Annotated in this window: 55 protein-coding genes (1 of these 55 only partly in view); 19 read left to right on the plus strand and 36 right to left on the minus strand. The window is 68.2% G+C overall.

Annotated features, from left to right (window positions below):
* Window positions 1-213 precede the first annotated feature (213 nt).
* Entirely contained in the window at window positions 214-1,134 is a 921-nt protein-coding gene (locus H3O04_RS05150; RefSeq protein ID WP_202587270.1) for an alpha/beta fold hydrolase, read from the minus strand.
* Between the two features lie 6 nt (window positions 1,135-1,140).
* Window positions 1,141-1,848 (minus strand): hypothetical protein, encoded by a 708-nt coding sequence (locus H3O04_RS05155; protein ID WP_237666183.1) that lies wholly within the window; start codon window positions 1,846-1,848, stop codon window positions 1,141-1,143.
* A 291-nt stretch (window positions 1,849-2,139) separates the two neighbouring features.
* Between H3O04_RS05155 and H3O04_RS05160 the strand changes: the two genes are divergently transcribed.
* The 3 genes from H3O04_RS05160 (at window position 2,140) to H3O04_RS05170 (ending at window position 5,008) form a co-directional block, all read left to right on the plus strand.
* The gene (locus H3O04_RS05160) at window positions 2,140-2,805 is read left to right on the plus strand and encodes a cation diffusion facilitator family transporter (protein WP_202587271.1); all 666 of its coding nucleotides are present in this window, start codon (window positions 2,140-2,142) and stop codon (window positions 2,803-2,805) included.
* Between the two features lie 452 nt (window positions 2,806-3,257).
* Window positions 3,258-3,665, plus strand: a complete 408-nt coding sequence (locus H3O04_RS05165) for a helix-turn-helix domain-containing protein (protein ID WP_124478333.1) — start codon at window positions 3,258-3,260, stop codon at window positions 3,663-3,665.
* Between the two features lie 2 nt (window positions 3,666-3,667).
* The gene (locus H3O04_RS05170) at window positions 3,668-5,008 is read left to right on the plus strand and encodes a type II toxin-antitoxin system HipA family toxin (RefSeq protein ID WP_202587272.1); all 1,341 of its coding nucleotides are present in this window, start codon (window positions 3,668-3,670) and stop codon (window positions 5,006-5,008) included.
* Between the two features lie 163 nt (window positions 5,009-5,171).
* On the opposite strand, the gene H3O04_RS05175 is transcribed toward H3O04_RS05170, so the two are convergent.
* Window positions 5,172-6,299, minus strand: coding sequence for a 4-hydroxyphenylpyruvate dioxygenase family protein (locus H3O04_RS05175; protein WP_011547703.1), 1,128 nt, complete (start codon window positions 6,297-6,299; stop codon window positions 5,172-5,174).
* Between the two features lie 357 nt (window positions 6,300-6,656).
* On the opposite strand from H3O04_RS05175, the gene shiA reads away from it, so the two are divergent.
* Together shiA and H3O04_RS05185 are read left to right on the plus strand one after the other, a co-directional pair.
* On the plus strand, window positions 6,657-7,964 hold the full coding sequence (shiA, locus tag H3O04_RS05180; protein WP_011547704.1) for a shikimate transporter: 1,308 nt from the start codon (window positions 6,657-6,659) through the stop codon (window positions 7,962-7,964).
* 204 nt (window positions 7,965-8,168) lie between these two features.
* Window positions 8,169-9,470, plus strand: coding sequence for a UDP-N-acetylglucosamine 1-carboxyvinyltransferase (locus H3O04_RS05185; RefSeq protein WP_023477875.1), 1,302 nt, complete (start codon window positions 8,169-8,171; stop codon window positions 9,468-9,470).
* 72 nt (window positions 9,471-9,542) lie between these two features.
* Here the strand turns inward: H3O04_RS05185 and H3O04_RS05190 are convergent, their stop codons facing one another.
* Complete coding sequence (locus tag H3O04_RS05190) at window positions 9,543-9,956, minus strand: PIN domain-containing protein (protein ID WP_023477876.1); 414 nt, start codon at window positions 9,954-9,956, stop codon at window positions 9,543-9,545.
* Complete coding sequence (locus tag H3O04_RS05195) at window positions 9,943-10,176, minus strand: AbrB/MazE/SpoVT family DNA-binding domain-containing protein (protein WP_027808267.1); 234 nt, start codon at window positions 10,174-10,176, stop codon at window positions 9,943-9,945. Before H3O04_RS05195 ends, H3O04_RS05190 begins: the two co-directional genes overlap by 14 nt.
* A 161-nt stretch (window positions 10,177-10,337) precedes the next feature.
* Between H3O04_RS05195 and H3O04_RS05200 the strand changes: the two genes are divergently transcribed.
* Window positions 10,338-11,111, plus strand: coding sequence for an IclR family transcriptional regulator domain-containing protein (locus tag H3O04_RS05200; RefSeq protein ID WP_006479031.1), 774 nt, complete (start codon window positions 10,338-10,340; stop codon window positions 11,109-11,111).
* A 15-nt stretch (window positions 11,112-11,126) separates the two neighbouring features.
* Here the strand turns inward: H3O04_RS05200 and H3O04_RS05205 are convergent, their stop codons facing one another.
* From H3O04_RS05205 to H3O04_RS05225, 5 genes are all read right to left on the minus strand, one after another.
* Entirely contained in the window at window positions 11,127-13,427 is a 2,301-nt protein-coding gene (locus H3O04_RS05205) for an ATP-dependent DNA helicase (protein WP_023477877.1), read from the minus strand.
* The gene (locus H3O04_RS05210) at window positions 13,424-15,118 is read right to left on the minus strand and encodes a VRR-NUC domain-containing protein (RefSeq protein ID WP_006479033.1); all 1,695 of its coding nucleotides are present in this window, start codon (window positions 15,116-15,118) and stop codon (window positions 13,424-13,426) included. Before H3O04_RS05210 ends, H3O04_RS05205 begins: the two co-directional genes overlap by 4 nt.
* Window positions 15,119-15,214: 96 nt before the next feature.
* Window positions 15,215-16,096 carry a MipA/OmpV family protein gene (locus H3O04_RS05215; protein ID WP_012340034.1) on the minus strand — a complete coding sequence of 294 codons (882 nt, stop codon included), beginning with the start codon at window positions 16,094-16,096 and terminating at the stop codon, window positions 15,215-15,217.
* A gap of 203 nt (window positions 16,097-16,299) precedes the next feature.
* Window positions 16,300-16,611 carry a hypothetical protein gene (locus tag H3O04_RS05220; protein WP_006479035.1) on the minus strand — a complete coding sequence of 104 codons (312 nt, stop codon included), beginning with the start codon at window positions 16,609-16,611 and terminating at the stop codon, window positions 16,300-16,302.
* Window positions 16,612-16,919: 308 nt separating this feature from the next.
* Entirely contained in the window at window positions 16,920-17,219 is a 300-nt protein-coding gene (locus H3O04_RS05225; RefSeq protein ID WP_077219246.1) for a hypothetical protein, read from the minus strand.
* 138 nt (window positions 17,220-17,357) lie between these two features.
* Between H3O04_RS05225 and H3O04_RS05230 the strand changes: the two genes are divergently transcribed.
* From H3O04_RS05230 to H3O04_RS05240, 3 genes are all read left to right on the plus strand, one after another.
* Entirely contained in the window at window positions 17,358-17,606 is a 249-nt protein-coding gene (locus H3O04_RS05230) for a hypothetical protein (protein ID WP_006479036.1), read from the plus strand.
* 335 nt (window positions 17,607-17,941) lie between these two features.
* Complete coding sequence (locus H3O04_RS05235) at window positions 17,942-18,373, plus strand: CBS domain-containing protein (protein ID WP_202587273.1); 432 nt, start codon at window positions 17,942-17,944, stop codon at window positions 18,371-18,373.
* Window positions 18,374-18,480: 107 nt separating this feature from the next.
* Entirely contained in the window at window positions 18,481-18,984 is a 504-nt protein-coding gene (locus tag H3O04_RS05240; protein WP_006479039.1) for a PRC-barrel domain-containing protein, read from the plus strand.
* Window positions 18,985-19,006: 22 nt separating this feature from the next.
* On the opposite strand, the gene H3O04_RS05245 is transcribed toward H3O04_RS05240, so the two are convergent.
* The 4 genes from H3O04_RS05245 to H3O04_RS05260 all read right to left on the minus strand — a co-directional run bounded on the left by H3O04_RS05245 (window position 19,007) and on the right by H3O04_RS05260 (window position 22,788).
* Window positions 19,007-19,645, minus strand: a complete 639-nt coding sequence (locus tag H3O04_RS05245; RefSeq protein WP_124478335.1) for a DUF4142 domain-containing protein — start codon at window positions 19,643-19,645, stop codon at window positions 19,007-19,009.
* A gap of 49 nt (window positions 19,646-19,694) precedes the next feature.
* Window positions 19,695-20,240 carry a hypothetical protein gene (locus H3O04_RS05250; RefSeq protein ID WP_034174803.1) on the minus strand — a complete coding sequence of 182 codons (546 nt, stop codon included), beginning with the start codon at window positions 20,238-20,240 and terminating at the stop codon, window positions 19,695-19,697.
* A gap of 79 nt (window positions 20,241-20,319) precedes the next feature.
* Complete coding sequence (locus H3O04_RS05255; protein WP_006479042.1) at window positions 20,320-20,730, minus strand: BON domain-containing protein; 411 nt, start codon at window positions 20,728-20,730, stop codon at window positions 20,320-20,322.
* A gap of 57 nt (window positions 20,731-20,787) precedes the next feature.
* A complete protein-coding gene (locus H3O04_RS05260; RefSeq protein WP_034174804.1) occupies window positions 20,788-22,788 on the minus strand; it encodes a hybrid sensor histidine kinase/response regulator in 2,001 nt (666 codons plus the stop codon).
* Window positions 22,789-23,183: 395 nt separating this feature from the next.
* On the opposite strand from H3O04_RS05260, the gene H3O04_RS05265 reads away from it, so the two are divergent.
* Window positions 23,184-24,224 (plus strand): sigma-54 interaction domain-containing protein, encoded by a 1,041-nt coding sequence (locus H3O04_RS05265; protein WP_006479044.1) that lies wholly within the window; start codon window positions 23,184-23,186, stop codon window positions 24,222-24,224.
* Between the two features lie 43 nt (window positions 24,225-24,267).
* Here the strand turns inward: H3O04_RS05265 and H3O04_RS05270 are convergent, their stop codons facing one another.
* Together H3O04_RS05270 and H3O04_RS05275 are read right to left on the minus strand one after the other, a co-directional pair.
* On the minus strand, window positions 24,268-26,067 hold the full coding sequence (locus tag H3O04_RS05270) for a methyl-accepting chemotaxis protein (RefSeq protein ID WP_006479045.1): 1,800 nt from the start codon (window positions 26,065-26,067) through the stop codon (window positions 24,268-24,270).
* A 201-nt stretch (window positions 26,068-26,268) separates the two neighbouring features.
* A complete protein-coding gene (locus tag H3O04_RS05275) occupies window positions 26,269-26,523 on the minus strand; it encodes a DUF3562 domain-containing protein (RefSeq protein WP_034174805.1) in 255 nt (84 codons plus the stop codon).
* Window positions 26,524-27,069: 546 nt separating this feature from the next.
* On the opposite strand from H3O04_RS05275, the gene H3O04_RS05280 reads away from it, so the two are divergent.
* Window positions 27,070-27,504: a hypothetical protein gene (locus H3O04_RS05280; RefSeq protein ID WP_006479047.1), complete on the plus strand. Its 435-nt coding sequence runs from the start codon at window positions 27,070-27,072 to the stop codon at window positions 27,502-27,504.
* A 501-nt stretch (window positions 27,505-28,005) separates the two neighbouring features.
* Here the strand turns inward: H3O04_RS05280 and H3O04_RS05285 are convergent.
* The 6 genes from H3O04_RS05285 to H3O04_RS05310 all read right to left on the minus strand — a co-directional run bounded on the left by H3O04_RS05285 (window position 28,006) and on the right by H3O04_RS05310 (window position 33,509).
* Window positions 28,006-28,941: a universal stress protein gene (locus tag H3O04_RS05285; protein WP_175779534.1), complete on the minus strand. Its 936-nt coding sequence runs from the start codon at window positions 28,939-28,941 to the stop codon at window positions 28,006-28,008.
* 217 nt (window positions 28,942-29,158) lie between these two features.
* Window positions 29,159-30,541 carry an amino acid permease gene (locus H3O04_RS05290; RefSeq protein ID WP_023475731.1) on the minus strand — a complete coding sequence of 461 codons (1,383 nt, stop codon included), beginning with the start codon at window positions 30,539-30,541 and terminating at the stop codon, window positions 29,159-29,161.
* Window positions 30,542-30,575: 34 nt separating this feature from the next.
* Entirely contained in the window at window positions 30,576-30,818 is a 243-nt protein-coding gene (locus H3O04_RS05295) for a hypothetical protein (protein WP_124476355.1), read from the minus strand.
* Window positions 30,819-30,986: 168 nt separating this feature from the next.
* Window positions 30,987-32,012, minus strand: a complete 1,026-nt coding sequence (locus H3O04_RS05300) for a DedA family protein/thiosulfate sulfurtransferase GlpE (RefSeq protein WP_023475729.1) — start codon at window positions 32,010-32,012, stop codon at window positions 30,987-30,989.
* A 185-nt stretch (window positions 32,013-32,197) separates the two neighbouring features.
* Window positions 32,198-32,704: a cupin domain-containing protein gene (locus tag H3O04_RS05305; RefSeq protein WP_006479051.1), complete on the minus strand. Its 507-nt coding sequence runs from the start codon at window positions 32,702-32,704 to the stop codon at window positions 32,198-32,200.
* A 334-nt stretch (window positions 32,705-33,038) separates the two neighbouring features.
* Complete coding sequence (locus H3O04_RS05310; protein WP_202587274.1) at window positions 33,039-33,509, minus strand: universal stress protein; 471 nt, start codon at window positions 33,507-33,509, stop codon at window positions 33,039-33,041.
* A gap of 319 nt (window positions 33,510-33,828) precedes the next feature.
* Between H3O04_RS05310 and H3O04_RS05315 the strand changes: the two genes are divergently transcribed.
* Together H3O04_RS05315 and H3O04_RS05320 are read left to right on the plus strand one after the other, a co-directional pair.
* A complete protein-coding gene (locus tag H3O04_RS05315) occupies window positions 33,829-35,931 on the plus strand; it encodes a PAS domain S-box protein (RefSeq protein ID WP_202587275.1) in 2,103 nt (700 codons plus the stop codon).
* Window positions 35,928-36,575 carry a response regulator gene (locus H3O04_RS05320; protein WP_006479054.1) on the plus strand — a complete coding sequence of 216 codons (648 nt, stop codon included), beginning with the start codon at window positions 35,928-35,930 and terminating at the stop codon, window positions 36,573-36,575. Before H3O04_RS05315 ends, H3O04_RS05320 begins: the two co-directional genes overlap by 4 nt.
* A gap of 70 nt (window positions 36,576-36,645) precedes the next feature.
* On the opposite strand, the gene H3O04_RS05325 is transcribed toward H3O04_RS05320, so the two are convergent.
* The 7 genes from H3O04_RS05325 to H3O04_RS05355 all read right to left on the minus strand — a co-directional run bounded on the left by H3O04_RS05325 (window position 36,646) and on the right by H3O04_RS05355 (window position 44,758).
* Complete coding sequence (locus H3O04_RS05325; protein WP_027808352.1) at window positions 36,646-37,050, minus strand: lysozyme inhibitor LprI family protein; 405 nt, start codon at window positions 37,048-37,050, stop codon at window positions 36,646-36,648.
* A gap of 360 nt (window positions 37,051-37,410) precedes the next feature.
* Window positions 37,411-37,740: a DUF4148 domain-containing protein gene (locus H3O04_RS05330; RefSeq protein WP_006479056.1), complete on the minus strand. Its 330-nt coding sequence runs from the start codon at window positions 37,738-37,740 to the stop codon at window positions 37,411-37,413.
* Between the two features lie 223 nt (window positions 37,741-37,963).
* Entirely contained in the window at window positions 37,964-38,839 is an 876-nt protein-coding gene (locus tag H3O04_RS05335; RefSeq protein WP_023475725.1) for a PilZ domain-containing protein, read from the minus strand.
* Between the two features lie 79 nt (window positions 38,840-38,918).
* The gene (locus H3O04_RS05340; RefSeq protein WP_202587276.1) at window positions 38,919-41,501 is read right to left on the minus strand and encodes a penicillin-binding protein 1A; all 2,583 of its coding nucleotides are present in this window, start codon (window positions 41,499-41,501) and stop codon (window positions 38,919-38,921) included.
* A gap of 185 nt (window positions 41,502-41,686) precedes the next feature.
* On the minus strand, window positions 41,687-42,694 hold the full coding sequence (gene lhpH, locus H3O04_RS05345; RefSeq protein WP_011547736.1) for a trans-3-hydroxy-L-proline dehydratase: 1,008 nt from the start codon (window positions 42,692-42,694) through the stop codon (window positions 41,687-41,689).
* Between the two features lie 77 nt (window positions 42,695-42,771).
* Entirely contained in the window at window positions 42,772-43,893 is a 1,122-nt protein-coding gene (locus H3O04_RS05350; RefSeq protein ID WP_124591630.1) for a branched-chain amino acid ABC transporter substrate-binding protein, read from the minus strand.
* Between the two features lie 127 nt (window positions 43,894-44,020).
* Entirely contained in the window at window positions 44,021-44,758 is a 738-nt protein-coding gene (locus tag H3O04_RS05355) for a FadR/GntR family transcriptional regulator (protein WP_006479061.1), read from the minus strand.
* Window positions 44,759-45,022: 264 nt separating this feature from the next.
* Here H3O04_RS05355 and lhpI point away from each other — a divergent pair, with 264 nt between their 5' ends.
* The 3 genes from lhpI (at window position 45,023) to H3O04_RS05370 (ending at window position 47,336) form a co-directional block, all read left to right on the plus strand.
* Window positions 45,023-45,958 carry a bifunctional Delta(1)-pyrroline-2-carboxylate/Delta(1)-piperideine-2-carboxylate reductase gene (lhpI, locus tag H3O04_RS05360; RefSeq protein ID WP_124591672.1) on the plus strand — a complete coding sequence of 312 codons (936 nt, stop codon included), beginning with the start codon at window positions 45,023-45,025 and terminating at the stop codon, window positions 45,956-45,958.
* Between the two features lie 171 nt (window positions 45,959-46,129).
* Window positions 46,130-46,540, plus strand: a complete 411-nt coding sequence (locus H3O04_RS05365; protein ID WP_006479063.1) for a response regulator transcription factor — start codon at window positions 46,130-46,132, stop codon at window positions 46,538-46,540.
* Between the two features lie 16 nt (window positions 46,541-46,556).
* On the plus strand, window positions 46,557-47,336 hold the full coding sequence (locus H3O04_RS05370; RefSeq protein ID WP_006479064.1) for a helix-turn-helix domain-containing protein: 780 nt from the start codon (window positions 46,557-46,559) through the stop codon (window positions 47,334-47,336).
* A 34-nt stretch (window positions 47,337-47,370) separates the two neighbouring features.
* Here H3O04_RS05370 and H3O04_RS05375 read toward each other — a convergent pair whose 3' ends face one another.
* The 6 genes from H3O04_RS05375 to H3O04_RS05400 form a co-directional block, all read right to left on the minus strand.
* Window positions 47,371-47,721 carry a hypothetical protein gene (locus H3O04_RS05375; RefSeq protein WP_006479065.1) on the minus strand — a complete coding sequence of 117 codons (351 nt, stop codon included), beginning with the start codon at window positions 47,719-47,721 and terminating at the stop codon, window positions 47,371-47,373.
* A 154-nt stretch (window positions 47,722-47,875) separates the two neighbouring features.
* Complete coding sequence (locus H3O04_RS05380; RefSeq protein WP_006479066.1) at window positions 47,876-48,115, minus strand: hypothetical protein; 240 nt, start codon at window positions 48,113-48,115, stop codon at window positions 47,876-47,878.
* 16 nt (window positions 48,116-48,131) lie between these two features.
* Window positions 48,132-48,422, minus strand: coding sequence for a DUF1488 domain-containing protein (locus tag H3O04_RS05385; RefSeq protein WP_006479067.1), 291 nt, complete (start codon window positions 48,420-48,422; stop codon window positions 48,132-48,134).
* 111 nt (window positions 48,423-48,533) lie between these two features.
* On the minus strand, window positions 48,534-48,932 hold the full coding sequence (locus tag H3O04_RS05390) for a DUF488 domain-containing protein (RefSeq protein WP_124476359.1): 399 nt from the start codon (window positions 48,930-48,932) through the stop codon (window positions 48,534-48,536).
* A gap of 167 nt (window positions 48,933-49,099) precedes the next feature.
* Window positions 49,100-50,302, minus strand: a complete 1,203-nt coding sequence (locus H3O04_RS05395) for an amino acid aminotransferase (protein WP_023475721.1) — start codon at window positions 50,300-50,302, stop codon at window positions 49,100-49,102.
* 46 nt (window positions 50,303-50,348) lie between these two features.
* Entirely contained in the window at window positions 50,349-51,734 is a 1,386-nt protein-coding gene (locus H3O04_RS05400) for an amino acid permease (protein ID WP_023475720.1), read from the minus strand.
* 325 nt (window positions 51,735-52,059) lie between these two features.
* On the opposite strand from H3O04_RS05400, the gene H3O04_RS05405 reads away from it, so the two are divergent.
* A complete protein-coding gene (locus H3O04_RS05405) occupies window positions 52,060-52,533 on the plus strand; it encodes an Lrp/AsnC family transcriptional regulator (RefSeq protein WP_006479071.1) in 474 nt (157 codons plus the stop codon).
* Window positions 52,534-52,560: 27 nt separating this feature from the next.
* On the opposite strand, the gene H3O04_RS05410 is transcribed toward H3O04_RS05405, so the two are convergent.
* Window positions 52,561-53,418: an EamA family transporter gene (locus tag H3O04_RS05410; RefSeq protein WP_202587277.1), complete on the minus strand. Its 858-nt coding sequence runs from the start codon at window positions 53,416-53,418 to the stop codon at window positions 52,561-52,563.
* A gap of 401 nt (window positions 53,419-53,819) precedes the next feature.
* Between H3O04_RS05410 and H3O04_RS05415 the strand changes: the two genes are divergently transcribed.
* Together H3O04_RS05415 and H3O04_RS05420 are read left to right on the plus strand one after the other, a co-directional pair.
* Window positions 53,820-55,493: a phospholipase C gene (locus H3O04_RS05415; protein WP_202587278.1), complete on the plus strand. Its 1,674-nt coding sequence runs from the start codon at window positions 53,820-53,822 to the stop codon at window positions 55,491-55,493.
* Between the two features lie 94 nt (window positions 55,494-55,587).
* A protein-coding gene (locus tag H3O04_RS05420) for a cytochrome-c peroxidase (protein WP_202587279.1) crosses the window boundary here: on the plus strand, window positions 55,588-56,169 show its start. The gene runs 840 nt beyond the window's last position; 582 of the gene's 1,422 nt are visible here — the first part of the coding sequence; it begins with the start codon at window positions 55,588-55,590; its stop codon lies beyond the right edge, outside the window.

A 56,169-nucleotide genomic window follows, 5' to 3' on the forward strand; every position in this document is an offset into this window, starting at 1 on the left:
GTGCGATGCGGCCGGCGTATCGTACGAAGCACGCGGAATTCGACGTGATCCCGGACGATGCGTCCGACGCCGGTTATGGCCGCGCCGTACTGCGCGCCGCGACATTCGCCGACGAAGCCGCACTGTCGCACTGGACGCGGAGCACCATGCGAGACCGACCAAACCAGCGCGCGCGCTGGCGGCCAGAAGCGCGACGTGTCACGGCAGCGGCCTTCAACGGTCCGACGCGGGCTCCGTGAAGAAATCGAGCAACTGACGCGTCAGGAAGGCCGGATTCTCGTCCGGCAACCAATGGCCCGTATTCGGCGCAACGGCTCCGCGCACATCCAGCGCCAGTTCCTTCGCCATGTCGAGTTCCTTGGCGCCGTTGCTCATGTCGCCGGCGAGCGCGAGCAGCGGCATCGGGAGCTTGTGCTTCATGAACGCCTTGAACTGCATCTCGTCCTGCGGGAACGCGCGATAGAGTTCGAACCCGGCGCGTAGCGCGCCCGGCGCCGCATAAGCGTCGGCGTAGACGGCGATATCGTCGTTCGACAACGCGACATGGGCCCTCTTCTTGTAGAAATCGAGAATGTAGGCGTGCTCCTTGCCCGCAATCAGCAGTTCGGCGATATCGCGCTGCTGATGCAATCCGAAATGCCAGATCTGCGGATCGGCACGGGCCTTCGCTTCGTCCCAGATGCGCGTGCCCGGCACCGGAACGTCGAGCATCGCAAGCTTCACGATCTCGGCAGGCCATTGCGCGGCGTATGCGTACGCCACCATCACGCCGATGTCGCGGCCGACGAGGTGGATGCGCGTCGCGCCGAGCTGGCGAACGAGTGCGCGGATGTCGCCCGCCATCGAGGCTTTGTCGTAGCCGCCGAGCGGCTTGTCGGATTCGCCCGCGCCGCGGTAGTCGACCGCGACGACCCGATATCCCTCTTGCGCCAGCACCGGCATCACGTGACGCCACGTGTACCAGGTTTGCGGCCAGCCGTGCAGCAGGACCACCAGCTCGCCGTCGTCCGGGCCGCCGGTCACGTAATGGAGGCGGACGTCATCGACCTGCGCGTAGCGTCGGCTGAAGCGTCGATCGAAACCGGCCGGCAGGCCGGGCGCCGGCATCCCTGACATCGATGGTTCATTCTGCATGGGTCGTCATCCGTTGCTGTGTCGGTCGCTCAGGCTCTCGACCTGTTTCACGCCCCGTAGCAGCCATGGCTGAAGTTGCCTCGTGAGGAGCGGCATGATGATCCAGGTCAGCGATGAGGTCAGCAGCGCTGAGCTGAGCGCGAGTTGGACAGGACGCTCCAACGCTGGCAGGAGCGCATTCAGTAGGTACGTGATCGACAGCAGGACCGGGTAGACGGCCAGCCACGTCACGAGAAACGTTTTCCACTTCGGTGTAGCGGGCTTGCCGGCGATCGCGAACCACGCATCCATGCCGACCGCGGCGTCGCGATGTTCGTCCGATATCTCGTCGCCCTTCGCAATCAGCTTTCGCCGTTCCCCGGAAGACACCCACGCATGCAGGTGCGCCGGCGAGTCGAAGCGGTAAATCAGGTAGTTGATGCCGCTCGAATCGCTCAGGCGAACGTTTCCGAGGTGCCCCGGGTAACGCCGCGCCGCCGCGTCGATCTCGCGCGCCCAGTGATCGAATTGCCTTTCCCGCCCCGGATGAACAACGCGACTGACGACGATCGTGCTTGATTCACGCATCGTGCCGGACGGGAAAAGGCGTTGGCTGTCGTGCATCGGCTGCTGAAGCGAGTGGGCAATGCGTTTCGTCGCCTGATGGTGTCCGATGGCCGAGGAACTCCCCCGATACGCCATCTGGGCGAACCTGCCGGGCTGTCGCGAAAGCAAACCACGGTCCTGACCGCACGCCGGCAGCGTCGCTCATCGCGCTTTGGTACGCCATTGTGCGGCTTGCGTCGATGGGGCCGCGGCGTCATGCGATGCCGCTGAATTCGCTATCGAACGAACGTGCGCTGTAATTTTTTCAGCGCGATCGAAAGCGGTAAGCGCAGCGGGTTACCGGCCGGCGGATCGCCGTGCGCCGAATCCTGTCCCGGCGCCGTGGTTTCGTCTGTCATTTGCGTGCCACCGTAGGCCGGTAACGTCCGAACTCGTCCCGATTCCGACAAGCGATCCGCCATGCAGCGCCCGTCGCGCGCCACGCCCCACGTTTACGCAGCCACGTCCCGCGCCCTCGCCGTCAGCCTCGCGATCAACCTGCTGCTGCTCGCCGTCGAGACGGCGGCGGCATGGTCCGCGCATTCATCGGGGCTGCTCGCGGACGTCGCGCACGCCGCGATCGACTTGGCGGCCGATGCGCTGATCCTCGTCGCCTGCCGGCTCGACGCGCGCCTGCCGCCGGCACGTCGGCCGACCTACGAGCCGCTCGCGCTCGCGGGCCTCGGTGCGTTGCTGGCCGTAACCGGCGCGCAGATGATCTGGCATGCGCTGACCCGGTTCGATACGCCGTCCGTCGTGCAGCCGGGCGCGACCGCGCTCGCGCTGGTTGCCGTCACGCTCGCCGGCAAGGCCGTGCTGTCGTACTGGATGCTGCGCAAGGCACGCGAGACCGGCTCCGCGCTGCTCGAGGCAAGCGGCTGGCACGTGCGGACCGATGCGCTGTCGTCGTTGCTCGCGGCGCTCGCGATGAGTGCGGCGCTGGTCGGCTTCGGCCGGCTGGACGATCTGGCCGCGCTCGCGATCGGCGCGCTCGTGATTCGCACGGGTGTCGGATTCATCCGGCGCGGCTGTGCGCAGTGGCTGGCACTGGCCGATTGGGCGAATCGCTCGACGCGCGGGTCGTGAACGGGGGAAGCGGAGCCGCTCGTTGATGCTCCGAGACGTCTGATCGACGGCACGGAAAGAAAGAAGAGGCTCGCACCCCGCGAGCGTCTTTTGCGTGATGTCGCCATCGCCATGTAGTGTGTGACGCATCGATGCTGCTACCTCTCCGAACGACGCGACACTCCCGAGCAGAATCCACACGAGCGCCGCCGAGCAAAGGCCATGGCATACATGCATGGGACAGTTTTGCGCGATCGAGTATCGGGACGTCTTGCATGGCGTGCCACGACGCACACGTATGCTTCGCGGGCGTCGTGCGCGACAACCGCAGGCGGGATGATCGATCGGGTTCCGCGTAACAGGCTATTGTTTGTTTTTTGTTAATACAGCCTATGGTTTGTATTTTGACGATACATGTCATAGACTGTATTTTCCGATTACAAACGATCACCTGTCATCTCGCGGAGCGCCCGATGGCCTTTCCTGTCCAGACCCTGACCCAGTTGCGTCCGATCCTCGTCGGCTTCCGCAAATCCGCGGGGCTCACGCAGGCGCAACTGGCCGCTCGCCTCGGCATCACCCAGCAATCTTATGCTCAGCTCGAAGCCAACCCGTCGGCGGTCAGCATCGAACGGCTTTTCAAGGTGATGAACGCGCTTGGCGTTCGCATGACGCTCAGCCTCGACGAGCGGGATGCACCGGCGGAAGCGGCCGATTCGGCTTCCGTTGCCGAACCGGTGGCGCGCCGCAAGCCGGTCGCGAGCAAGCGCGGCACCACGGCCGCCAAAACCCCGACCGGCACCGCCGTCGGCGCGGCGAGGAGGCGCCCGACAGCGACGACTCGGACCACGCCACGCGTCTCGAAGCGGGAGGACTGGTGACGATGGTCGCACGCGCCCGCAGCGACCGGCTCGACCTGTGGATGAACGGCATTCCTGTCGGCTACTGGGAAATCCGGCGCGGGGTCGAGCGTCTCGTCTACCTGCCGGACTGGCTCGATGATCCCCAGGGCCGACCACTGTCATTGTCGCTCCCCTTCACGCCCGGCAACCAGCCGCACCAGGGTGCGATCGTGGCCGACTACTTCGACAACCTGCTGCCGGACAGCGAGTCGATCCGTCGCCGCATCGCGCAGCGTTACCGGCTCCGATCGACAGCGCCGTTCGAATTGCTCGCGTCGATCGGCCGCGATTGCGTCGGCGCGATCCAAATGCTGCCGCCCGACGAGACCCCGGTCGATCTCGAGGCAATCGAAGGCGCGCCGCTCGACGACGCAGCCGTTGCCAATGTGCTGCGCCACGCGACCGCCACGCCACTGCCCGGCAGCGGAGAACCGGACGGCGACCTGCGCCTGTCGATTGCCGGCGCGCAGGAAAAGACCGCGCTGCTGCGTCAGCGCAACCGCTGGCTGCGGCCGTCGGGCAGCACGCCGACGACCCACATCTTCAAGCTGCCGCTCGGGCGCGTCGGCAACATGCAGGCCGACATGCGCACGTCCGTCGAAAACGAATGGTTGTGCTCGAAGCTCGTCGCCGCGTACGGCCTGTCGGTCGCGCCGTGCGAAATCGGCCGGTTCGACGATCAGAAGGCACTCATCGTCGAGCGCTTCGACCGTCGCCCGTCGCGCGACGGCTCGTGGATCCTGCGGCTGCCGCAGGAGGACATGTGTCAGGCGACCGGCACGCCGTCGGGGGCGAAATACGAAACGGACGGCGGCCCCGGCATCGAGACGATCATGGGCATCCTCGCGAATTCGGCCGACGCTTCGCGCGACCGGATGAATTTCTTTGTCGCACAGCTTGTATTCTGGGTGTTGGCGGCGATCGACGGCCACGCGAAGAACTTCAGCATCGCGCACCTGCCCGGTAATGCGTATCGCAGCACGCCGCTGTACGACGTGCTGTCCGCGCATCCGATCATCGGTACGCGCCGCAACCAGATTCCGCCGCGCCGCGCCCGCCTGGCGATGGCCGTCTGCGGGAAGAACCGGCACTACGTGATCAGTGAAATCCAGCCGCGCCACTGGATCGCACAGGGCCGCCGTGTCGGCCTGACCGAAGACGACGTGCGGGCCGCGATGGCGGCCGTCTCAGCACGGACGGAGCCCGCGATTGCCGAAGCCGCCGCGCAGATCCCGCCGGACTTTCCCGCGGACGTGGCAGACGCGATCTTCGCGGGCATGCGTCGGCAAAGCCGCAAACTCGCGGCGGCCGATCCGGCGTGATGAATCGACCGGCCGCGACGGGCTTCGGTCTTCGCTGCAGTACTTCGGCCCTCGGTCGACGGGCAGCCCTGACAGGACCGAAGCAGTTACGTCGTCGCAGATACGGACATCGAACGCCCCGCGCCGAACCGCCTGCCGGCTGCCGGCTGCCGGCGCAGATCGTTCACCCGGCGTCGCGCGCGCGGGCGAGTGCCGCGAGGTTGCCCTCGCCGAACCCGTGGTGCCCCTTGCGCTGCACGATCTCGAAGAAGATCTCGCCGGGACGGCGTTTGACGAAGGTCTGGAAGAACAGCCTCGGCACGCCGTCGCTGCCGATCTCGCCGTCGACCAGCACCGCGCGGCGGCGCAGCGCGTCGAGATCGACGCCATGCGCGGGCAGCCGCGCATCGACGTCGTCGTAATAACGTGCAGGCGGCTCGATGAACTCGACGCCGTTCGCGCGCAGGGCATCGACGCACGACAGGATGTCGTCGGTGGCCAATGCGACGTGCTGCACGCCCTCGCCCGGATGGTCGGGCAGGTACGCATGCATCAGGTCGGTACGCCGCGTGCCTTCCTCGTAGACCGGAATCCGGACCGCGCCGCACGGCGACACCATTACGCGCGATTCCTCCGACACATGCCAGTGCGCGTCGATCTGGTGGATCTCGCGAAAATGCAGCAAGTCGTGGTAGAAATCCAGCCACTCCTGCATCCGTCCCGCGCCGACCGTTTGCGTGAAGTGGTCGACCTGCTGCAGGCCGACGCCCGCGCAGTCGAGATCGGTATGCGCGGTCGCGATGTCGATCGGCCGGAAATCGATGTCGAAGATGGAGATGTCGCCGACGCCGCCGCGTTGGCCGTCCCGCCCGCGCCAGCGGTCGACGAAATACAGGTGCGAATCGCCGATGCCCTGGATGGCAGGGATCTTCAACTCGCCGACGCCGACCTTTTCGCCTTCGAACGCCCATGCTCCGAGCTGGATCGCGCGTTCGAACGCGCGCCGGGCATTCGCCACCCGCAGCCCGATCGCGCAGACGCCCATCCCGTACTCCTCCGCATAGCGCGCGGCGAACGAATCGGGTTCGGCGTTGATCAGGAAATGCATCTGCCCCTGCCGGTACAACGTGACGTTCTTGCTGACGTGCCGCGCGATCGCCTTGAACCCGAGCTGCTCGAAGCGTTGCGCGAGCGCGTCCGGCACGGGCGCCGCGAATTCGACGAATTCGAGGCCGGCCATCCCGAGCGGATTGGCGGCCGGATCGGCGACGGGCGGCGTATCGCTGGACAAGGGGTGGGAATTGCCGGGCATTCCAGTCTCCGGGGGCATGCGGTCGATGGGGAATCGGGCCTGTCGCGTGCGGCATGCGCGGCCGATGTGGCGGCCTCGCCTCCGCCCCGAACGGGCGAGTTGTCGATGCTGCAGATTTTAACCAGATCGTTCACGGCGGCACACCCCGGCCGAACGGGATATCGTCGCACCGCCTAGTGCAAACCCGGAAAGCGTTCGATAATCGCACGGATTTGAACGATAATCGCGCACTTTATCCGATTGGCCAATTGCCGCCACGCAGTCCGCGCCCTATTCTCCGTTCACCCATCGACTTCAATGCAGCATCGGACGTGGCCCCGCCACGATCCACGATGCGCCGTGCCAGGAGACATCGCCATGACCCCCACCTTCGACACCCTCGACGCCGCCGCCGGCGCCCGTGCGCGCAGCCAGGCCCGCAAGGCCGCGATCGGCAGCTTCGTCGGCGCCGTCGTCGACTGGTACGACTTCCTGCTGTACGGGATCGTCGCCGCGCTGGTGTTCAATTCCGAGTTTTTCCCGAAAGTCAGTCCGACGATGGGCACGCTCGCGGCGTTCGCCACCTTCGGCGTCGGCTTCCTGTTCCGGCCGCTCGGCGGCATCGTGTTCGGTCACTACGGCGACCGGCTCGGCCGCAAGCGGATGCTCGTGCTGACCGTGATGCTGATGGGGCTGTCGACGGTCGCGATCGGCCTGCTGCCGGCGTTCTCGACGATCGGCTGGTGGGCGCCCGTGCTGCTGGTGCTGATGCGCGCGATCCAGGGTTTCGCGGTCGGCGGCGAATGGGGCGGCGCGGCGCTGATGGCGGTCGAGAGTGCGCCGAAGCAGAAGAAGGCGTTCTACAGCAGCGGCGTGCAGGTCGGCTACGGCGTCGGGCTCGTGCTGGCCACCGGCATCGTCTCGATCCTGAGCCATACGCTCGGCGAGGCCGCATTCAAGTCGTGGGGCTGGCGCCTGCCGTTCGTGTTCAGCATCGTGCTGGTGCTGATCGGGCTGTGGGTGCGCAAGAACATGGACGAATCGCAGGAGTTCGTCGAGAAGGTCGAGCACGGCAACCGCAAGCTGCGCCTGCCGGTGCTGGAAGCGTTGACGCGCCACCCGAAGGCGTTCCTGCTGATCGTCGCGCTGCGGCTCGCCGAGCTGTTCACGATGTACATCGTCACCGCGTTCGCGCTGAGCTATTCGACGACGAACCTCGGCATGTCGCGCGACCTGTTCCTGAACATCGGCCTGCTGGTGGGCGCGGTGAGCTGCGTGACGATCCCCTGCTTCGCGTGGCTGGCCGATCGCTACGGCCTGCGCCGTATCTACCTGATTGGCGCGCTGATCGGTCTTGCGTCGGCGGTGCCGTTCTTCGTCGCACTGGAAGCGAGGTCGATCGCGTGGATCGTGATCTTCTCGATCCTGTTGGCGAACGCCGCGCACGACATGGTCGTGAGCGTCCAGCAGCCGCTGTTCACCGAGCTGTTCGGCGCCGAATACCGCTACAGCGGCGCGGGTGTCGGCTACCAGTTCGCGAGCGTCGTCGGCGGCGGGTTCACGCCGTTCATCGCGGTCGGCCTCGTCAGCGTGGCCGGCGGTTCGTGGCACCTCGTCGCCGGCTACCTGGCGGTCGGTTGCCTGATCTCGCTGGTGGTCGCCGCGCGGATGCGGGCGGCGCGATGAGGTAATGTGCGCGTGGCCGGCCCGAGTCGCGGCCGGCCATTTCTCCATGCCGGACGACATTCGACCAGTCGCCTCTCGGGCGCGACGTCAAACACTGTCAGTTACGCGCGCCGATTCCCCCTTTTCCCGTCGGAACATGCCACGCCGCGTGCCGACCAATGGCATCATATGGGCCTACGTCAGTCACCGATACGCCCCCATATCATGTCGAATCTCATCGTCCACGGCGGCACTCCGCTGCGCGGGGACATCAAGCCGTCCGCGAACAAGAACGCCGTCCTGCCGATTCTGTGCGCCACCCTGTTGACCGATCAGCCGCTGCGCCTCGTCGGCGTGCCGGACATCACCGACGTGCGCAAGATCCTCGACATCTTCCGCACGCTCGGCAGCGACGTGTCGGTCGATTTCACGACGGGTCTGCTCGAGCTTCACCATCGCAACACCAAGTTCGATCCGGCGGTCCATCGGCTGCCCGAGGCGATGCGTTCGTCGATCATGCTGATTCCGCCGCTGCTCGCACGCTTCGGCGTCGCGCGCCTCGAGAACGACGTGAAAGGCTGCACGCTCGGCGTGCGCGAGATCGATCCGCACGTCGAGGTGTTCGAACGTTTCGGCGCGCACATCGAACGCACGCCCGATTCGCTGATCGTCCGTACCGACGGCCCGCTGACGGCCAACGATCACTGGCTCGACTACGCGTCGGTGACGACCACCGAGAACTTCGCGCTGTGCGCGACGGCCGCGAACGGCACGTCGACGCTGATGAACGCGGCCTCCGAGCCGCACGTGCAGGAGTTCTCTCAGTTCCTCGCGATGATCGGCGTCGCGATCGAGGGCATCGGCACGTCGCGGCTATGCGTGACGGGCGGCGGCAAGCTCGGCGGCGGCGAGTTCCGCTTCGCCGAGGATTTCCACGAGATCGCGACGTTCCTCGCGCTCGGCGCGATCACCGGCGGCGACATCACGGTGCGCAACTCGTCGCCCGAGCATTTCCCGCTGATCGACCGCACGTTCGCGAAATTCGGCGTGACCGTCACGCACCGCGACGGCTGGTCGCGCGCGGAACGCGACGGCCCGCTGCGCGTGCGCCGGCCGTTCACGCAGAACATCCTGACCAAGGTCGAAGCCGCACCGTGGCCGTACCTGCCGGTCGACCTGCTGCCGATCTTCATCGCGCTCGGCGTGCGCGCGGAAGGCAGCGCGATGTTCTGGAACAAGGTCTACGACGGCGCGCTCGGCTGGTCCGGCGAACTGTCGAAGTTCGGCGCGCACGTGCTGTTGTCCGACCCGCACCGGCTGATCACGTTCGGCGGGCTGCAACTGACGCCGGCGCGCGTCGAGAGCCCGTACATCATCCGCGTCGCGATCGCGCTGCTGATGGTGGCCGCGAGCATCGAAGGCCGCTCGGAAATCATGAACGCGCTGCCGATCCGCCGCGCGCATCCGCACTTCGTCGAGAACCTGCGTTCGGTCGGCGCGAACGTCGAGTGGACGAGCAGCGAGTAAATCCCTGATGGATGCGGCGCGCGTAACGGTCGCGTCGCATCCGGTTCCTCGGCTTTTCCCGTTCGCCGGTCCTCAGGCAAACGGATTTCGCAATACCGGACCGCCGTCCACTTGCAAGCCGTCGTGCATGTCTTCGGTGTACAGGTATTCACATCCTTCGATTGAGGCAGTTGCCACGATGCATGCATCGTAGAAGGACAAGCGATGCCACTCTGCCAGCCGCCGCGCGAGGTCGTGCGCATCGACGGTGAGCGGTACGACATGGCACAAACTCCTGATCGGCTCCAAAAACTTCCCTACCTCGCGCCACGGCATCCGCAATTTGCGGTTGCACACACTGGCGACTTCGTTCAGTACCTGGACGCTGATGGTCGGCCGCCGCAGGAACAGCGACTCCGCACGGTTTGCCTTGGTTTCGTCCTCGGACAGCAGATACAGCACGACATTGCTGTCGACGAATGATTTCTCCGTCTCAATCCTGCTCATTCGCATCGTCCCGGCTGAACTTGAAATCGGCGGGCAATTTGCCCCTGAAACGCCGCAGTCGCTCCAGAAGCTCGTCGGGCCTCGGCTTGCGACTTACCGCGAAAACCCGCGGGCTGTCGACCACTATCTCAATATCGTCGCCTTCGCGGAGTTCCAGTGCGTCAACCACACTGGCCGGAAGGCGAACCGCCAGGCTATTGCCCCATTTTGCGACCTGCATATGAGCCTCCATGGATATACGCAATAGATTGTATATCTTAAGTGCAAATTCGCAAGTCGGCTGAATGGACAATTCGGCACGCGCGCGTCCCGTTACCCCACCACTCGCGCGATAATCGCCCACTCCTGCGCGAACACCGCGCATCTACCCGCGCGCCGCCCATGACGAAAAAGCCCGACCTCGACCGACGCGACTGGATTGCCGGCCTCGAAAAAGGCCTGATGATCCTGGAGGCATTCGACAGCCAGCACGCGCGCATGACGCCCACCCAGGCCGCCGCGCGCACCGGCCTCACGCGCACCGCCGCGCGGCGCTACCTGCTGACGCTGGAATCGCTCGGCTACGTGTACACCGACGGCAAGCTGTACGGCCTCACGCCGCGCGTGCTGCGGGTCGGCTGGTCGTACTTCGATTCGGCACGGCTGCCGCGCACGGTCCAGCCTTATCTGCAGCAACTGAGCGCATCGCTGAACGAATCGGCGTACGTCAGCGTGCTCGACGGTTGGGAGCTCGTGTTCATCGCCCGCAACGGCGTGTCGCGCGTGATGACGACGGGCTTCGTGCTCGGCGCGCGCGTGCCGGCGCCATTGACGTCCCCCGGCGTCGTGCTGCTCGCCCATCATCCCGATCGCGAAGCCGTGCGCGCTTGGCTCGACGAGGCCGAGCTGCCGCCGTTCACGCCGCACACGATCACCAACAAGGCGCGGCTGCTCGAACAGGTCGACCAGGCGCGCGACGCCGGCTACGCGGCGATCGAGCAGCAATTGCAGGTCGGCGTACGCGGGATCGCGGTGCCGCTGAAGAACCGTCACGGCGAAGTCGTCGCCGCGCTCAGCACGAACATGCCGATCGGCGCGGAGACGACCGACGCGGCCGTGCGGCGCGTGCTGCCGCATCTGCAGGAAGCCGCGCTCGCGATGCTCAACGTGCTGTAGCGACCGGCGCCGGCGTCACCCGATCCGCCACCACCGCGGCAGCAGATTGCGCACTTCGCGCCGTCGGTAACGGTCGTCGATCAGATGCACGACGCCCTCGTCGTGCTCGGTGCGGATCACGCGCCCGGCCGCCTGCACGACCTTCTGCAGCCCCGGATACAGGTACATGTAGTCGTAACCGTTGCCGAAGCGAGCTTCCATCGCGCGCCGCATCTGCTCGTTGATGTCGTTGACCTGCGGCAGCCCGAGCGTCGCGATGAACGCGCCGATCAGCCGCTCGCCCACCAGATCGACGCCTTCCGAGAAGGCCCCGCCCAGCACCGCGAAGCCCACGCCGCGTCCACCGGCGTCGAAGCGCGCGAGAAACGCGTCGCGCTCGCTTTCGGCCATGCCGGGCGCCTGCGCCCACACGGGAACGTCCGGATGGCGCGTCTGCATCAGCGCGACCACACGCCCCAGGTAGTCGAAGCTGCTCAGGAAGCCGAGATAGTTGCCGGGCCGTGCCGCGTATTGCGCGGCGATCAGGTCGGCGATCGGCTCGAGCGAGCGATCGCGGTCGCGCCAGCGCGTCGACACGTGGCTCGCCACGCGCACCGTCAGTTGCTCGGCGCGGAACGGCCCGTCGACATCGAGCCAGCCCGTATCGCCGGGCAGCCCCAGCGTGTCGCGGTAGAAATGGAACGGGCTCAGCGTGCCCGAGAACAGCACGGTCGCCCGCGCGGCTTCGTAGCGCGGCGCGAGGAAACCGGCCGGGATCACGTTGCGCACGCACAGCGTCGACTGGACGCGGCGCCGGCGGCCGGCCGTCGCGACGCCGTCGAGTCCTGGCTGGCGCGGCATCGGTTCGCCATGCAGCGTCGCGTCGAAGATCGACGCACTGTCGAACGCTTCGGCCAGCACGCCGAACTGGATCGCCTCGAAATGAAAGCGCAGCAGCGCGTCGCCGTTCGCGCGCGGCGCGTCGGTCAGGTGTTCGCCGATCGCCGCGACGAGGTTTTGCACGGCCGACACGATCGGGCCCGGCACGTCGGGATAGGCCGCATAGCGCTCGGCCTGCGCGCGATTGAGCGTGCCCCACGCGCGGGCGAGCCGGTCGAACGCCTTGCGCAGCGCGGCAGGCGCGGCTTCGCGCGCAGCCGCGAACGCGAACGGATCGAGCGACGCGCTGTACATCTTGCGCGCGCGGTCGAGCAGGTTGTGCGCTTCGTCGACGAGCACGCCGACCCGCCACTGATTCTGCTGCGCGAGCGTGTGCAGCATCGCGCTGCCGTCGTAGTAGTAGTTGTAGTCGCCGATCATCATGTCCGACCAGCGCGCAAGCTCCTGCGCCAGGTAATACGGACAGACGTCGTGCGCGAGCGCCGCGGTGCGCACGGTATCGCGATCGAGCAGCCCGGCCTCGATCGCCGCATCGCGCGCGGCCGGCAGCCGGTCGTAGAAGCCTTTCGCGAGCGGGCACGATTCGCCGTGGCACGCGAGGTCCGGATGCTCGCACGCCTTGTCGCGCGCGACGAGTTCCAGCACGCGCAGCGGCAGCGCGGGCGTGCCGGCGCCAAGCGTCGTCGCCGCTTCGAGCGCAAGCGCGCGGCCGGGCGTTTTCGCGGTGAGGAAGAACACATGGTCGAGCTCGCCCTCCCCGCATGCCTTCAGCATCGGGAACACGGTGCCGAGCGTCTTGCCGATGCCGGTCGGCGCCTGCGCCATCAGGCACTGCTCGTCGCGCGCCGCGCGATAGACGGCCACCGCCAGCTCGCGCTGGCCGCTGCGGAACTGCCCGTGCGGAAACGCGAGTGCACGCAGCGCCGCGTCGCGGGCGGCGCGATGGGCAGTCTCGCGTTCGGCCCAGCCGACGAAGCATGCGCACTGCTCGGCGAAGAACGTCGCGAGCGTGCCGGCATCCAGCGTTTCCGTCAGCACGGTCTCGCGCTCGGACACGATGTCGAAATACACGAGCGCGACGTCGATTTCCTTGAGATCGCGCGCATCGCACATCAGGTGCGCATAGACCTTCGCCTGCGCCCAGTGCAGCGCGCGATGGTTGGCCGGCATCGCGTCGAGGCTGCCGCGATAGGTCTTGATTTCCTCGAGCCGGTTCGCCACGGGATCGTAGCCGTCGGCGCGGCCGCGCACGGTGAGCGTGCCCCACGTGCCCGTCAGCGCGATCTCGGTTTCGTAGCGTGCGCCGCGCTTCGACGTGACCGCGCCGTGGCCGGCGATGCCCTCGAGCGCGGTCGGCGCGGGCGTGAAGCGCAGATCGAGATCGCCGCGCCGCGCGGTGAACTCGCACATCGCCCGCACCGCGACGACGTAGCTCATGCGGACAGCCCCGCCGCTTCGGCGTGCGCCACACCCTCGCCGGCCCACTCGACGTCGACGACGCGCACCGGCATGCGGTGCGCGATGCAGTAGGCGAGCCAGCGCGTCTGGTTGTCCTGCAGCCGGTCGCCGGGGCCCTTCACTTCGATCAGCTCGTAGCGGCGCTCGTCGGGCCAGAAGCGGACGAGATCGGGCAAGCCGGACCGGTTGCTGCGGATATCCGCGAGCAGGCGCGTGAACCACAGCCGCAAGTGCTCGGGCGGCAGGCATGCGAGCGCTTCGTCGAGCAGTGCGTCGGTCAGCACGCCCCAGAACACGAACGGCGATTGCAGCCCGGTTTTCGTCGCGAAATGCCGGCGGATCGTGTCGCGGTACGCGCCCGAATCGAGCTGCGCGAAGCATGCATCGAAGGCCGCCGCGCGGCGCACCGCGAAATCGGGGGCGTGCAGGTCGGCGGGGCCGCGCTGGAACGGGTGGAAGAATGCGCCGGGTACGGCCGCGAACACGGGCTCCCAGCACAGCAACCCGAACAGCGAATTGATCAGCGTGTTTTCGACGTAGTGAACCGGCGACGCCGGCTGCGCAAGATGGTCGCGTACCGCGAATTCGACGCTGACGGACGCGTCGGGGCGGGCGAGCACGAGCGTCTCGCGCGGCACGGCCGCGGCCGCGGCCGCGCGTTCGACGCGCTGGCCGGCGCGGCGCTGCAGGCGCGGCAGCATGCGCTCGACCCGCTGGCGTTCCTCGTCGCTCTCGAAGCCGCCGCGCGCGTCGAGCGCCAGCGCGAGCGCGTCGTCGTCGCGCCCGCAGCGTTCGAGCACGCGGATGCGCCGGTGGCGGCTGCCGGGCCACGCGCTGCGCGTGTACGCGTCGAGCGCGGCGCACCAGTCGGCACGGCGCTCGCACGCCTGGCCGAGCGCGAACAGCAGCTTCGCGCGGCGCGTCGCGAGCCACGGCTGCGCGCAGTCGACCGCGTCCAGCGCGCGGATCAGGTCGTCGAACGGCCGATCGTCGGGCCAGGCTTCGAGCGCGTCGCGGCACATCTGCAGCGCCAGATACGCGTCGACGTCGCCGCGCTGCTGGAACGCACGCGACGATGGCGCGATCGGCACGCTTTCGTACTGGAACACGCCGAGATCGGCGAGCACGAATTCGCTCCAGTCCTGATGCAGATTGCCGAAGAACATCAGCCGCAGCCGGTCGCACAGCGCGCCGACCGTCACGCGCAGCACGCGGTCGTCGGGCTGCGCGCACCAGGCGTCGAGCGGTTGCGCGACGTCGTGCGTGGGCCGCAGCCGCTCGAGCCAGTCGGCCTTGCGCTCGCCCGCATGCGCGGCGAGCGCCGGAAAGATGCGCAGCAGTTCGGCCTTGGTCGACAGCGCGAACAGCGCGTCGAGCGTGAGCGCAGGCGCCGGATCGACCCAGCCGAGCGCGACGAGCGGTGCGGCGGCATCGAGCGTGCAGCCGATCTCGTCGTACACGAGCTTGCTCGCGCGGAAATCGGACCCGTTGCGCATCAGCATCCGCACGAGCAGCGCGCGCGACGCCTGCGGCAGCGTCGCGAACTGCCGGACGAATGCGTGCTCGTGCGCGTCGAACAGGTCGTCGTAACGCTCGCCGAGCCAGGCCAGCGCGCGTTCGAAATTGGTCAGGTAGTAAAACGCCGGAGGCGTCGGCGAGGCAGGCGTCACGGGGATCGATCACTGTACGTTTGTACAGGTCGCAATCATATCAAATATGACGGGCCATGCCGCACGCTGCATGGCCCTTCCGCCGCCCGGCCCCGGTCAGAACTGGTAATTCACCGACATGTCGAACACGCCGTTGGTCGACTGCTGGGTGATCGGGCTGCGCGCTGCCCGGCCGACGAGCTGCTCGAGCGCGCCGTCCATCGTGACGAACCAGTGCTTGTTCACGAACCACACCATCGTCATGCCCACGCCGGCCGACTTGATCCCGGCCCCCGACGAATAGGCCGGCAGCCCCGAGCGCGCGGCGGCGCCCGGGTTCACGCCGAACCAGCTGTTCATGTAGCGGGAGTCGGCGAACGTCACGGTCGGCCCCGCGAACCAGAAGAAGTGCTCGTTGCTGCCGGGCATCGGCATGTACGCGGAGAAATCGCCGGTCCAGCCGTTCGACCCGCCGATGCTGCGCCGGACGTCCGCGCGCAGCACGAGCGGGAAATCCTTCGAGACCACATAGTCGGCCGCGAGCTTCATCACGGGCGCCGCGTTGATGTTGTCGAGACCGTTCAGGTGGCCGAGATCGTCGGCCGACCGACGTCCGAGGTCATAGCCGACCGACAAACTCACGCGCCAGTTCGGCCCGCGCAGCACGTTCGCGCCGAGCCCCTCGCCGGTCGACAGGAAGAACAGGTCGCGATAGCGGATGTCGAAATTCGGGCCGCCCATCACGCGATAGCGGTCGGAGCCCGCATAGCGCGGCTGCAGCGTCATCGCGGCGCCGACGCTCACCTGCCAGGTGGGGATGTTCGGATCGAAGAGTTTCTGGAGCGGGACCCCCGCCGTGTACTGCCATTCACCGAGCGGCGAAGGCGTCTGGGCCGACGCGTCGCGGGCGCCGGCGGCGGCGAGCGCCGCGAATGCCGAGAGGCTGGATACGAACCGGCGTGCGCCGGGTGACTGCAACAGGCGAGCAACAGTGGTCAAGGCGATCTCCGTCGGCTGCACGAAACGAACCTGAGGGAAAGCGCGTCGCGCTTCACCGGCTGCAACGGCAGCCAGCCAGCGGCGCGAACGTAGCATGCGCTGAATTAACGGACATCCTACGCGACGCGCGCACAGACGCAAAGCGCCCGTTGTGTACGGGCACTTTGCCGGAATCCGGCAGGAGCCGGCGGATGATTGCGGAATCAGAAACGCTCGACGTGATAGTCGCCGGCGAGCGCGGCCGGACTGCGCGTCGACATCATTCGCGAGAAGCCGTCGGCGAGCCGGCCGAGCGCGAGCTGCTTCTGGCTCGCGTCCCAGTGCGTGTAGGTGTCGTACGCGGCATCGTCGAACGAAACCGTGACGGCGACCGGGCGGCCGCTGGCGCGAAAACCGATCTGCAGCACGCCGCCCGGCAACTCCTCGATGTGATAGTGCAGCGAACGCGATTCGAAATAGCGGCCCAGTACCTGAGCGATCGCGCGCTTGTCTGGCGATTGCACGTGAATGTCCATGACGGTCCTCCTTTTCAGTGTTCGCGCGGCCGGTGGCGGCACACTGCCCCCGCCCGGCATCCGCATCGGCGACGGGTTCGACGGCGGGTCGCCCTGCGGCAAGCCGTCGGGCACGGGCGGATCGACCGGGTCGTCGTGCCCGGGCGGCGGCGGATCCGGGTCGACGTCGGGTGTCGTCGGTTCGGGGCGGTGCAGCATGGATGGCGTGTTCATGTCACTCCTGCGCGACGGCGCGCGCATCTTGATGGCGAAGCGAGCCTCCGCAAGCGCCGTGCCCGCTCCCGCGCCGTGAACCCCGGTCGCCCGGTTCAGGCGTCGTAAGCCGCCATGACCAGCCACATCGTGCGCCCCTCGGCGCTCAGTTGCACGGCGAGCGCGAACGGATCGGACGGTTCGCATCGCGCGACGAGCGCCTGCTGCGCACGTTCGGGACCGTCGTAGACGGTGTCGTTCAGTGCGCGCACCTCGTCCTTGCCGTCGAACATGCGCCGCTCCGGCCGATAGACCAGCGATTCGCGCTTCCATGCGGCGAAACGCTCGCGTACGTGGCCGAAGTCGCCGCCGCAGACGTTCGCGTCGTAACGTATCCTTTCCCTGGCTGCATTCATCGCGATGTCCTCTCGTCCATACCGGACGCGTGTGCGTCGTATCCGCATGCCCGGCCGGTTCCGCCGGCTTGCAAGCGTCGTGCCGCGGATGCCGCGGGTACGCCGCTTGCGCCTTCTCATCGACAAGGAGGTTCGATCATGACCGCTCACGCCCCCGGTCGCCGCGACGCCGTGTCAGCGGCTGCCGGCCTGCTCCGGCTCGCCACGTCGCGTCCGCCGTCCGAAGACAAGACGGAGGAGCGCATCGACGAAGGGCTCGAGGAGACGTTCCCGGCCAGCGACCCGCCCGCCGTCGGCGGTGCGACGCGTATCGACCCCGCCAAGCCGTCCGGCGAGCGCGAACGTCGCGCGCCGCACGTCCCTTCCCCGCCCCGCGATCACGGCTGACGGCGGCACCCGGCGCGCGGTGCAATGGCAGTGCGCGCGCCGGCCAGATCAGGAGGCAATCCGATGAAGGTCCTTGAACGCAGATGGCATGAAATCAGCGGTGCTGCCGGCGTCGCGGCGCTGGCCGCGATCGAAAGCGCGGTGGTGCTGGCGATCGTCACGATGACGGGCATCGGCCACTGACGTCCCGCGTCGACGCCGCGGCTGCCGCCGTGGAAGATGTACAAGCGGGCTGGCAAATTTCTCCGTCGCTCGGCAACCCAGGCCCGGCGTGTGCGCATCGCGCGCGGCACGCGGCCTGCTCCCGTATCGTTCCGATCACGAAGGAGGCGTTCATGTATCGCGTCAACGAGATCATGTCGCGCGACGTAGTCTGCGTCGCGCCGACCGACACGATTCGCCACGCGGCCGAATTGATGCAGCGCTTCGATATCGGTGTGCTGCCCGTGTGCGACGGCACCGAGCTCGTCGCGATCGTGACCGATCGCGACCTCGCGGTCCGGGCGCTGTTGCATGGCCACTCGCCCGACACGCCCGTGCAGGCGGTCGCGTCCAGGCCCGTGCAGTGGTGCGTCGAGGACGACGGCGTCGGCGACGTCCAGCAACGGATGGCCGACGTGCAACTGCACCGTTTGCCGGTGCTCGACCGCAGCCTGAAGCTGGTCGGCATGGTGTCGCTCGGCGACATCGCGACGCGCGCGGGCGGCCCGGCGCGCGACGAGCTCGCCAATACGCTCGAGGACGTGTCGTTGCCGCGCCGCCGCTGACCGACTGGCGTCCCCCCATCATCCCGCGCGGCCTGTTGCCCCGACGAAATACGCGCGCAATGAATTTGCGCGCGGACCGGGTTGCCGCTTCGACCAGGAGGTTTTCGATGACAACGGACAAACCGTCGCGCGACGCCGCGCGCATCGTCGGCACGACCCCGCGCACGGCCGGACGCGGGCCGGGGCCCGACGTGATGGCCGCCAGCACGTTCGAAGGCGATCGCGTGCTGACGATCGACGGCGACGATATCGGCAAGATCGCCAACATCATGCTGGACGTGCGCGCCGGGCGGATCGCGTATGCGGTCGTGTCGTCCGGCGGCCTGCTCGGGATCGGCGACAAGCTGCTCGCGGTGCCGTGGAATGCGCTCGTGCTCGATGCCGAGCGTCAATGCTTCGTGCTGCCCGTCGACACCGCCCGTGTGCGCGAAGCGCCCGGCTTCGACAAGAGCCGCTGGCCCGCGATGGCCGACCCCGAATGGGCCGAAGCACTGCATGCGTACTACGGCCGTTCGCCGTACTGGCTAATCGAGGAAGGCGAAACGGCCCTGGACTCGCCGCCGTACGAGGCGTCGCCGGACGACCCCGAAGACGGCACGCGGCACCACTGAAGCCTGCCGGCCGGAAGGTCGGTCACTGCGCGGCGGCCACCGTCTTCGCGAGTTGCCGCGCGGCGTTCAGGTGTGCGTTCAACACCGGCAGCGTGCGGGCCGCGAACGCGCGAAGCTGCGGGTCGCGGCCGTCTTTCGCCTCGGTTTCGTAAAGCCGGATCGCCGCTTCGTGCGCGGGCGGACCGGCTAGCGCCACGTACGCCGTATCGAACGCGCGCCCGTCTTTCGCTCGCAATGCCGTGACCGCTGGATCGACGAGCATCCGCGTCTGGACCGGCACGCCTTTCTGCGCACCGATGTGGCGCAATTCGTCCGCGATACGCGCGTGATCGTCGAGCATCCGGCGCGCGAAGGCCTTCACGTCCGCGTTCGACGAACGGTCGAGCGCGAGTTGGCTGGCCTGTCGCTCCACCTTGCCGATCATGCCCGCCTTGTCGACGAACTCGGCGTCGATGCCGATCGGCCGCTGCGTCAGGCCGGGCTCGTCGGCGGTGGGGCCGGGACGGATGACCCCCGGCGCGACCTGCGCGGACGAAGCGGGCGGCGCTTGCGCGTGCGAGAGCGCGAACGTCAGGACGCCGGCGGCGGCAGTCAGCGTGACGACCGCCACTGGCCGACGCCCGCCCCGCTTCATCCTCCGGATTGTTCGGTTTGTGCTCATCCGGGCCTCCGTGTCATGCGACGGAGCGGGTCCTCGGTGCGGCTTGCCGTCACGCGGGACGATGGGCCGACGTGAAGAAATCGGTCCATGCGCCGTTGTGCCACGCGCCCTCGGTGCGCTCCACCGACAGCGCGCCGGCGGCGAGCATCGTCCGCTCCGCGAACGTGATCGTGCGTCGCGTCACGTGCGCCGCCAGCACCACGCCGTTTTCGCATTGCTTCAGCGCGCCGTGCCCTTCCGGCGCATCGCCGCGCATCCGGCTGAGCGCGCCGCACAACGCGCCGACATAGCCGCCCACGAGCGGCACGCCGATCCACGCGAGCGGGGAATGCAGCCCGCCCAGATACAGCAGCGCGGCCCCGGCGAGCCCGACGATCGCGCCGATGGCCACGCCTTCCAGCGCACCGAGGCCGCCCGGCCGCGCGGCGGAGTCCGCATAGACGTCGCCGCCAAGCCAGAACAGTGCGTGCTGTCCGGGCGGATTGAGAAAGAAGACCTTCACGTCGTCCCGGTGCATGGCGTGGCCGCGCAATTGCTCCGCGCAGCGTTCCGCCTGCTCGAGCCGCGAGAAACGGCCCGCGATGATGGTGTCCATGTCGAACCTCCTGCCCGGTGACGCGCAGGGTCGCGGGCGCGCGACGCCCGATCGGCCCGGCGCTTGCCCGCGCATCACGTTACTTCCGGCGGATCTGCAGCTTGTCGCGCACGCCGCTCACGCCGCTGACGTCGTGCGCGACGCGGATCGCGGTCGCGCGTTGCCGCTCGTCGGGCACGTTGCCCGTCAGTTCGGCCACGCGGTCGCGCACCTGCACGTCGATGTCGCCGGAGGCCAGGCCGCGTTCGGCGACGAGCGCGGCCCTGACACGGGACGCGAGCGTCGCATCGCGGATCTGGCCCCCGACGGCCGACGCCTGGCTCGCGAGCTTCGCACGCGTGCCCTCCTCGGCCGATGCGTAGCGGGGTGTCGCGATCCATGCACACGACAGCATCAGTATGCTCGCGATCGGCACGGCCGGCGTCCTGCGTCGCGTGCGCGCCGGCTTGCCGCCGGTGCGGTCGTGCCGCGTGTTTTCCGTTGCGTCCATCGTGCCTCCTTTTTCGTATGCGATCGACCCGCCGCCGCGCCGTATGGATACGGCTGGCTACCGCTCGCGCGGCTTCCCGTCTGCCGTGTCTCCCGTGTCGCCCGCGTCATCCGGTACGACGTCGACGATCACGCTCGCGAGCGTCGGCATGTCGACCGGCTTGCACAGATACGCATCGAACCCCGCGGCCATCACCCGGCGCCGGTCGGCCTTGCCGGCGTGCGCGGTCACCGCGACGACCGGCAGATGTCCGCCGCCGTTCGGCAAGCGCCGGATCCGGTCCAGCAGCCAGTAACCGTCGCCGTCCGGCATCGCGAGATCCGACAGCACGACGCTCGGCGGCTGCCGCTCCACCACTTCGAGCGCATCATGCCCCGACCGCGCGGTCGATACCTGTGCGCCCATCGTTTCGAGCGCCGCCGCGAGGCTGGTCCGGGACGTTGCGTCGTCGTCGACCACCAGCACGCGCTGGCCGTCGAGCGCGACCGTGTCGGACGCGCCCTTGGTCCGCGACGGCTGCTCCGTCGGATCGTCGGCGTCCCAGCCGGCCGGCAGCGTCACCGTGACGGTCATGCCGCGCCCGGCGCCCGCGCTCGTCGCGACCACCTCGCCGCCGTGCAGCTGCGCGATGTTGCGCACGATCGACAGGCCGAGCCCCAAACCGCGCTTCGGCGACGTGAACGCGCCTTCCGGCCGGCTGAACGTGTCGAACAGGTGCGGCAGGTATTCCGGCGCGATGCCTTGCCCGGTGTCGGAGACGGACAGCCGCACGCGCTCGCCGGCGCGCGTCAGCGACACGTTGATGCGGCCGCCCGGCGGCGTGAACTTGATCGCGTTCGAAAGCAGGTTCGACAGGACCTGGCGCAGGCGTTCGCCGTCCGCGGGAATCACGCAGGCCGGCATCGCGTATTCCGTCGACAGCACGAGCCCGTTCGCCTGGGCGGTCGCGTCGAGTTCACGCGCGGCGTCGCGCACGATCCGCACGAGGTCGACCGGCACGCGTTCGAGACGCAGCCGGCCGGTCGCGAGGGACGAGGCGTCGAGCAGGTCGGCGACCATGTGCGACAGCGACCGCGCGCTGCGATCGATCGCGTCGACCGCCTGCTGCGCGAAGCCCTGCCCGTCGGCGTTGCGCAGTACCTCGACCCAGCCGTAGATCACGTTCAGCGGCGTGCGCAGCTCGTGCGACACCGTCGCCAGCAGCTCGTCCTTCAGCCGGTTCGACGCGTCGGCCTGCACGCGCGCGTCGCGGGCGCCGCGCAGCGAGCGAAGGTGGTGGCGTTCGTTGCGGCGGCGTTCGCCCGCTTCGCGCAGCGTCAGCGACAGGCCCGCGCAGTGGCCCTGCGCGTCGACGATCGGCGACGCGGCGAAGGTGGCGCGAAAACGGCCGCCGTTGGAGCGCACGCACAGTACGTCGAGCGGCCCGACCGGCGCGCGCAGGTCCGCGAACGATGCGGGCACCGCGTGCCGGCGCAACCAGCGCGGCGCGATCATCGTGACGATGTCGCGGCCGCTGGCCTGAGCCGTATCGATGCCGAAGATGCTGGCCGCGGCCGGATTCCAGCTGGTGATCCTGCGCGCGGCATCGGTCCCGACGATTGCATCGGGCGACGCGTCGACCACCCGCCGCAGCAGCCCGTCGCCGGAGAGGCTCGCGACGGACGACGGCTCGCGGTGCGACGGGTACGAATCGCTATCGTCGTCGCCGATCTCCCGCAATCGATCATTCGCAAGCAGCGGCTTCACGGCCGCCACCAGCACGCATTCGACGAAGCCGATCGCGACGAACGCGCCGGCTTGCGCCAACAGCGTCGCCAGCGGCGCGTCGCGCCACCACAATGCGCCGATCACGCCGACACTGGCGGCGGTCGCGGCGAGGCCGCCGCCGAACGACGTCAGCCATGCGGCGGCCGCCACACCTGCGTAAAAAGGCAGCGGCGCAAAGGGCGCGTGCTCGCCGACAGCCCGAATCGCCCACGCCTGCAGCGCGGTCGCGAGCCCGACGGCCAGTACGACCCATGCACCTTGCCGGAACACCTCACGGGTCAGAGTCGTCATTGCATCCTTGCATCGCACCGGCTGCCGTCGTGCGGGGGCATGCCCCCTGTTGGCCATGCGGCGTGCCGTCGAACGCGCCGGGCGAGCGTGAAAACGCCAGCAAACAGCGTACCTGGTGGCGCTCGGACCTCACGGTCGCGGCAATGGCCGCTGGGCGCTGCGCCCGCACTGGCTGCGTGGTGGATCGTCTCCCTCGCGTCCCCGCGCCGTCGCACGCCGCCGTAATGTGTGGCCGGCCGCTTTTTTCATCGGGTTTCTGTAAAAAAGCGCTGGTCCCGACGCGGACCTGGCGTCACGGCACGGCCTGCAAAAAAGTGATCGCCCGTTTCTTTCGTTCACGCTGCGCACATTGGAAATTTCTATTCGGCGGCACCTTCGCGGTCGTTTCGCTGTCGATGATAAATATTGCAATCAACGGAACGTGTGATGCCGTTTTTCAAAACGGCCCGCGAACGCCTATGGGTGAATCCGCCAACCGGACGAAGCAGCGTGCAGACGGTCGCCGGCTGTCCGGCCGGTCCGCCGCGATGCGCACGCTGCTCGGCCGTATCGAGAAAATCGCGCCGACCCGCGCGAGCGTGATGATTGCCGGCGAAAGCGGGGTCGGCAAGGATATCGTCGCGCGTCGGCTGCATGATCTGAGCGCGCGGCGTGACGGCCCGTTCGTGCCGATGAACTGCGGCGCGATTCCGGCCGAGCTTGCCGAGGCGCAACTGTTCGGGCACGAAAAAGGCAGCTTTACCGGCGCGATCACGCAGCGTGAAGGTTTCTTCGAAGCCGCGCGCGGCGGCACGCTGCTGCTCGACGAAATCGCGGAAATGCCGGCGGCGCTGCAGGTGAAGCTGCTGCGGGCGATCGAGTCGAACACGATCGTGCGCGTGGGCGGCACCGAGCCGATTCCGCTCGACGTGCGGTTCGTCTCGGCCACTCGCCACAATCCCGCCGAGGCGGTGCGCGACGGCCGGCTGCGCGAGGACCTTTTCTACCGGCTCGCCGCGTTCGCGATCTACGTGCCGCCGCTGCGCCAGCGCGACGGCGACGTCGAGACGATCGCGCAGGAATTCGTCGACACGCTGAATGCGCGACATCGCGCGCACAAGCAGCTGACCGACGCGGCGATCGCCGCATTGCGCACGTATTCGTGGCCCGGCAACGTGCGCGAACTGCACAACACGATCGAGCGCGCGTACATCCTGGCGGACGAAGGCATCGACGTCGCGCTGCCGAAGCAGGCGCTGCCGGCAGCCGAGAGCACGTCGGAAGGCGCGATGGCGCTGCCGGTCGGTGCGACGCTGCACCATGCGCAGCAACGCTTCATCGCGGAAACGCTGCGTCACTTCGACGGTAACAAGCCGCGCGCGGCCAAGGCGCTCGGCATCAGCCTGAAGACCCTCTATAACCGGCTCGCGCTGATGCGCGACCAGGACGATTCGTGAGCGGCGCGGCCCGCATGCCGCGGGCCGTCGGCCGCCAGTTGCGTCAGGCGACCTTGAACTGCCCGACCGTCGTCGCCAGCGCGTTCGCCTGCGACTGCAGCGCGGTGGCCGCCGCGGTCGACTGTTCGACGAGCGCTGCATTCTGCTGCACCATTTCGTCGAGCTGGCTGACCGCGCGGTTTACTTCCTGGATGCCGCGCGTCTGCTCGTTCGCCGCGTGCGTGATCTCGGAGATGATGGTCGTCACGTTGGACACGTTGGATACGATCTCGCGCATGGTGTCGCCGGCCTGGCGCACCTGCCCGGACCCGGCCGACACGCTCGCGACCGTCGATTCGACCAGCACCTTCACTTCGCGTGCGGCCTGCGCGCTGCGCTGCGCGAGGCTGCGCACTTCTTGCGCGACGACCGCGAAGCCGCGGCCCTGTTCGCCCGCGCGGGCGGCTTCCACGGCCGCGTTCAGCGCGAGGATGTTGGTCTGGAACGCGATCCCGTCGATCACGCCGATGATGTCGCCGATCCGGCCCGACGCTTCCTCGATCTTCCCCATCGTCGCGACCACGTCCGACACGACCACGCCGCCGTGCGACGCGATCCGCGACGCGGCCGCCGCACGTTCGTCGGCCTGGCCGGCGGCCGCCGCCGACTGACCGACGGTCGCGGTGATCTCTTCCATCGACGCGGCCGTTTCCTCGAGGCTCGCCGCCGCCGACTCGGTCCGCGACGACAGGTCCTGGTTGCCCGCCGCGATCTCGTTCGCGGCCGTGCGCACCGATTCGCTGGCGTCGCGGATCTGGCGCATCACGTCGTTCAGCTTGTCGATGAAACTGTTGAACGAGCGCGCGATGTCGGCGACTTCGTCGCGGCCGTCGGCCGGCAGGCGCCGCGTCAGGTCGCCGGCACCCGAGCCGATCGCGGCCATCGCCTGGCGCACCTGCGACAGGCGGCGGAACGCGGTCGCGGTGATCGCGCCGATGATCAGCGACGCCACGCCGACGATCACGATGAGCGTGATCAGCGATGCGGTCAGCAGCGAACGCATCCCGGCCGTCGCTTCGGTCTTGTCGAGCAGCACCAGCGCGTACCAGTCGGTACCCGGCACGGGTTTCGCGCGCACCAGCTTCGCGTCGCCGCCGACGCCGACCTCGACCGGCGCATTCGCTGCCGCGATCGAGGCCACGCCCAGCGAGCCGAGTTCGGGCGACACGTCGGCGACCGGCTTCAGCGTGAGCTTGGCGTCCGGGTGCGCGACGACGTGGCCGCTGCTGTCGACCAGCATCCCGAAGCTCGCCGGCGTCGGGCGGATCGACTTCACGTTGGCGATCACGCTGTCCATCGACAGGTCCGCGGCGACCACCCCCTTCAGCGCGCCGTCGCGCAGGATCGGCACCGCGAACGTGACGACGAGGTTGCCCGTGCCGGCATCGACGTACGGCGGCGTGACGACCGGCTTGCCGGCCTGCGCGGCCTGCTTGTACCACGGGCGGCCGGTCGGGTCGTAATCGGGCGGGATGCCGGTCGGGTCGGAGAAGTGGAACGCCTTGTCGGCGTAGCCCGCATAGACGTTCGTGAAGCCGCCGGCCGCGGCCATCTGCTTGAACACCGGCAGCGGATCGGGCGTCAGCGCGGCGTCCTGCAGCGACGCGATCATCCGGCTGCGGGTGGCGACCCAGTCGGCGATCCCGACCACGTGGCCGCTGGCGACCGAGGTCAGGTTGCGGTCGATCGCGTCGTCGTTGTACGAGCGTGCGATGAAATAGTTGATCAGGGTCGACGCGACCAGCGCGAATACGACGATGGCGACGCACGCGGCGAGGATGCGGGCGCGAATGGACGAGAACATGGCAACGACTCGGTAAGGGAGCGGGAACGCCCGGTGGACGAATTCACCGGGTAAACGGCAAATCGCACCGCTTACTTGAGGTCGTTGTGACAATTCAATGAAACGTATGACGAAACGCGTCGACGCCTGTCGGCGAATCGTCAGGATGGCCGGATTCGATGGACGGGCGGCGCGCCGGTCTCGGCGCCCGGCTCCCCTCCGCTACAACCGATGGCTCGGACGCGGATCTTCGTCCGCAGGTGCCGCGTCGGCCCGGGTATCGCGGTCGAAGTCGTCCTTCCGGCGCATCCGCTCGCGCAGATTCCGGATCGCGAACACGTGGATGTAGTCGTGCACGCGCGCACCGGACGACAGCGCGCGCACTTCGTCGTCGAGCATCGCACGCAGCTGATCCGCGCCGATCGCGCGCTGTTCGGCGGCTTCCTTGAGTGAATCAAGCAAATTGTCCTTGGACATCGACGAACTCCTGACGGTCGAGGAACGAAAAGATGACGGTACTGGAAGCTTAAAGACTGGATAGACGGGCGGCGTACGATGCGCCGACGCGTGTTTGCGCACGATCAACGGCACATTGCGTGCCGCCGCGCCGGTTCGTTGCGTTGCCGAACCGGCCGCGCGGGGTTCGCGGTGCACGTGGCCCGCGAACGAAACTGAAAGCCCTGCCACGCCACCCCGGGCGTGGCACTGGCGACGGGCGGCGGGTGGAACGCCGGGCGACGCCGATGCAAAAGCGAACTTAGACCGGCCGAAATCACGCGTCAAGCGGCGCCCGCCGCGTGCCGTTCATTCATGGGGGACGAACGCGCCGGACCGGCCGGCCGCCGCGCGTGTCAGCGGATTCCGATACGCGTCGCGCAATTTCCTGACAGCGACTTCAGCGCGCGCCGCTTGGCAGCGTGCCCTCGCCACACGATACTGATCACATGAACCAGGCGTTCATACCGGAACATCGCTCAGTCGGCCGTCGAGCCGGCACGCGGGGTCCGGCGCAGGAGACCAACCATGGCACATCGCAACTTACCGGGCCGGGACGGCCAGCGGCGCGCGTCGGGCAACGCGCGCGCCCTGCCCGCCCGGGCCGCGTCGGCCGGCAACCGTCCGTCCGACGATCTCGACACCCTGCTCGCGCTCGCACGCGAGGCCGGGTTGCTCGTCACGCTCGACGGGCAGATCGGCCGCGAAAAGTATCAGAGCGTCGCGGGGTCCGTCCTCGCGTTGCAGCGGTTCGCCGCGGCGCTCTGCGCGCGACACGCGGCCGATGCACCGGCCGGATCGGAGCCGCGTCGCAAGGCACGCCCCGGCTGGCCGCATGCGAATCGTTTGCGTAGCCGCACGTGCAGCGGGTGCGCGCCGCTGCACGTCGTGCGTCCGCATGTGCGGGTACGACGCGGCGCTGGCCGTCGGCACGACCTGCGATCGATTCTTCGTACCCTCTGATCTCCGTACTTCACCGACATACGGTGCGGTGCCGTGCAATGGCTGCGCGCGCCACGACACGGCTGTCATGCCGACGCGCTGCCGTGCACGCGTCCATGTTCGTCGCGATCCACATCGAAGCGAACGCGCGCGATGACGCACGACACGACGCGGCCGCATTCAACCCCCTTGCTGCGGGAAGTGGATTCGACGGGGCCAGGCGGAAAGCGGACGGGGTGACTTGCACCCCGCCCGTCCTCCAAGGCAACCGTCGGTTGCCTACCCTCGTGCCAGAGAGTTCCCGGTCGGATGACGCGCCGTATAAGCCCGTGGCGCGGCTCCTGAAATGATGTGACGGAAGTGAATGCGGCGGAAATGGCTACCCGCATGCAGGCGCGGGATCGTGTGCAAGCACGACAGACCCGCCGCGCCGCCGGACGTTCCATCACTGTCTCACGCGATGCGCGTCGCGTTTCTGATGCAGGTCAATCCTGAGCCGCATCGATCGCGACGACGTGCGATTCACTCCGCACCACGCACCAGCAGCACGGGCACCTGCGCGAGGTGCGCCACGCGTCGTGCGACGCTGCCGATCAGCCAGGCGGCGATGCCGCGACGGCCATGCGTGCCGACCACCAGCAACTCTGCCCGCCAGTGCACGGCATCACGCATCAGCGCATGGGCCACGTCGTCGCTGGTCGGATGCGTTTCGACGATGCCGCGCTTGGTCGGATTGCCTGTCGCGTGGAACAACGGGCCGATTTTCGCGAGCGCGTCCTCGCCCTCCGCGCGATACGCATCCTCGAGCGCGCGCACCGGCACGACATCGGTCAGACGAACCGCACGGTCGATCACGTACGCCGCATACAGCAACGTCCCCGGCGCGGCGAAGCCGAGGCCGACGCGCACCGCATGCAGCGACGGCTCGCTGCCGTCGACCGCGAACATCAGCCGCTGCAGCGTGCCGTCCGTCGGCCGTGCGTAGGTGCCGGGCACGATCAGCAGCGCGCAGCGCGCGCGTTTCGTCAGTGTGTCCGACATCGCGCCTTCGACGAGCCGCAACAGCCCGTGATGCGGATTTGCGCCGATCGCCAGCACGTCCGCGTGCCACGTCGACGTATCGTTCACCAGTGCGTCCGCGACCGAGCCACCCGTGACCGACGTATCGACGACCGCCTGTTCGACTTCGCTGCCGCTGTCGGCGAACAGCGCCGCGATCCGCGCGCAAGTGGCCTGCGCTTCGCGCATCATGTCCTCGCGCGCGGACGTCAGCAGCGCGTCGATGCGCGGAATGTCGGGCAACACGAGGCGCGGATTGTCGATCGCGCAAATGATGCGCAATCGCATGCCGGGACGCAGCAGCGTGCGCACATAGCGCGCGGCGGTCAGCGATTCGGGCGTCGGGTCGACGGCCAGCGCGATCCGCGCGAGCGTCGGAATGGATTGGGCAGGCTGCATGGCGAAGATCTCCGTGCGTGCGCGTCGTCGCTGAACGACGACGGAAGCTTCGCGCGGCAGCGGCGCGCGGCGGCCGGACAGCCGCCGCGGTCGCGGGGATCGGCGTGATGCCACGCGAAGCGCGGACAAGCAATGCGTTCGTTCAGCATAGGCCGTCGGGCCCGCGCATGCATGATCGCGATCAACGATCGTGCGGCGCCCTGCCCGTTTCCTCCGTTTACGACTTCGTCGGCATCGACGCGGTCGAACGGTTCGCGTAGAACAGCGCGTACGCGATGCCGAGCAGCACGATCCACACCGGCCCGATCACGAGCGCGACGCGCGTATCGGGCGTGAACGCCATCAACACGACGACCAGCACGAGAAAGCCGAGCGCGACGAACGAACCGAGCGGATAGAACGGCACGCGAATCGGCAGGCGCGCGATCTTGTCGGCCGACAGCGTGCGGCGAAACCGCATCTGCGCGATCAGGATCACGCACCACGTCCAGATCGCACCGAACGTCGACACCGACGTGAGCCACGTGAACACGTGCTGCGGCGCGAGATAGTTGAGCAACACGCCGATCAGCAGCAACGCGACCGACACGGCCACGCCGTACACGGGCACGCCGCTGCGGTTCACGCGACCGAGCGCGGCCGGCGCCTGGCCCTGCTGCGCGAGGTTGTAGAGCATCCGCGCGGTGCTGAACAGGCCGCTGTTGCACGACGACAGCGCCGCGGTCAGCACGACGAAGTTGATGATGCCGGCGGCGGCCGGAATGCCGAGCCGCGAGAACGTCATCACGAACGGGCTGCCCTGCGTGCCGATCTGGTCCCACGGATAGAGCGACATGATCACGAACAGCGCACCGATGTAGAAAATCAGCACGCGCCAGAACACCGAATTCACGGCCTTCGTCAGCGACTTCTCCGGATTGCGCGCCTCGCCGGCCGTGAGGCCGAGCATCTCGACGCCGAGATACGCGAACATCACGATCGGGAGCGCGGCGATCACGCCGTTGATGCCGTTCGGCATGAAGCCGCCGTGCGACCAGAGGTTCGAGATGCCGGTCGCGACCCCGCCGTTGCCGATACCGAACGCGATCATCAGCCCGCCGCCGATGATCATCAGCACGATCGTGACGATCTTGATCAGCGCGAACCAGAATTCGAATTCGCCATACAGTTTGACCGCGATGAAGTTCACCGAGCCCATCGCCAGCAGCGCCGCGAGCGCCCAGATCCAGTTCGGCACGCCGGGGAACCACATGTGCATGTAGACGCCGACCGCCGTGATTTCCGCCATGCAGGTGACGATCCACACGAACCAGTAGGTCCAGCCGGTCAGGTAACCGGCGAGCGGGCCGAGGTAGTCGCGCGCATAGCGGCTGAAGGCGCCGGCGACCGGGTTGGTGATCGCCATCTCGCCGAGCGCGCGCATGATCAGGAAGATCGCGAGGCCGCCCAGCAGGTAGGTCAGCAGGATGGCCGGGCCGGCCGTGCGGATCGCGGTGGCCGAGCCGAGGAACAGGCCGACGCCGATCGTCGCGCCGAGCGCCATCAGGTTGATGTGCCGTTCTTCCAGCCCGCGGTGCAACTGGTCTTCTGGTTGTTTCAAATCCGTCTCCTTGGCAGCCGCGAGCGGGCCGCCGTCATTGTGTCGATGACCATGCGCGCCCGTTCATGCCGATTGTGGCAGCCGAAAACGAAATAATCGCCGCTGTCGATTTCCGAATAAGAAACGACACGGATACCGCGTCAATCCGGTTGGAATTGCTGCGGATTATCCGATCTTTCCGGAACAATCCGGAAAAACGGATCGAGCCTTTCACCGAATACACCCGAGCGGCCCGCGCGACGCGGCTGTGCGCGTGACGAGCGGCAACGGGATTCATCGCTTTCGGCGCGAACGAACGCGCGTCGAATGTGCGCCATTTCGCGCACGCAATATGCAGGCGGGATTATAGGGAGGATCGGCGGTTTCATGCCAGGCGATTTTGGGGGAAATCGCGGCGGGCGAAATGGGTGACCGGATTTAAATCCGCGTAAAACGGTGTGCGTATTTATTTCGACAACGTCGCTCGCACCGTATACTCGCCCCCCAGCCCGCCCTGCTCGGGCCGCACGAAATACCGCGACGAATCCAGATCGGCCGGCAGCGGCTCGACCGGATAGCCATGCTTTTCCCACGCATCGAGGCCGCCCTTCAGCGCCCGGATGTTGTGGATCATCTTCTTGCGCTGCATCTTCGCGATGAGCCGCTTCGCAGTCGCCTCGTTCGGACACACGCAATAGACGACGATCGGCCGCTTCAGCACTTCCGGGTCGAGCAGGTCCGGCGAATCGAGATCGACCGGCACCGCGCCGGCAATCCGGTACGGCTCGCGGTCGCGGATCGCCTTCGGCCGCGCATCGAAGATCAGCGGCGGTTCGTCGGACGTCATCATCTCGACGAGCTGCGGCGGCGAAATGCGCACCTGTGCGAGATAGCGGCGGAACTGTACGCGGCGCACCCAGCGGTACAGCAGGAACGTGATGAAGATCGCGAGGAATGCGTCGAGGATCGTGCCGCCGCTCGCACGCACCCACAGCACGAACTGGACGATCTGGTCGTGAATGGCCGCACCGCCGATCAGCCAGAACGCCGCCCACAGCGACGCGCCCGCCAGATCCCAGAACAGGAACACGCCGATGCCGATCGCGGTCGTGCCGAGCAGCGGCGCCGACACGAGGCCGAGGCCCGGCAGGAATTTCGACAGCACGAGCAGCGGCGCGCCGTACCTTTCGAATACGTTACGCGCGAAGCGCAACGTCGTGTCGAGCGACAGCGAGAAACGCACGAGGCCGTTCAGCAGGCGCCGGCCGCGCGTGCGACCCATGAAGAACCACAGCGAATCGGCCAGCATCGTCGCGCCGATCGCCGCCGCGAACATGCTGACCCAGGACGCCTGCCCCATCGCCGCCATCGTGCCGCCGAGAATCAGCATCGGCACGGCCGGCACCGGCACGCCGAGCTGCGTGATCAACACGCTCGCGAACACGGCCCACGGGCCGAGCGACGATGGAATAGCGATGGGAAAGTGCCACACGGCGGCGCTCCTGGAAGACATGCGGGCCGCGCGACAGGGCCGTCGGTACGGCAGCGCACCGGCCGCCGCGGCACGTCCGCGACCGACCGGTGCATCGTACGCATTCTAAACGGGTTTGACCTCGACCGCGCGGAACGCAAGCCGTCGGCAAGGGCTTTGCACGCGGCGTGACGCGACCGTGACGGTCACACGTCGGAGCGTTGCGCGAGTTGCGCGACGTGCTCCGCGTAATCGGGAAACTCGGCCGCCAGTGCGACCGCATCGGCCAGCTCGAATTCCGCGAACTCGAACCCGGGCGCCACCGTGCAGCCGACGAGCGCGACGTGCGCCGGCGACGCGCAGCGCGCACCGAACCAGCTTCCGGCCGGCACCACGGCCTGGAACACGGTGCCGGGATGCGTGAGCGGGTTGCCGAGCCGGTGGATCGTCAGCCCGTCGCGCGCGTCGAGCACCCACACTTCGATCGGATCGCCCGCATAGAAATGCCAGACCTCGTCGGAACGGATGCGGTGCCACGACGAATACGCGCCGTCGCACAGCAGGTAATAGATGGCGGTCGACGCGGCACGGGGCGCACCGTCGGCCGGACGCACGACCGAATCGGTCGCGCGGTAGGTTTCACGGAAATAGCCGCCTTCGGGATGCGGCTGCAGGTCGAACTGGCGAATCAGGTCGGTCGCGGAAATCGGCATGGCAAATGACGTCGGTAAGGTAGGAAACCGGCATCCGGCGGACCGCCCGATCTCGATTCAGGCGACCGGGTGCCGCCGGATGTCCCTGCGTCGATCGCCGCGGCCATGCGCGCGGCGAACAAGCGGACACCGGCCGATGCTGCCAGAACTGCGTGCCCGGATGCAACCGTCGACGCGCAATCGCATGCAGGCGAGCGTCTCGTCGGCGCCCGCCGCGCCGTGTTGGACGACGCGACGGCGCAGCCCCCCGCTCACGCAGACATCCGGGATGCCGCGCGGCATCCTGTCGACTGCGGGCCCTCGTGCCGCAGCGGCGGCCGCCGTACGTCGTCGCTTACGCGGTCGCCGACGCGCCCGGCTCGCAGTGCCGCACCAGCAGCACCGGCCGGTCGGCCGCACGCAGCAACGATTCCGCCACGCTGCCGAGCAACAGCCTGCGCAGGCCGTGCCGCCCGCTCGTACCCATCACGATCAGGTCGGCGTCGGCTTCGGCCGCCGTGCGCATCAGCACCGTCGCGATGTCCTCGCCGTACGCGTCGAGCGCACGCACCGTGCCCCGCACATGCTGCTGCGCGAGCACCGCTTTCGCGTGGTCGAGCACCGGCGTCGCGGCATCGGTCGCGGCGACATCGCCATCGCGCTCGGCGGCGAAGCCGGCGTCGACGTCGACGAGCTGCGGCCGATGTTCGACGACGTACGCACAGGTCACTTCGCCGCCGGACGCCGTCGCGATCCGGATCGCCTCGTTCAGCGCGAGACGCGCGCTCGGGCTGCCGTCGAGCCCGACGAAAATCCGCTTGTACATGGTCCGTCCCTCCGACCGGGCGCGCGTCGCGCCCTGCGCAATCACGACCCGTTACCGCAGGCCGGCCCGGTGCCGGCTTGCCTGCCGAACAGTCTGCCCCACGTGCCGACGTGTGCGTTGACGCGCGTCAAGCGCGGCCGGCGCGCCCGCAGCTTCATGCCGTTTGCCGCTATTTCAACCGACCCCATTACAAAAAATGTGTAAAACGCGCACAATTTCATCTTCAAAATAGTCGTTGCACGCAGCCGGTGCGAGTTTTCCCGGTTTTGCCGCGCTGTCCGAGTGCCCCGGATAGCCCGAACAACAGAATGGCCATCGAATGACCCCCAGTGGAACCCCGACGCGGGACGCCCGAGGGCCCGCGCGCCTGCAGACCATGCTACGCCAGCCGCTCGCGGCCGGCGTCGCCGCGCTGTGCGCGGGCGCGCTGCTGTCGCTCGGCGTCGCGCTGCTGGTGCGCGAGCAGTGGCAAGGCGCCGTTCATACGCGTTTCGAACGCCGCACGACGCACGTGACGGCGATGCTGCGCCACGAGTTGCAGGCCGGCGTCGCCGTGCTCGAAGGCGCACGCGGCACGTTCGGGCTCGTCCCGGACATGACGCCCGGCCAATGGCGCCGATACGCGGAGACGCTCGATCTCGACAGCGGCCGCTCGCCGGTCCGGCAGATCGGCTATGCGCCGCTCACGCCCGCGGCGCGCGGCGCGCTGGCCGGCGCAAAGCCGCTGCCGGCCGATCCGCTCGCGGCAGCGACGCTCAGCGCCCCCGTCTCGAGTTCGCCGGTCGTGCGTTTCGGCGCGTCCGACGCGGCGCCGCTCACACGCGCGCTGCGGACCGGCGACATCGCGCTCGGCGTCCACCCCGCCGACGACGATGCCTCCCGCGACGCCCGTACCCTGACGCTGTTCCTGCCCGTGGCGACCTCGCCGCTGGCCGCCGCCAAGCCGTCCGGCACGCGCGAAGCTGGCGCCGACGGAGTGCTGTTCGCGGCGCTGAGCCCGCGGCGCCTGATCGAGCGCGCGCTCGACGCGGAACGCGGAATCGACCTGTGGATGACCGCCGGCGGCGATCCGCGCGCGATCGCCAGCGTCGAGACGACGACCGACGAAGCGTCGGCGTCGCCCGACCTGATGCGGCGTACCGATGTGCTGAATTTCGGCGGCACCGCGCTGACGCTCGCCTATTCCGCGGACGGCCGGCCGAGCGCGACCGGCGCGCAGCGTGCGGCCGGCACCGTGCTCGCCGCCGGGCTGATCGCGTCGTTCGGATTCGCGGCGCTCGTCCATGCGCTGCTGCGCAGCCGCGCCGATGCCGGCGCGAGCAGCCGCGGCATCCTCAACGAAGCACGGATGATGGGCATCATCCGTTCGTCGATGGAAGCGATCATCACGATCGACGAGAAGCAAACCGTCGTGATCTTCAATCCGATGGCCGAGCAGGTGTTCGGCGTGTCCGCGATGGAGGCGATCGGCGCGCCGCTGTCGCGCTTCATTCCGGAGCGGTTCCGCGCCGCACATGCGAAGCACGTCGACCAGTTCGGCGTGACGGGCGTGTCCGAGCGGCAGATGGGCCGCCAGCGCGTGCTGTTCGGGCTGCGGGCCAACGGCGAGGAATTCCCGATCGAAGCGTCGATTTCGCAGATCCGCGACGCGTCGGGCAAGCTTTATACGGTGATGCTGCGCGACATCACCGAGCGGCAGCGGGCCGAGAACGCGCTGAAGCAATCGCGCGAGGAATTGCGTGAACTGTCCGCGAACCTGCAGAACGTGCGCGAAGAGGAAAAAACCCGCATCGCGCGCGAGCTGCACGACGACCTCGGGCAGCAGCTCACCGCGTTGAAGATGGACCTGTCGGTCGTCGAGCAGCAACTGCGCATGCCCGGCCGCGCGCAACCCGATGAGGGCGTGCAGACGCATCTGCGAGGCATGCGGCGGCTGATCGACGCGACGGTCGCGTCGGTGCGGCGCATCGCGGCCGACCTGCGGCCGGTGATGCTCGACGATCTCGGCCTCGTGCCCGCGATCGAATGGCTCGCGAACGATTTCACGAACCGCTACGGGATCGATGTCGAGCGCCACATCGAAACGGGCGGCCTCACGTTCACCAGCGCAGGCGCGACCACGCTGTTTCGCATCGTCCAGGAAGCGCTGACGAACGTCGCGCGCCATGCGGATGCGACGCGCGTGGCATTGCGGCTCGACATCGAGGAAGGTTCTTGCGTGCTGCGCGTCGCGGACAACGGCCGCGGCGCGGCGCCCGGCGGGCCCGCCCACGAGGACAAGTCGTTCGGCCTGATCGGCATTCGCGAACGCGCGCACATGCTGGGCGGCACCGTGACGATCGACACCGCCCTCGCGCGCGGCTTCTCGATCACTGTCGCATTTCCGCTCGCCACCGTTCAACAGGACACGCTCATCACATGATCAAGGTGCTCATCGCCGACGACCATACGCTCGTACGCGACGGTCTGCGGCACATCCTCCAGAACGCCACCGGATTCGAGGTGGCCGGCGAAGCCTTCGACGGCCCGTCGACGATAGCGCTGGTGCGGGCGACGCCCGCGCAGGTGCTCGTGCTTGACCTGTCGATGCCGGGCCGCAACGGCGTCGAACTGATCAAGCAGATCAAGGACGAGAAGCCCGCGCTGCGCGTGCTCGTGCTGACGATGCACGCGGAGCAGCAATATGCGGTGCGGGCGTTCCGCGCGGGCGCGTCGGGCTATCTGACGAAGGAAAGCGCGAGCGCGGAGTTGGTCGGCGCGGTCACGAAGGTGGCGTCGGGCGGCGTCTACGTGAGCCTCGCGATGGCCGAGCAGTTCGCGCAGAGCCTGAACGAGCCGGCCGAAACGCTGCCGCACCAGCGGCTGTCCGATCGCGAATTCGACGTGTTCCGGCGGATCGCCGCCGGCCAGACGCTGACCGAGATCGCGAATGCGCTGTGCGTGAGCGCGAAGACGGTCAGCACCTACAAGACCCGGATCCTGGAAAAGATGCAGATGCCGCACGAAGCGGCGCTCGTGCGTTACGCGATGCGGCACAAGCTGCTCGACGAAACGGACGACGTGTAACAGACGACGTGTAGGACGACGTCCAGCCGGCGCAGTGCGGGCCTCGCTCACCGGGCCCGCGTCCGAACGGTTACTTCGCGGGCACCGGGCAAGCGAGGTCGCCTTCCTCGCAGGACAGATAGCCCTTCAGCGTTTCCGTGCGTGCCTTCGTCAGATCGTCGAGACAGGTCGATACGACCATCGGGTACGCACTGCCGCCCTCGGCATTCGCGCTCGAGAAATGGCATTCGGCGTCGCGGTACGCGATCCACGCGCGCTGCGCATTCACGAGCTTGTCGGCGAGCGGCGGCGCACCGCGCAGGCGGGCCGTGACGGCCTGGTAGGTTCGGTTCAGCTCTCCATCGGATTTCTTGTACGCGCGATCGGCACACGCCGTCATCGTCGCCTGATCCGTCGCGTCCGCGCAATTCGCCTGCGCATGGGCAACGCTCGCCACCAGCGCCAGCGAGCCCAGCAGACCAGTCAAGACACGCATGGATGCTCCTTGTTGTTCGTTGAAGTGTGGAACCCGGCGCCCTGCTGCGCCCCGTGTGCATTGGCCGCACTGCCGCGGCGACATCGACCGCGATGCTAGCGCACGCGCGACGGATTGTCAGCGGGTGCGGTACTGCGAGCGGCGTGATCGTTCACGGCAAGGTGCCGTTGAACCAGCTCAGGCCGGCATCCGGCGTGTCGCTCATGCACGCGGCAGACTCTCCGCGACCGGTTCGGCCGCTGGAATTCGTGCGCCGGGCCACTCGATGAAGAAGACGCAAAAAAGCCCGCACGATACGCGTGCGGGCTTTCTCGTTATGGCGTCAGCCGCGGCCCCGAGAGCCGCGGAACCACGACGGGCTCAGTGGCCGAAGTACACCGACGAGCGGTCGCTGACGGCCGGCGCGACGGCGCGCTGGCCCGACTGCGACGTCGCGACCGGGTTCGAACCGTAGCCGGTTGCGTCGGCTTGCGCACCGGCGTTCTGCGCGGCGGCGATCTTGGCCTGGGCGGCCTGGATGTTCTCCGGATAGTTGATCCAGTCGTTCGGGTTGTAGCCGGCCTTTTCGAGCTGGACCAGCTCGGCGCGCACTTGCGCGCGCGTCAGCGGCTGCTGGTTCGATTGGGCGAACGAGACGACCGGTGCGGCCACCAGGGCGGCCAGTGCAACTGCCTTGATCAGCGATTTCATGATGCGTTACCTCCAGGATTGTTTTGTCAGGCGCTTCGGACTCGAAGTCGTTGCGCATGAGTAGAAGTCTAGGAGTCGCCGCTATCAGGGTAAATACTTAAATCGCAAATTCACTGTTGACCGAAACCGTACAATCGCCCGGGAATAAGTCGATTCGTCAGATGATTGTCGCCGCGCATGTGCCGAATGCCGCGATTCGGTATCCGGCGCGCTCGGCCGCGCGTCAGCGCAGGCGATCGCTATCCGCCGACGCCATCTGCCTGTCGAACAGCAACGCCTTGAGGCGAATCAGGTCGTCGGCATCGAGGTCGTCGAACGCCGCATGATGCAGCGTCAGCGCCGGCCCCGCCGGGTCGGCATGCACGGCCCGCACGGTGCCATCGAGCGCCAACTGCACGACGCGGCCGCCGGTTTCGTACGGTAGCAGCACGCGCAACGGCTCGCCGGTTGCCGCGATCGGCCGGTCGACGGCGATCGACAGCCCGCTCAGGCTGATGTCGTGCACCAACCCGATGCCGTCCACCCCCTGCGCTCCGCCGTTGCAGCAGGCCGCGATGCGCACCGGCACGCGCGGCTCGGCGCGCGTGCGCAGCCGGTCGACGAAACCGGGCGGCGACAGGATCATGAACGGCGCGGCGCCCGACGCCAGCACCGATTCGACCGTCGCGCCGAAACGGGACACCGCGGCACGGCCGATTGCCACCGCTTCGACGTCGTCGCCGCGTGCGAACTCGAGCACGGCGGCGGGCTGCGGCTCGACGAACAGCGCCCCCGACGCGCCGACGCCGATCAACCGGCACCGTTGCAGCGCGCGCGTCGTGCCGACCCGGCGGCGAATGCCGATCGCGGCGCCCGCCGACAGGCCCATGCGCGTGGCGGGCGCGGTCGCCGCGGACCCGTGCGGATCGGCGTCGGCGTCCTCGCGGCGGCGCACGGGGCGGAAATGGTCGAACAGGAAAGCGTGCTGCGCGGCATCGCGCAGCGTCGTGCCGGCCGGCAGCAGCGCGGCGCCGTCGGCGTCGTAGAGGTCGAAGCCGAGCGGGACACCCGCGGAAAGGTCGTCGCGCGCGAGCGCGACGGAGTCGGTTGAAAGCCGCATCGGAGAAGCGCGGAGCGACCGCGCGCGCTGTCGTGACAACTTGATTACGGCAGCATCGCGCGGAACCTGAACGGCTTCGTTACTGCGAAGCGCCGGTCGCGTCAGGGGCGGCCGGTACCGACACCGGCGGCGGCGCCGGCACGGCCGAAGGCGCGACGCCGATACCGGCGCTGCTTGCGCTCGTCGCACTGGCGCCCGCCGGCGGCGGCGCAATCTGCGGCGGCTGCGGCTGCGACGCGCCCGACGACAGCGCCGCGGCCGATGCGGCCACTTCCGACGCCGGCACCCATTCCTCGACGATCCCGCCGGAGGCGGCATCCGGCGCCGAGGCAGCCGACGCCGCGCCCTCGTCGGTCTCGGCCGGACGCTCGATACGCTGCGTCCTGACCGGCGCGGGCGCCTTCTTCGCCTCGGGCGGGAACCACGTGTCGAACAGGTCGGTCACGCGCTCGCGCAGCGATCCGAACCAGCCCGGCGACGGCTCGGTATCGAATTTCGCTTTCGTATCGACGATCCGGGCGCGCTGCGCGCGCTGGAAGAAATCGCCGACGATCGGCAGCGCGCTGTGCGCGCCCTGCCCCCAGTAATCGCTGCGCAGCGTCACGCGGCCGTCGTCGAATCCGACCCACGCACCGGCGACGAGGCCCGGCTGCATCAGGATGAACCAGCCGTCCGCGTTGTCCTGCGTCGTGCCGGTCTTGCCGGCCACGTCGCCGCGGATGCCGAAGCGCGTGCGGATGCTGCCGCCCGTGCCGCGCGTCACGACGTCGCGCATCACGTCGAGCAGCGTCTTGTCGGTTTCGGCGTCGAGCGCGCGCTCGGGCGGCGCCGGTGCGTATTCGGCGAGCACCTCGCCCTGGCGGTTCTCGATGCGCGTCACCATCTGCGGCTCGACGTACAGGCCGCCGTTCGCGATCGTCGCGTACGACGCGACCATTTCCTTCAGCGTGACCGGGCTCGTGCCGAGCGCGAGCGACGGCACGCGTTCGAGCGGGCTTTCGCGCACGCCCATGTCGCGCGCCAGCCGCGCGACGGCGCCCGGCCCGACCTTCTCCATCACCTGCGCGGTGATCCGGTTGCGCGACAGCGCGACGGCGTCGCGCAGCGTCATCGGCTTACCGGTCGGCGGCGCGTCGTCGTTCGGCCGCCAGATCTCGCCGCCCTTCAGCGGAATCTCGACCGGTTGATCGATGAACGTATCCTCCGGCTTCATCCCGCTCGCGAACGCGGCGCCATAGACGAACGGCTTGAACGTCGAGCCCGGCTGGCGCCGCGCCTGCGCGACGTGGTCGAACGGCTCGCGGGTGAAGTCGCGGCTGCCGACCCACGCGCGGATCTGCCCGTCACGCGGATCGATCGCGAGGAAGCCGGCCTGCACGTCGGTCTTCGCCTTGCATAGCGCGTGCAGGAAGCCGCGGTCGGCCGCGAGCATCTTCATCGCCGCCGCGTCGTCCTTGCCGGCGTCCTGCGCGGCCTTGTACTCGGGCGATTCGCGCATGAAGGTGCGGAACACCTCGTTGTCGGTGCCGCAGCCGTCGCGGCCGCTCCACGCGTTGTTCGCGATGCCCTGCAACTGATTGCCCTGCAGCGTGAGCGCCTGCGTCGCCATCTGCTGGAGCCGCGAGTCGATCGTCGTGCGCACGATCAGCCCGTCCGAGTAGATGTTGTAGTCGTTGCGGTCGGCCCACGCGATCAGCCATTTGCGCAACTGCTGCGCGAAATGCGGCGCCGGCCCGGGCGGCTCCTTCTGACGCTCGAAGTCGATGCGCAGCGGCCGGCGCTGCAACTGCGCGAACTGCGCCGGCGACAGCTTGCCGTACTTCACCATCTGGCCGAGCACCGTGTTGCGCCGCTGCAGCGCGCGTTCGGGGTTCAGCACCGGGTTGTAGTAGCTGTTGCCCTTCAGCATCCCGACGAGCGTCGCGCTGTCGAGCACGTCGAGTTCGTCGGCCGACTTGTCGAAATAGGTGCGCGCGGCCATCTCGACGCCGTACGCGTTGTACAGGAACGGCACCGTGTTCAGATAGGTCTCGAGGATCTGGTCCTTGCTGTAGACGGCCTCGATCTTCAGCGCGGTGATCGCCTCCTTCACCTTGCGCGTGAGCGTCGGCGCGCGGCCGATCTCGTCCGGATACAGGTTGCGCGCGAGCTGCTGCGTGATCGTCGAGCCGCCCTGGCGGCTGCCCGAGAACGTATGCAGCGCGGCCGACGCCGTGCGTTTCCAGTCGAGGCCGTGGTGTTCGTAGAAGCGGTGATCCTCGGTGGCGATCAGCGCGTCGACCATGCGCGGCGAAATCTGCTTGAGCGGCACCCATTCCCGGTTCGACGGCTTGAATTCGGCCAGCAGCTTGCCATCGGCCGACAGCACCTGCGCGGGCTGGTCGACGCGCGCCTTGCGGATGTCGCCGATCCCCGGCGTGAACGGGATGAGCACGACCACGTATGCCGCGAACAGCGCCGGCACGGCGGCGGCCGTGAGCAGCACGCCACGGCGTGTCGGGTGGCGGACATGGTGCCACGCGGTGGCGGCGAGAGGCTTGGCCCGCGCGACGGCGGCCGCCGCGGCGGATTGGGCGCGCGTGACCCATCTGGCACACAAGGCACGCACTGACGACACGTTTCGGCGATTCACGCGGGTGGGGCTCGGCTGAAAAGGCTGCATCGTACCAAACTCGCGCGGCCGGCCGGCCCGCCGGGGCCCCGCGTCGGCATGCGCGGTGCGGTGTCGCGACGGCGCTCACGCAAAAAAGGCGCGTGCCCGGCAACCGGAACGACGCGCCAAACCTGGTACGACAACCTGAACGCCGCGCGACGGGGACGCGACAGCAGCGCGACTGGCGCCGCGGCTCAGCGCACGAGAAATCCGTACGTGAGCGGATCGCGTTCGTCGACGATCCAGTTCGCGAACCCGCAGATATGCGCACTGCCTTCCACTTCCGGGATCACGGCCGGAAAGTCGCCGACCGTCGTTTCGCGCAGCACGCGCCCCTTGAAGACCGTGCCGACGATCGATTCGTTGACGAGCGTGTCGCCGGCCGCGAGCAGCCCGCGCTGGTAGAGCTGCGCGACGCGCCCGCCGGTGCCGGAGCCGGTCGGCGAGCGGTCGACTTCGCGATCCGCGAACACGCAGCAGTTCGCCTGCGTCGAGCCCGCATGGCGCGGCGCGTTCGCGATGATCGTGCCGTAGATATGGTTGATTTCCGGGATCTCCGGATGGACGACCGGATAGGTCGCGTTCGCGGCCGCCTTCACTTCCGCGCCGAAGCGGATCAGCTTCTCGACCGCGGATTCGCGCACCGGCAGGTCGAACGGCGCGCCGTCGACATAGAAATAGAACGCGCCGCCATACGCGATGTCGCCGGTCACGGTACCGAACGACGGCGTGTCGACCGACACGTCCCGCCGCCAGATGAACGACGGCACGTTGACGAAACGCACCGGCCCCGCGTGCTCGCCGTCCCACTGGACGAACGCCTCGATGAAGCCGCACGGCGCGTCGATGCCGACCCGCGTTTCCGGCACGGTGCGCTGCACCCAGCCGAGTTCGACGGCCGCGGTCGACAACGCGATCACGCCGTGGCCGCAATGGTCGCTGTAGCCTTCGTTGTGCACGAAGATCACGCCGAAATCGGCATTCGGCGAGACCGGCTCGGTCAGATAGCCGCCGTACATGTCGGCGTGGCCGCGCGGTTCGAACATCAGCGCGCGGCGGATCTCGTCGGCGTGCGCCTTGAGCCACGCACGACGCTGGACGATCGTGTCGCCGGGCAGGCGCGGCAGCCCGCTCGTGACGATGCGGAACGCCTCGCCGCCGGTGTGCACTTCGACGGTGGACAGGGATCGGGAAATTTTCATGGTCGATCGGATGCGTTGAAACGAAGGACGGCGGCCGGGCCGCCGTCCGGTGACGGGCCGTGTGGGCCGTGGGGCAATTACTTCGCGTACGGTTCCGGCAGCCCGTTGCGGATCACATAGACGGTGGTCGGCGCGCCTTTCAGGTCGCCGTTCGCGTCGAACGAATAGGTGCCCGCGACGCCCGCGTAGTTCGACTTCGCGAGCTGCGCGCTCAGCTTCGCCTTGTCGGTGGTCGTGCCGGCCTTGACCATCGCGTCGGCGAGCAGCTTCATCCCGTCGTAGTAATTGACGCCGTAGACCTGCGTATCGGTGTGATAGGCGTCGTGGTACTTCTTCAGGAATTCGCGGCCGGCCGCCGTCTTCTCGAGCGCGACCCCGCCCTGCGCGCAGTAGACGATCGACGCCGCGTCGCCCGCGACCTTGCCCATGTCGGCCGAGCAGATGCCGTCGCCGCCGAGCAACTTCGCGCGCAAACCCCGTTGCTTCATCTGCTTGGCCATCGGCGCGCCCTGCGCCGCATAGCCGCCGAGGAAGATCACGTCGGGATTGGCGGCCTTGATCTTGGTGAGAATGCCGAGGAAATCGGTGGCCGACGAGTTCGTGTATTCCTGGTCGACGATCTTGATGCCGTTCGCCTTCGCGACGTTCATGAACTGCTCGGCGACGCCCTGCCCATACGCGGTGCGATCGTCGATCACGGCGGCGGTTTTCGCGTTCAGCGTCTTCGCGGCGAACGTGGCCATCGTGCCGCCGAGCTGCTCGTCGCTCGCACCGATCCGGAAGATGTTCTTGAAGCCCTGTTTCGTCAGTGCCGGGTTCGACGCGACCGGCAGGATCGGCACGCCGGCGGTCGAATACACGCGCGACGCGGGGATCGCGACGCCCGAGTTGTACGGCCCGAGCACGGCAACGACGCCCTTGTCGACGAGGTTCTGCGCGACCTGCACGCCGGCCTTCGGGTCGGCCTGGTCGTCTTCGGAAACCAGTTTGAAGGTGACGGTCTTGCCGACGACCTTGATGCCGGCCTTGTTGAGCTCCTCGACCGCGAGCCGCGCGCCGTTTTCGTTGTCCTTGCCGTTGGCGGCCTGCGGGCCCGTGAGGGGCGCCGAATGGCCGATCATCACGACTTCCTGCGCGTGCGCGGAAGTCAGCGCGCCGGCGGCAATAGCCACCGAGAGCGCGGTCACGAGGTGTCGCATGATGTCTCCTGATTGGTTTTGTGTGAAACCAATGTAGGACACGCGTGGTCACATCGCAAGCAATTTCAAAATAATGATCGGGATTTTGGTCATATTGAGTACCAGAACGATTGCATCCGCAGGCGTGTCATTTCGGCGCAATGTCGCGCCGCACGCGGCGGATGTGCTGTTCGACATAGAACGCAGCGGCATCGGCATCCCCGGAGACGATCGCCTCGTAGATCAGCCGGTGCTCGGACACGTAGAGCCTGATCCGGCCCGCGTCGTAGATGCCGTCGTCCTTCAGCCGCTTCCACAGCGGCTGGTCCATCGTCTTCGCGACTTCGTCCGCGATCTTCACGATCAGCGCGTCGCCGGTCATCAGCGCGAGCTGCCGGTGGAACAGCCGGTCGCTCTCGTTCCACAGCGCGCGCTGGTGCGGATCGTCGACGTCGGTGATGGTCTCCATCTGCGCGAGATAGCGTTCGGCGCCGGGGTCGGCGCGGCCATGGGCGGCCGCGAGGCGCGCGATCGCGGGCTCCAGGATCAGCCGCACGTCGAGCGTCGACGTCGGGCTGAAGTCGGCCTCCGACGCCGCGTGCGCGTCGCCGCGCCGCGCCAGCACCTCGAGCGGGGCCGCGACGACGTAGGTGCCCGAATTGCGCTTCGTGAACACGAGCCCTTCGTTCTGCAGCGCGCCGAGCGCCTCGCGCACGGCCGGCCGGCCGACCTGGAACAGTGCCGCGAGTTCGCGCTCGGACGGCAGCCGCGACTCGGCCGCATAGCGCCCCGCGCGGATTTCGTCGCGGATCTTTTCGGCTACCTGCTCGTAGATCTGCAGCGGCCTGAAACCGCCTTCGAGTGTGTCGGGACGCGCGGACATCATCGGATGGCTCCTGCCCGTTCGCGGGCGTGGATCGGGAAATGGGTTCGCACTATACCGGAGCGGCGCGGGCAGCGCGGCAGCGGCGAGCCTTCTGGCCAGATATTAGAACCAAAATCCGCGAAGCGCTTTATTTTCTGGGTTGCACGTGCGCCAGCAAGTGGTATAGATTCGATCCACACTGCCCGGTGTCACGGTATCCGGCAGACCTGTGGCGGGCGCGGCATGCGTCCGCCGTCCACGCTCACCGACGCTGCGACGTACACGATGCCCGCCTTTTCCCCGATTCCCGTTTTCGATGCGGCCGACACGGCCGCGCTGCTCGACTATCCGGCGCTGCTCGCCACGCTCAGGCAAGCGGTCGTCGAGTATGCGGCGGGCGACATCGTCAGCCCCGAGCGCCTGGTCGTGCCGCTGCAAGGCGGCGGCGTGATGCTGTCGATGCCGTCGAGCGCGCACGACCTGGCGAGCCACAAGCTCGTCAACGTGTGCCCCGGCAACGGCGCGCGCGGGTTGCCGACGATTCTCGGCCAGGTCACCGCGTACGACGCCACCACCGGAGAAATGCGCTTCGCGCTCGACGGCCCGACGGTCACCGGCCGCCGCACGGCGGCGATCACCGCGCTCGGCATCCAGGCGCTGCATGGCGCCGCGCCGCGCGACATCCTGCTGATCGGCACCGGCAAGCAGGCGGCCAATCACGCGGAAGCGCTCGCGGCGATCTTTCCGGACGCGCGCCTTCACGTGCGCGGCACGAGCGCGGACAGCGCGGCAGCCTTCTGCGCCGCCCACCGCGCGCATGCGACGCGGCTCGCGCCGCTCGACGGCGACGCGATTCCCGACGCGATCGACGTGGTCGTCACGCTGACGACGAGCCGCACGCCCGTCTATCGCGAAGCCGCGCGCGAAGGCCGGCTCGTGGTCGGCGTCGGCGCGTTCACTGCGGATGCCGCCGAGATCGACGCCAGCACGGTGCGGGGCAGCCGGCTCGTGGTCGACGATCCGGCCGGCGCGCGCCACGAAGCCGGCGACCTGATCGTCGCGCAGGTGGACTGGCAGCACGTCGCGTCGCTCGCCGACGTGCTGAACGGCACCTTCGCCCGCGGCGGCCCGCTGCTGTTCAAGAGCGTCGGCTGCGCCGCATGGGACCTGGCGGCGTGCCGCACCGCGCGCGACGCGCTGGCCGCGCGCCAGGCCGGCTGAGCCGGCCGCGCGACCGTTCGGCCGCTCCCCGCGGCATCGCACCTGTCGGGATCGCCCGCGGCGATTTCCCGTACGCGGTGTAGGAAACACCCTACACCGCGTCGAAGCGGCCTACACGAAGTTCCAATTCGGCCGATTTCAATTTCGGCGGCGCAACACGATACTGCCGGCATGAATGCCAGCCTGTCACCCGCCGCACTCAGGGTGTTCCTCGTCGATCACGCGGTTGCCGTCCGCCAGCGGATCGCGCTGCTCGTCGGCGCGATCCGCGGCGTTGCCGTGGTGGGCGAAGCGGAAGACGGCCAGGACGCGTGGACGCATATCCGCAGCAGTCGCGCGGACGTGGTGATCGTCGACGTGCGGCTCGCGGACGGCAGCGGTCTCGACCTGATCGGGATGCTGTCGAAGGCCGCGCCGCGCATCGTCACGATCGTGCTGACGAACCACTCGGCGCCGGCATTCAGAGAGGCATGCGCGACGGCGGGAGCCGACTACTTCTTCGACAAGACCGTCGAATTCGACGCCGCATGCCGTGTCATCGAATCCCTGGTGCACGCTCGCGCGCACCGCCACCGCCCCTGACGAGCCGGAGCGCCTCATGTCCACCGCCACCGCCTTCGCCGCCGACGTGTCCGTCGTACCCCGGCCAACGATTGCCCTGCGCCCGGTCGCGCGCGCCGACGCCGCCAAGCATCCGGCCGCACGCTGCTCGGCCTGCGCGATGCGTTCGATGTGCCTGCCGCCGCACCTGACCCCAGCCGAATACGGCCGCCTCGACGCGATCATCTGCACGACGCGACAAGTGCGCCAGGGCGACGCGCTGTTCCGCACCGACGATCCGTTCCAGAGCATCTACGCGGTGCGCGCGGGTTCGTTCAAGACGGTGATGATGCATCGCGACGGCCGCGAGCACGTGACGGGCTTCCAGATCGCCGGCGAAACGCTCGGCATGGACGGCATCGGCGGCGGCCAGCACTGCTGCGACGCGATCGCGCTGGAGGACAGCGTGGTGTGCATCATCCCGTTCGGCGCGCTCGAAGCCGCGTGCCGCGAGATGAAGCCGATGCAGCACTTTCTCTACCAGATGCTGAGCAGCGAGATCGTCCGCGAATCGAGCCAGATGCTGTTGCTCGGCACGATGTCGGCCGAGCAGCGCGTCGCGCATTTTCTGCTGAACCTGTCGTCGCGGTTCGAGGCGCGCGGCTATTCGGCGACCGAATTCAACCTGCGGATGACGCGCGAGGAAATCGGCTGCTATCTCGGGATGAAGCTCGAAACCGTCAGCCGGATGTTCTCGCGGTTCCATCGCGACGCGCTCGTCGAAACGCGCGGCAAGCGCGTGCGCATCATCGACGCGCAAGCGCTCGCGCGGGTCTGAATCCGGCACGCGGCGGCGGATGGCCGCCGCTGCATCAATGCAGCGCGTCGCCGGTCGCCGCGTCGCGCAGCGCCACCGCTGCGGCGCCCGACTGCCACGCGATCAGCGCCTGTTCCGCCTGCGCGAACGCGCGGCGCAGCGCGTCGTCCACGTCGGCGCCGACGCATGGCGGCAGCGACCTGAGCGCCGCGCCGCGCATCGACAGGTCGAGCCGCACGTCGTAGAGGCGCGCGCCATCGGCCAGCGTGCGCGCTTCGATCGCGAGATGGCAGCCGTCGAGCAACGCGCGAAACCGCTCGAGCCGCACCAGTTGCGCGCCGGCTTCGGCCTCGACCGTTGCCGAACCCGTGAATCCGAGGCAGGCGATCTGCATGCCCACGCCCATGTCGTGTCTCCTGACGGGGCCGCCCGCTCGTCGACCGCCTTGCCTGTGCCGGCCGCTCCATGATGAGGCGGCACGTGTTTTTCCGTGGCGCAGCGCGCCTTGCCCGGTCGCTGCCGGCCGATGGTCTGCCCGCGCCCGGCTGGCGCGGGACCGTTCATACGTTGAAGGTCTGCGACGCCTTCATCTCGATCCACGTCATGCCGGCCCGCAGCCCTTCGATCATCGCCTCGCGCTCCGTCGGATACGCGTGGCTGTGCTCGAACGTATGATGAAACCGCGCGGCGCCGGCGCCGTGCTCGACCGACACGCGGCAGCGGAACTCGCCCGATTCGCACGGGCGCGTCTCCACTTCGACCGACCAGTCCCGTTCGTGAATGTTGCCCTGCAGTGTCATGCGCCCTCCTGCGGTATCAGTCGCCGAGCCGGAAGTGCCCGCTGTGCAGCAGCACCGGCCGGCCGCCGATTTCCTCGAGCATGCGCCGTGCCATCGCCTCGATGGCCGACCGGTGCGCGTCGAATGCGCTCAGCAGATCGCGCTCGAGCAGCGACCGCGCGCCGAAATGATCTTCCAGCGCCTCGGCCGTGACCGCGCACTGGACGCAATGGCCGTCGACCAGCGCCGAAAACGCGACGACCAGGTCGCGCGCGCAGTATTCCGGCGGTTCGGACGGGAAAACAATGTGCATCTGTCGGCCTGTCATCGTCGTGATGGCTCCATGACGAGAGCATAGTGGCGCGCGCGGCCGCGCGCTTGACCCACGTCAACCGGTTCGCCGCACCGCACGATCACGGTGCGGCCGCGCGACGCCGCTTCAGCTCGCGTCGGGCTCGATCGCCGCGCCGCGCTCCGCGAGCAGTTCACGCAGCACGCTGCGGTGGCAATGGCGTTCGTCGTCGCAGTAGCAGCCGATCGACAGCGCGGTGGTCGCCGACAGCGCAGCCAGCAGGTCCAGCACCTTCGCCGGATCGCCATGCGCCATCTCCGCGCGGAAGTGGCGCTTGAACGCCTTCCATTCCGCGTCGGTTTCGGCGGCCTGCGCCTGTGCGACGAGTTCGGGGCTCGGCGACAGCGTCGGCAACCATACATCATAGTAGTTGCGCGACGCGAATTCCGCCTTCGGTACGCCGCGCGGCGGCCGCCGCACCGTGCCGATCCGCAGGCCTTCGCCGGCCGCGCGCGGCGTGCCAAGCTGGATGATCCGGATGCCCATGTCGCTCCTTTATTCGTCTGCGTTGCATGCGATCCCGTGATCGTACCGCCGCGCCCGCCCCGGCGTCAGCCGGGCAGCCCACATGACGGCCGCCCAACAAAAAACCGGCTGTTCCCGCGACGGGAAACAGCCGGTTCTCAACCGTTGCGCGCCTGGGCGCGCCGCGTTCAGACGCCGCTCTTCAGCACCTTGCCGATCGCGTCCGCGACGATGCCGACGTTCGAGTCGTTCAGGCCCGCCACGCACATCCGGCCCGAACGCAGGATGTACACGCCGTGCACCTCGCGCAGCGCGTCGACCTGCGATTCGGTCAGGCCCGTGTACGTGAACATCCCGCGCTGCTTCACGTAGCGCGTGAGCGCTTCGCCGCTCACGTGGTCGCGCAGGCCGTCGTGGATCGACTGGCGCATCCGCGCGATGCGGCGGCACATCGCCGACAGTTCCTCTTCCCACTGCTTGCGCAGCGCCGGCGTGCCGAGCACGGTTGCGACGACCTTCGCGCCGTAGGTCTGCGGGTTGCTGTAGTTCGAGCGCACCGCGCCGGCCAGCTGGCCGAGCACGCGATCGGCCGCGGCCGCGTTTTCGCAGACGACGCTCAGGCCGCCCACGCGCTCGCCGTACAGCGAGAAGTTCTTCGAGAACGAGTTCGCGACGAGCGTCGGCACGCCGCGGCGGGCCAGCTCGCGCACCGCGAACGCGTCCGCGTCGAGGCCCGCGCCGAAGCCCTGGTACGCCATGTCGACGAACGGCAGCAGCCCGCGCGCCTCGATCACGTCGATCAGCTTCTCCCACTGGCCTTCGTCGAGATCGACGCCGGTCGGGTTATGGCAGCACGCGTGCAGCAGCACGATGCTGCGCGCCGGCAGCGCGTCGATCGCCGCGAGCATCGCGTCGAACTTCAGGCCGCCCGTCGCCTCGTCGTAGTACGGATACGTGTTCACCGTGAAGCCGGCGCGCTCGAAGATGAAGCGATGGTTTTCCCAGCTCGGATCGCTCAGCCACACCTGCGCATCCGGGAAATAGCGCTTCAGGAAATCGGCGCCGACCTTCAGCGCGCCCGAGCCGCCGAGCGTCTGCAGCGTCGCGATGCGGCCGGCCGCGCGGGCCGGGTGATCGGCGCCGAACACCAGCGCTTGCACGGCGTCGCGATAGGCGGCCAGGCCGACCATCGGCAGGTACGGCTTCGGGCCGCTGTCGCGCTGCAGCGTGGTTTCGGCTTCGCGCACGGCGCCCATCACCGGAATCCGGCCCTCGGCGTCGAAATAGATCCCGATGCTCAGGTTGACCTTCTGGTCGCGCGGATCTTTCTGGAAGTTCTCGTTGAGCGTCAGGATCGGGTCGCCCGGATACGCGTCGATGTGTTCGAACATGGCTTGAGTCGGTCTCGTTTGGAAGAAGGGTCGGTCGTGGCCTGCGTCAGCGTGCGGACGCGCCGTCGTGCACCGCAAAGCCGGCATTCTTCTGACGGAAGCGATACCCGATCGCGAGCACCGCGAGCCATACCGGGATCAGGTACACCGACAGGCGGAGATCCGGCGTCAGGTACATCACGACGAGAATGCCGGCCATGAATGCCAGGCACAGGTAATTCGTGAAAGGATAGCCCAGACTGCGGAAGGAAGTCTCCTCCCCGGCAGCACGCTTGGCCTGGCGGAACTTCAGGTGGATCAGGGTGATCATCGCCCAGTTGATGATCAGTGCCGACACGACGAGGCCCATCAGCACCTCGAACGCCTTGCCCGGCATGAAGTAGTTGACCAGCACGCACACGCCGGTCGCGAGCGCCGACGCGCCGAGCGCGGCAAGCGGGATGCCGCGCTTGTTCACCGAGCACAGCACCTTCGGCGCGTTGCCCTGCTGCGCGAGGCCGAACAGCATCCGGCTGTTGCTGTACACGCCGCTGTTGTAGACCGACAGCGCGGCCGTCAGCACGACGACGTTCAGCACGTTCGCGACCAGGTTGCTGCTCAGCGCGTGGAAGATCAGCACGAACGGGCTGCCGCCGGTGACGACCTTCTCCCACGGATACAGCGACAGCAGCACGGCCAGCGCGCCGATGTAGAAAATCAGGATGCGGTAGATGACCTGGTTGGTCGCACGCGGAATGCTGCGCTTCGGATCGTCGGCCTCGGCCGCGGTGATGCCGATCAGCTCCAGCCCGCCGAACGAGAACATGATCGCGGCCATCGACATCACGAGCCCCGACACGCCGTTCGGGAAGAAACCGCCGTGCTGCCACAGGTTCGCGATGCTCGCTTCAGGCCCTGCATGGCCACTTGCGAGCAGCCAGCCGCCGAAGCCGATCATCCCGACGATCGCGGCGACCTTGATGATCGAGAACCAGAATTCCGTCTCGCCGTACGATTTCACGCTCGCCAGGTTCAGCAGGTTGATCGCGACGAAGAACACGAGCGCCGACACCCAGGTCGGCACGCCCGGCCACCAGTACTGCACGTAGATCCCGACGGCCGACAGTTCGGCCATGCTGACGAGGATGTACAGCACCCAGTAGTTCCAGCCGGACAGGAAACCGGTGAAGTGGCCGACGTATTTGTCGGCGAAGTAGCTGAACGAGCCGGCGACGGGCTCGTCGACGACCATCTCGCCGAGCTGGCGCATGATGAAGAACGCAACGATGCCGGCCACCGCATAGCCGAGCAGCACGGACGGGCCGGCCATCTTGATCGTCTGCGCGATGCCGAGGAACAGCCCCGTGCCGAGCGCGCCGCCGAGCGCAATCAACTGGATGTGCCGGTTCTTCAGCCCGCGCTTCAGGCCGTCGCTCTCGTTTCCAGAAACCATGTCTTCTCCACTCTGTCCGCCTCCGCCTGCGGCGGGGTGCGGCGCGCCTCGGTGTGCCGGGCGCTGTTTTTACTGTGCCGGCGGCCGTTCGTGGGGGCGCCGGGTTGGGGACTGCAATCTTCGCGTGGTGGCGGCACCGATTCGCGTCGGCGTGCCGGCCTGATTGGCCGCCGACTCGTCCGCCCCCGCCGCATTGCTGCGGCCGCACACGAAAATCCGGCGTCAGTTTAGCGTCGCGACGGCGAAATCGGGTTGCGTAACCCGCTCATGCAAACCCTACATTATGAGATAAGATTGCATCCAGGAGACAGATGAGGAAACAAAAATGCCTGAACCGGTTCTCGATCGCATCGATCGCCACTTGCTGTCGGTGTTGCAGGAGAACGGCCGCGCGTCGAACCTCGACCTGGCGAAGGCCGTCGGCCTGTCGCCCGCGCAGACGCTGCGGCGCCACCGGCGGCTGGAGGAGATCGGTGCGATCCGCCGTTACGAAACGCGGCTGTGCCCCGATACGCTCGGCTTCGGCGTCACCGCGTTCGTGCACGTGACGATGGAGCGCGGGCATATCCGCGATTTGTCGAAGTTCCAGAAACTCGTGTCGGATCTCGCGCAGATCCAGGAATGCTTCTCGGTGACGGGCGATATCGATTACGTGCTGAAAGTCGTCGCGCACGATCTGAAGGGGTTGTCGACGTTCCTGCTCGAAACGCTGATGCGCATTCCCGGCGTGAGCGGCGTGCATTCGAGCGTGTGCCTCGACGAGATCAAGTGTACGAGTGCGATGCCGGTGGAAAGCTGATCCACCTGGCGCGCCGGGCTGATGCGTTTACCGCACCGCCTCGAACGCACTGATCAACAACGCGCCCGCCGCGATCACCGCGCACCCGGCCGCCCGGCGCGGCGTCAGCCGCTCGCCGAGATACACACGCGCGATCAACGCCGCGAACACCACGCTCGTCTCCCTCAGCGCCGACACCGGGCCCATCGGCGCGCGGTCCATCGCCCAGATCACGATGCCGTACGCGAGTGCAGCGAGCACCCCGCCGCAGGCGGCCTTCACCGTCTCGCCGACCTCCTGCGTGAGCCGCAACGGCCCCGCCCGCAACCGGTAGTACACGGCCATCAGCGCGCCGGTCAGCACGAACATCCATGCGGTATAGCCGACCGTGCTGCCGCTCTCGCGCACACCGATCCCGTCCACCACGCTATAGGCCGCGATCGACACGCCGGTCGCGAACGCGGTCGGCAGTACCTGCGTCATCCGGTGTTTCGCGCCGCGCCCGCGCTCTAGCCCGATCGCCATGATGCCCGCGCAGATCAGCACGAGCCCGCATTGCGCGCCGACGTTCAGGCGCTCGCCCGCGAACGCGGCCGCGCCGAGCGTGACGAGCAGCGGCGCGGTGCCGCGCGCGACCGGGTACGCGACGCTCAGGTCGCCGTGCTCGTACGCGCGGACGAGCAGCAGCGTATAGACGACGTGGAGCACGGCAGACGCGACGACGCAGAGCCAGCTCGATGGCGTGATCGGCGCGGCAGCCGGCAGGAACAGCAGCGCGAACAGCCCGATCGCGATCTGCAGCACCGTGGCCGAGCGCAGCCGGTCGCCGCTGCTGCGCACCAGCGCATTCCATGACGCGTGCAGGAACGCCGCGCACAGAACGGCAAACAGAACGGGGATCGGCACGCTCAATACTCCCTGACGGTCGGAAGCCGCGCGGTGCGCGGCGGGCGTTCATCGTATGAATGCGTCACCGAATTGTCAAAAAAGCGACGCACGACGCCCCGTAAAAGATCGGGCCGGGTGCTCCCTGCCGCCCGCCCGGCATCGCTTGCGCCGCAAGCGACCCGCACGCCGCGACATGTGACGCGGAGGTTGCCAGCGGTCCGCCCCTTTCCGTTCTCTTTCGCATCGCGCCGCGCCGTAATGAAACCGATACCGGAGCGCAACCGTCGCGAAAACACTCCGTCCCCATATCTTCATACGCGGCTGTTCCAATGCGCGTGCTCCCTCACGAGCTCCGCGCCGAACCGACACGGCGACGGAGCCGTTCTCCACCATCGAAGGCCTTACCCTGGAGTTTTCCGATGTTCCGTCAAGCCTTGCTTGTCACCGCCTGCGCCGGCGCCACGCTTGCGCTGTTCGCCTGCGGCGGCAGCGACGATTCCACGCCGGCGCCCGTCGTCTCGTCGCAGGATGCGCTGCAGACCGCCACGCCGATCAAGCACGTCGTCGTGATCTACGGCGAAAACATCTCGTTCGACCACTACTTCGGCACCTACCCGAACGCGACGAACCCGTCGGGCGAACCAGCGTTCACCGCCAAATCCGGCACGCCGACGCCGAACGGCCTGACGGGCACGCTGCTCACCGCGAACCCGAACTTCACGAACACGGCCAACGGCACCGACGCGGCGAACCCGTTCCGCCTCGACCGCACGCAGGCCGCGACCGCCGACCAGAACCACGCGTACACGGCCGAACAGCAGGCCGAGGACAACGGTCTCGCCGACCTGTTCCCGAAGTACACGGGCAAGGGCTCGTCCGGCGGCGCCGGCGCGTTCGGCGCGAAGGGCCAGGTGATGGGCTACTTCGACGGCAACACGGTGACCGCGCTGTGGAACTACGCGCAGCGCTTCGCGATGAGCGACAACACGTTCACGACGGGCTACGGGCCGTCGACGCCGGGTGCGCTGAACGTCGTCGCGGGGCAGACCAACGGGATGCAGATCGTCAAGACGTCGAAGCAGCCGTCGACGCTCGCCGCCAGCTCGTACTACATCAATGACGGCCAGGGCGGCCTCACGATGATCAACGACGTCGATCCGGGCTTCGACGTGTGTTCGAGCACGACCGACCAGGCGATGATGACCGGCAAGAACATCGGCGACCTGCTGAATGCCGCGAAGATCACGTGGGGCGGCTTCATGGGCGGCTTCAACCTGTCGACGACGAACGGCAACGGCACGACGGGCTGCGCGCGCAGCACGGTCGCTACCGCCGTGAACGCCGCGACGGCCGACTACATCCCGCACCACAACTGGTTCCAGTACTACGCGTCGACCGCGAACCCGCAACACACGCGCCCGAGCTCGATCGCGGCGATCGGCTCGAGCGTCCAGACCGACGGCAAGACGGCCGAACCGGCGAACCACCAGTACGACACCGACGACTTCTTCGCCGCCGTGAAGGCCGGCAACTTCCCGTCGGTCAGCTACCTGAAGGCGCCGGCCGCCCAGGACGGGCATGCGGGCTATTCGGATCCGCTCGACGAGCAGGCGTTCGTGACGAAGGTCGTCAACTTCCTGCAGCAGCAGCCGGACTGGCAGAACACGGCCGTGATCGTCACCTATGACGACTCGGACGGCTGGTACGACCACGTGTACACGGCGCCGACGCACGCATCGTCGGACCCGGTCGACCAGCTCAACGGCGCCGGCAAGTGCGGCACGGGTGGCACCACCGGCGTGAACGGCGCGACCGTGAACGGCCGCTGCGGCCCGGGCGTGCGTATTCCGCTCGTCGTGATCTCGCCGTATGCGAAGCAGAACTACGTCGATCACACGATGCTCGACCAGTCGTCCGTCGTGCGCTTCATCGAGGACAACTGGCTCGGCGGCCAGCGGATCGGCGGCGGCTCGTTCGATGCGACGGCGGGCGACCTGCGCAACCTGTTCGACTTCACGTCGAAGCCGAACACGACGCCGCTGTATCTCGACCCGACGCTCGGCACCGCGTTGAGCGCGGCCCCGGCGATCTGACCGTCACGGCATGACCGCATGGCCGGCGCATCACGCGCCGGCCGTTTCCATTTAACGCGTCGCTTCGTGCGACGCCCGATTTTCGACCGACAGCATGACAGCTCGCCCCGCCTTTCCGTCCCCCGACGCCGCCGGCACGCCCGCGCCGCGCGCCCCTTCCCGCCTGCTGCGCCGTGCCGCATGCGTGCTCGGCGCGGCCGTGATCGGCTATGGCGCGTTCGCGATCGCGTTTCCCGCCCAGGTGCCGGCGGCGATCGGCACCATGGTCGCCGACTGGACCGGCGCGAATCCGCATCCGGTCGTGTTGCAGCGGCCCGCCGCGCAGCCGCTGTCGGCGGTCGCGCAGCTCGGGCGCGCGCTGTTCCACGATCCGTCGCTGTCCGCATCGGGCAAGCAGTCGTGCGCGTCGTGCCATAGTCCCGATCATGCGTATGGCCCACCGAATGCGCTCGACGTGCAACCGGGCGGCCTCGCGATGACGCAGCAGGGCTATCGTCCGCCGCCGTCGCTGATGTACCTGTACCGCCAGCCGAATTTCAGCATCGGCCCCGACGCCGGTGAAAACGACGCCGCGCCGAGCGTCGCGCAGCAGGCCACGGCGGCGGCCGGCGTCGTCAAGGCGCAGAAGGTGGCCGGTACGTCGGCCGCGCCGCAGCTCGTGCCGCAAGGCGGGATG

Source organism: Burkholderia sp. KCJ3K979, assembly GCF_016759955.1.
GTDB lineage: Bacteria > Pseudomonadota > Gammaproteobacteria > Burkholderiales > Burkholderiaceae > Burkholderia > Burkholderia orbicola.

Coding starts and splice junctions, on each gene's coding strand:
- H3O04_RS05150 (WP_202587270.1), bottom strand. CDS start 1,134: ATGCAGAATGAACCATCGATGTCAGGGATGCCGGCGCCCGGCCTGCCG.
- H3O04_RS05160 (WP_202587271.1), top strand. CDS start 2,140: ATGCAGCGCCCGTCGCGCGCCACGCCCCACGTTTACGCAGCCACGTCC.
- H3O04_RS05165 (WP_124478333.1), top strand. CDS start 3,258: ATGGCCTTTCCTGTCCAGACCCTGACCCAGTTGCGTCCGATCCTCGTC.
- H3O04_RS05170 (WP_202587272.1), top strand. CDS start 3,668: ATGGTCGCACGCGCCCGCAGCGACCGGCTCGACCTGTGGATGAACGGC.
- H3O04_RS05175 (WP_011547703.1), bottom strand. CDS start 6,299: ATGCCCGGCAATTCCCACCCCTTGTCCAGCGATACGCCGCCCGTCGCC.
- shiA (WP_011547704.1), top strand. CDS start 6,657: ATGACCCCCACCTTCGACACCCTCGACGCCGCCGCCGGCGCCCGTGCG.
- H3O04_RS05185 (WP_023477875.1), top strand. CDS start 8,169: ATGTCGAATCTCATCGTCCACGGCGGCACTCCGCTGCGCGGGGACATC.
- H3O04_RS05190 (WP_023477876.1), bottom strand. CDS start 9,956: ATGAGCAGGATTGAGACGGAGAAATCATTCGTCGACAGCAATGTCGTG.
- H3O04_RS05195 (WP_027808267.1), bottom strand. CDS start 10,176: ATGCAGGTCGCAAAATGGGGCAATAGCCTGGCGGTTCGCCTTCCGGCC.
- H3O04_RS05200 (WP_006479031.1), top strand. CDS start 10,338: ATGACGAAAAAGCCCGACCTCGACCGACGCGACTGGATTGCCGGCCTC.
- H3O04_RS05205 (WP_023477877.1), bottom strand. CDS start 13,427: ATGAGCTACGTCGTCGCGGTGCGGGCGATGTGCGAGTTCACCGCGCGG.
- H3O04_RS05220 (WP_006479035.1), bottom strand. CDS start 16,611: ATGGACATTCACGTGCAATCGCCAGACAAGCGCGCGATCGCTCAGGTA.
- H3O04_RS05225 (WP_077219246.1), bottom strand. CDS start 17,219: ATGAATGCAGCCAGGGAAAGGATACGTTACGACGCGAACGTCTGCGGC.
- H3O04_RS05230 (WP_006479036.1), top strand. CDS start 17,358: ATGACCGCTCACGCCCCCGGTCGCCGCGACGCCGTGTCAGCGGCTGCC.
- H3O04_RS05235 (WP_202587273.1), top strand. CDS start 17,942: ATGTATCGCGTCAACGAGATCATGTCGCGCGACGTAGTCTGCGTCGCG.
- H3O04_RS05240 (WP_006479039.1), top strand. CDS start 18,481: ATGACAACGGACAAACCGTCGCGCGACGCCGCGCGCATCGTCGGCACG.
- H3O04_RS05245 (WP_124478335.1), bottom strand. CDS start 19,645: ATGAGCACAAACCGAACAATCCGGAGGATGAAGCGGGGCGGGCGTCGG.
- H3O04_RS05250 (WP_034174803.1), bottom strand. CDS start 20,240: ATGGACACCATCATCGCGGGCCGTTTCTCGCGGCTCGAGCAGGCGGAA.
- H3O04_RS05255 (WP_006479042.1), bottom strand. CDS start 20,730: ATGGACGCAACGGAAAACACGCGGCACGACCGCACCGGCGGCAAGCCG.
- H3O04_RS05260 (WP_034174804.1), bottom strand. CDS start 22,788: ATGACGACTCTGACCCGTGAGGTGTTCCGGCAAGGTGCATGGGTCGTA.
- H3O04_RS05265 (WP_006479044.1), top strand. CDS start 23,184: ATGATAAATATTGCAATCAACGGAACGTGTGATGCCGTTTTTCAAAAC.
- H3O04_RS05270 (WP_006479045.1), bottom strand. CDS start 26,067: ATGTTCTCGTCCATTCGCGCCCGCATCCTCGCCGCGTGCGTCGCCATC.
- H3O04_RS05275 (WP_034174805.1), bottom strand. CDS start 26,523: ATGTCCAAGGACAATTTGCTTGATTCACTCAAGGAAGCCGCCGAACAG.
- H3O04_RS05280 (WP_006479047.1), top strand. CDS start 27,070: ATGGCACATCGCAACTTACCGGGCCGGGACGGCCAGCGGCGCGCGTCG.
- H3O04_RS05285 (WP_175779534.1), bottom strand. CDS start 28,941: ATGCAGCCTGCCCAATCCATTCCGACGCTCGCGCGGATCGCGCTGGCC.
- H3O04_RS05295 (WP_124476355.1), bottom strand. CDS start 30,818: ATGAATCCCGTTGCCGCTCGTCACGCGCACAGCCGCGTCGCGCGGGCC.
- H3O04_RS05305 (WP_006479051.1), bottom strand. CDS start 32,704: ATGCCGATTTCCGCGACCGACCTGATTCGCCAGTTCGACCTGCAGCCG.
- H3O04_RS05310 (WP_202587274.1), bottom strand. CDS start 33,509: ATGTACAAGCGGATTTTCGTCGGGCTCGACGGCAGCCCGAGCGCGCGT.
- H3O04_RS05315 (WP_202587275.1), top strand. CDS start 33,829: ATGACCCCCAGTGGAACCCCGACGCGGGACGCCCGAGGGCCCGCGCGC.
- H3O04_RS05320 (WP_006479054.1), top strand. CDS start 35,928: ATGATCAAGGTGCTCATCGCCGACGACCATACGCTCGTACGCGACGGT.
- H3O04_RS05325 (WP_027808352.1), bottom strand. CDS start 37,050: ATGCGTGTCTTGACTGGTCTGCTGGGCTCGCTGGCGCTGGTGGCGAGC.
- H3O04_RS05330 (WP_006479056.1), bottom strand. CDS start 37,740: ATGAAATCGCTGATCAAGGCAGTTGCACTGGCCGCCCTGGTGGCCGCA.
- H3O04_RS05335 (WP_023475725.1), bottom strand. CDS start 38,839: ATGCGGCTTTCAACCGACTCCGTCGCGCTCGCGCGCGACGACCTTTCC.
- H3O04_RS05340 (WP_202587276.1), bottom strand. CDS start 41,501: ATGCAGCCTTTTCAGCCGAGCCCCACCCGCGTGAATCGCCGAAACGTG.
- lhpH (WP_011547736.1), bottom strand. CDS start 42,694: ATGAAAATTTCCCGATCCCTGTCCACCGTCGAAGTGCACACCGGCGGC.
- H3O04_RS05350 (WP_124591630.1), bottom strand. CDS start 43,893: ATGCGACACCTCGTGACCGCGCTCTCGGTGGCTATTGCCGCCGGCGCG.
- H3O04_RS05355 (WP_006479061.1), bottom strand. CDS start 44,758: ATGATGTCCGCGCGTCCCGACACACTCGAAGGCGGTTTCAGGCCGCTG.
- lhpI (WP_124591672.1), top strand. CDS start 45,023: ATGCCCGCCTTTTCCCCGATTCCCGTTTTCGATGCGGCCGACACGGCC.
- H3O04_RS05365 (WP_006479063.1), top strand. CDS start 46,130: ATGAATGCCAGCCTGTCACCCGCCGCACTCAGGGTGTTCCTCGTCGAT.
- H3O04_RS05370 (WP_006479064.1), top strand. CDS start 46,557: ATGTCCACCGCCACCGCCTTCGCCGCCGACGTGTCCGTCGTACCCCGG.
- H3O04_RS05375 (WP_006479065.1), bottom strand. CDS start 47,721: ATGGGCGTGGGCATGCAGATCGCCTGCCTCGGATTCACGGGTTCGGCA.
- H3O04_RS05380 (WP_006479066.1), bottom strand. CDS start 48,115: ATGACACTGCAGGGCAACATTCACGAACGGGACTGGTCGGTCGAAGTG.
- H3O04_RS05385 (WP_006479067.1), bottom strand. CDS start 48,422: ATGACAGGCCGACAGATGCACATTGTTTTCCCGTCCGAACCGCCGGAA.
- H3O04_RS05390 (WP_124476359.1), bottom strand. CDS start 48,932: ATGGGCATCCGGATCATCCAGCTTGGCACGCCGCGCGCGGCCGGCGAA.
- H3O04_RS05395 (WP_023475721.1), bottom strand. CDS start 50,302: ATGTTCGAACACATCGACGCGTATCCGGGCGACCCGATCCTGACGCTC.
- H3O04_RS05400 (WP_023475720.1), bottom strand. CDS start 51,734: ATGGTTTCTGGAAACGAGAGCGACGGCCTGAAGCGCGGGCTGAAGAAC.
- H3O04_RS05405 (WP_006479071.1), top strand. CDS start 52,060: ATGCCTGAACCGGTTCTCGATCGCATCGATCGCCACTTGCTGTCGGTG.
- H3O04_RS05415 (WP_202587278.1), top strand. CDS start 53,820: ATGTTCCGTCAAGCCTTGCTTGTCACCGCCTGCGCCGGCGCCACGCTT.